Below are 52,202 nucleotides of genomic sequence, written 5' to 3'. Positions count from 1 at the left end.
CGATGACCAACCTGTCCCCGGCGGTGATGTTCATCCACTCCTCGTCGGTCCAGATCCTCAACGCCACCGGCTGCGGGGCGTACCCCCCGAGGTCATTGTATTCATTCGAGTAGTCGGAGACGGATCCAAGCTCCTTCCCGTCGATATCGTCGGCGCAACCGATCTTATACGTCCACCCGTTCTCCGACGCAGACCTCGTCGTGGCGATCTCCATATCGCTGATGTCACCGACCATCAACGAGGTAGTGCATGGCGTCTCCGTGGGCGTCGGGGTTACCGTGGGCGTCTCCGTGGGTGTCTCCGTCGGCGTCTCCGTCGGCGTCTCCGTGACCGTCGGTGTCTCTGTCGGCGTTTCCGTCGGCGTCTCCGTGACCGTCGGCGTCTCTGTGGGCGTCTCCGTCGGCGTCTCGGTAACCGTCGGCGTCTCTGTGGGCGTCTCCGTCGGCGTCTCCGTGACCGTCGGCGTCTCTGTGGGCGTCTCCGTCGGCGTCTCGGTGATCGTCGGCGTCTCTGTCGGCGTTTCCGTCGGCGTCTCGGTGACCGTCGGCGTCTCTGTCGGCGTCTCGGTGATCGTCGGCGTCTCTGTCGGCGTCTCCGTCGGCGTCTCGGTGACCGTCGGCGTCTCCGTGGGCGTCGGGGTGATCGTGGGCGTCTCCGTCGGCGTCGGGGTGATTGTGGGCGTCTCCGTCGGCGTCGGGGTGATTGTGGGCGTCTCCGTGGGCGTCTCCGTCGGCGTCTCCGTCGGCGTCGGGGTGATTGTCGGCGTTTCGGTGGGCGTCTCCGTCGGCGTCGGGGTGATGGTGGGCGTCTCGGTGGGCGTCTCCGTCGGCGTGGGCGTGATCGTCGGCGTCTCCGTCGGCGTGGGGGTGATCGTCGGCGTGGGGGTAATCGTGGGCGTCGGGGTGATCGTCGGCGTGGGGGTGATCGTGGGCGTCGGCGTGATCGTGGGCGTGGGGGTGATCGTCGGTGTCGGCGAGGGGGTCGGTGTCTGCTGGAGCACGTACAGATTGTCGTCCCCCCAGACGGTTCCCACGTAGATCCGCCCCGACGAGTCGATCGCAGGCGACGAGGGGAGCCCGGTGACATCGTACGAATCGACATAGTGCCCGTCCGAGGTGAGTGCGTAGACGTAACTGTCATCAGACGCGAAGTAGATCTTCCCGGCGGAGTCGACCGCGGGGGAGGAGTAGATGTTCGCACCGGTTTCATAGGTCCAGAGGAGCGCCCCGCCGGAGTCGAGGGCGTACAGGCGCGTGTCATCCGACCCGATGAGGATGGTGCCGCCGGGCAACAGGGCCGGGGAGCAGTTGATCGGGCCGCCAGTCGTGTACCTCCATGCAAGGTCGCCGCTGGAGGTGAAGACGTAGAGATCGCTGTCGAGGCAGCCGATGGCGACGTGGCTCGTGGCCTCGATCACCATCGGCGAGGCGCGCAGGCTGTTCTCCGCGACATAACTCCAGAGAAGGGTGCCGTCGGAGTTGAGCGCGTACAGACGCCCGTCCTTGGAGCCGACGTAGATCGTCCCGTCTGAGGCGACCGCGGGGGAGGACTCGACGTCGTCTCCCGTGGCGTACGTCCAGAAGTCCGACGGATCCGACGCGGAGATGCCGTAGACGGCGTTGTCCATCGACCCGACGTAGACCACACCGCCGTGCACCGCGGGGGAGGAGAAGACGGGATCGCCGGTCTCGAACGACCAGCGCAGGCCGCCGCCGGGGTTCAGCGCATAGACGAGGTTGTCGATTCCGCCGAAGTAGAGCGCCCCCCCGGAGTCGATGGCGGGCGAGGACTGCACCGCGTTTCCGGTGAGGAACTTCCAGTCGAGTGTCCCGTTTGAATTGAGGGCATAGAAGTTGTTGTCGTACGCGCCGAAGTAGACGCTTCCGTCGGAGCCGATGGAGATCGACGACTCGGTCCCCCCGGGCACCGCGAACGTCCAGCTGACCCCGAAACCCGCGGTGCCCTCGTACGGGCTCCTCGCCGTACGCGCGGGATCGTAGCGGAACATCGGCCAGGCGGCGTCCGCCGCCCGCGCCTCGCCGCCGGGACCGAGCGCGAATACCCCCACCCACAACAACGCAGCGAACCGCCTCATTCGGCTCTCCCCGGAGCGGATGTTCAGTTGACCGGGCCGCGTATGAACGTAGCACCGATTTCAGGAAAAGTAAAGGGCCGAGCGAACAGCCGGGCCTCGTTCCGTGGAGACGACACGGGGGGGCGCGGAAATTGACAATACCCCCTGAATATGCTATATAAACAGGGCAGAGCCCAAGAGAGGATCCGCCAATGGGTGCCGGGCGCCGGCGCGGCATGACGCTCATGGAGGTGTTGATCGCCATCGTTCTGGTAGCGGTCGCCTTCGGAGGCCTCGCCACGGCCGTGACCTGGAGCATACAGACCATTAGGGCCTCGCGCGAATCCGCCGCGGCGCTCCAGGCAGCGCAGCAGGAGATCGAGCGGATGCGGAACGCAAGTTTCGCCTCCGTCGCGCCGCACACGTTCGCCGTGCCGTCGCTGCGCAACCGGGATGGAACGGCGGTGAGCGGCTCGTTCGCGGTGCAGGACGAGACGGCGACGATGAAGAAGGTCACCGCGCACGTCGGGTGGGTCTCGCACGCCGGGCCGCCGCCCGGGCGGCCGATGCACGTGAGCCTCGCGACGTACATCACCAAGGAAGGGATAGGCCGGCCATGAGGGCGCGCAGAAGCGGCCGCGAAGGGGGAACGCCCGTTCGCCGCGGCTGCCGCGGCGGATTCACCCTCCTCGAACTCATGTTCGCCTCGAGCGTGATGGCGATGGCGATCGGGTTCGTGCTGTACACCTTCATCTCCTACCAGCGCGCCTTCGCGGTCGGCTACTCCCACCTCGGCGTCCGAAACGAGATCCGCCACGCGATGGATTCGATGGCCAGGGACATCAGGTGGACGATCGAGCCGGTCGCAACCCACGGAGGCCATGCGACGTCGGCCACCTGCCTCGTGCTCAAGGTCCCCGCGATAGACGCGTCGAAGGAGATCATCGACATCAAGAACGCGGCCGACTACTTCGTCTACCGCCTGAACGGGAACGCCCTGGAGAGGATCGTGATCCCCCACGAATCAAGCGACAGGGAAAGCGGCACCACGGTGGTCGCCCGGGGCGTGACCGCGCTCGCCTTCACGCTCGAGGACAGGAACAACGCCACGACGTCTGTGCCCGCCGACGCCTGCGCGGTGGAGATCTCCCTTGCGGTCGGCGGCGCGGTGGCCGTGGTCTCCTCGGTCGACTACGCGGGCAAACCGGCGGTGACCGCACAGACCGAGCGCCTCGCCACCACCGTGACGTTCAGGAACACGGCGGCGAGGTCAACCTGATGGTGAACCGATGAACCGTCCGGCAACCGATGCCGCCCGGGGCAGCGCGCTGATCATCACGATGTGCATCATCATCGCGCTGCTCATCTTCTCGGCGGGCTTCATGCTCTCCCCCTGGCACGACTCCTTCCTCACCCATCGCGTCTACCGCGGGGCGGTCGCGTTCAACCTCGCCGAGGCGGGCGTGGAGTACGTCTACCACGCGATGAACGCGGACGCCGAGCTCTCCGACTGGGGCGGGGCCCCGAAGACGCGCAGCGTGACCGGCTTCTCGACCAACGCCGGGGAGGTCAAGGGCGACTTTGTCATCCGGGCCTGGCCGACCCCGATGAGTCCCAAGCCCTACTGGCTCGTCGAGAGCATCGGCTACGCGCCGGGGATACACGCCCCCGGGGTTCTTGCGAGGACCGTGAAGGCGCTCTGCGTCCCCAAGGTCATCCGGCCGTTCGACGGCGCGTTCCTCGGGGACGCGTTAGTCACGCTGGGAGGGGGCCTCGTCGTGGACAGCTACGACTCCCGGGACGGGGTTTACGGCGGCGACAATGTCCACCGCGGCGCGCCGGGAGAGCCGGACGAGGGGAAGGGCGACATCGCCACCAACAGCGGCGGCGACCCTGCAGTGGACCTCGGCCAGAACATCACGGTCTACGGGAACGTGATGACGGGCGAGGGGGGCACGGTGACCGGCGGCGCCACGATCTCGGGAACCGTCACGCACGATTTCGAGCAGGAACTACCGTACAATTCGCCTCCCTCCCGGAACTACGTCGTCGAGCCCGGGGCGGGCGTGCTCACCGTCAAGAGCGACCTCACCTACGAGCCGGGGTACTACAAGTTCACGGGGATCAAGTCCACCGGGCACGTCCTCACCTTCACCGGCCCCCCCTCCGACAGCAGCGACCCCGCTACTGTGGTCTGGGTCACCGGCTACAGGGGCACGAGCATCTCCCTGTCGGGAAACGGCACGATCAACCTGGTCGGCAAGGTGGAGTTCTATCTCGATGCGCCCGCCTCCTTCTCCGGGAACGGGCTCACCAACCCCGGCGGCATCCCCGCCGACTGCTCGATCTACGGCGGGGTGGGGTGCACGGATCTGTACATCGGAGGCTCCGCCGCGTTTTACGGGGCGGTCTACGCCCCCAACGCCGACCTCAAATTCACCGGCAGCGAGGACAAGTACGGCTCGTTCGTGGGAAAGACCGTCACCGTGCAGGGCGGGACGGAGTACCATTACGACGAGGCCCTCGGCGAGAAGGAGTTGCAGGGCGGGAAGTACGCGCTGCGCTACTGGCAGGAGATGCCCCCGCCGATGCCGACGCCGTGAAACCGCCGCTCACGGTGTAGGGCGCTTCGAGCGGAGCGGCCGGTACGGCGGGAGCCGCCCCGGCTTCAACGGCGGGTCCTCCCGTTGCCTGAGCGTCTCGGCTAGGGCCGCTTCCCTCGCCGCCTCCTCGACCTCCCCCAACGCCCGGAGGGACGCCGCGAGACCGCGGTGCGCCTCCGCGGATTCCGGGTCCGTTTCGACCGCCTTCCGGAACTCGTCGCGCGCGAGCGCATGCCGCCTCGTCAGGAGGTGCTCCCTGCCGAGCTTGCAGCGGAGATCCGCGGAGTCGGGTGCGTACCGGAGCGCCTCCTCGTACTCCCGGGCGGCCCGCGCGTGGTCCCCCGCCTCCGCATAGGCGTCCGCGAGAACCTCCCGGTGCCCGAACTGCGACGGGTCTATCCTCAGGATCTCGTGGATCTCCGCGACGGCCCGCTCGGGGGCGCCCGTCTTGAAATACAGCGCCGCGAGGTTCGCGCGGGCGGCGACGTCGTCCGGGTCGGTCCTCACGAGTTCGAGGTACTCCTTGACGGCCATCTCGAGCGACCCCTCCGCCTCGTAGGCGTAGGCGCTCCTGGTGTGGATTTCGACCGGGTCCGTGCGTTCGATCTCTGCGCGGTACGGGTCCACGGGCCGCACCTCCGCCCCCCTCCGGGCCGCCGCCCTCCTCGCCGCGGCCGCGCCGAGACCGAGCAGGATCAGCGCGATGATCGCCCCCACCCAGGCCGCGACCTCCCTCCGCCCCAGACCGATTCCCTGCATCCGATCGCCCCCCTCGCCGCGCCTCTGTCCGTCCCTGTATAGCACACGCATCCTGCCGAGTAAAGCGCGCCTCCGGGCGGCTCGCGGTTCCCGGCGTGAACGGGCGGATCGAAGCGATTCGATACGGCATACACTGCTTCGTATCCGCGCATTCCCCGGCTCCCGCGCGGCGAGTGCCACGATTGACATAATGGTATTGTAGTGTATAATGTAGATGGTTCAATGAAAGCCAGCCGTTGCGTATCCCGGTGCGCCGGTGCAGACGGACGGGCGGGCCTCACGCTTGTCGAGGTGCTCGTCAGCGCGGGGATATTCGGCCTCGCGCTCCCGGCGATTCTCGGCGGGATGCTCGCGGGGTACGGGGCCGTCAAAAGGAACGCCCACCAGATCGCGGCGCTCGGTTTCGCGCGCAGCAAGATCGAGGAGGTGATGAACCTCCGGTACGCCTCCCTCTCGACCGCGGCCGGCGCCTACGGAGAGGCCGGGATCCCGCTCGACCCGGCCGGCTCCCCCCGCGCGAACATCGTCGTGACGGTATCCGGCGTCTCCGGGGCCGCGAGGAAGAGGATCTCGGTCTCCGTGCAGTGGACCGAACAGAACCGTTCGTTCGACGTCACCCTCCACACCCTGGTCAGCAAAAACAACGTGACCTGATGAGACCCCCGATGCAGGCGCGGAGGCGCAGGAGCGGATTCACCCTCGTCGAGGTGCTCTTCGCCTCGACCCTGTCGGCCCTGCTCGTCGGGGGCATCCTGGGCACCTTCATCGCCTTCTCGCGCCTCTACCGCGACGGCTCCGAGCGGCTCTGCCTCCTCTCCCGCGCGCGCTACGGGATCGAACGGCTCTCCTCAGGATCGAGCGCCGCGGAGGCGATCGCCGTGGCGCAGGGGGGGAACGCCCTGACCGTGACCATCCCGGCGACCGTGCTCCGCTCCGCGGTCAACGCCACCCACTCCTCGCTCCACGTGCAGACCGCGGAGGTCTTCCCCCCTTCCGGGGTCGTGTACATAGACGATGAGGCGATCGCCTACGGGAGCGCGGAGCCGAAGACGAGGCGGCTTTCCTCCTGCACGCGGGGGTACGCCGGGACCACGGCCTCCCAGCACGACAACAGATCGATCGTCCACATCCGCTTCACCTACTACCTGGACGGGACGACGATCTATTTCAACGCGGGCGGCTCCCCCTCCCCCGCGTCCGACGAACCGATCGTGCCGTCCGTCGAGCCGACGGGCGCGGGGGGCATCTTCCGGATCCTCCCCGGCGGGCAGGACGGCGCCCGCAACAGCCGCGTGCAGGCCGCCTTCAGGTGCTACAACGACTGGAACCGCAACGGAACCCGCGATGCATCTGAACCGAGCCTCGATACAGCGTTCGAGGTATTTGCGAGGAACATGTGACGCCATGAAACCGCGCCTTGAGGATCCCCGCCGGGGAAATCTGCTGGTCGTCGTCTGCTGCTTCCTCGCCATCATGACCGCCGTCATCGCCGCCTGGCTCTACGCGGCCGTGACCGACGGCCGGCTTGTCGCCCGGAAGATCGGCCACACCGAGGCGCTGTACCTCGCGGAGGCGGGGGCGGAGCACGCCAAGGAATGGCTCACCGCCCAGGCAAAGCTGGGGAGCGCCCTCCTCAGGACCACGGACACGATCCCCGCCTCCACGGTGCTCGGGGCCGCCGCCGTCCCGTTCGGATCCGGCTCGTACACCGCCTCGATCGACGTGGAACTCGGCTCGTGGTCGATCCCGTTCTACACCATCGCCTCCATCGGGACCGCGGATCCCGACGGCACACCCGAAAGCGGCGACGAGCTGCGCAGGAAGATCCTCGTGACGATGCTTCTGGGGAGCTTCGCCCGCTACGCGTACTTCACCAACAACGAACCCAGCAACATCTGGTTCGTCACGACCGACGCCCTGCTCGGCCTCGTGCACACCAACGGATCGCTCCATATCGCCGGCAGACCCGATTTCTGGGGGAAGGTCACCTCCGTCGGCGACACGTTCACCTTCTACAACAACGGCAGCTCCCGAACCTCCACCCTCCCCAACAACGGCACCCGGGATGTGCCCCATTTCAGGGACGGGTACGAGCTGGGGGCGGATAGCGTCACCTACCCGACCGACATGTCCGAGATAGAGGCGGCATCCTCCGGCGCCCTCGGGCTCGTCATCGATTCAGACACGGAGATCACCCTCGGCGTCGAGGGGGGGGATCGGGGGACGCTCACCTACACCCAGCAGGAGGAGCAGCAGGTGTGGCATCCGCCCCAAACCGTGACCGAAACCTGGCGCGGCTGGCGCTACGGGATCTACCACGCGACCCGCTACAGCGAGACGGTCACGATCCCGGGCTACTACACCACCGAGAACGTCACCGTCACGAACCGCGTGGACGTCTTCGACGCGAACGCCAGCCCCTCGGGCAAGGCGGTCGTGTACGTGAACGGGGACGCGGAGATCTCCGGCACGCTCGCGGGCCAACTCACCATCCTCACGCAGGGGGACCTCATCGTCACGGACGACGTCCTCTACCGTGTCGACCCGGTCGACTATGACGGGGACGGGCTTTTAAGCGACCCGAACGGCAACGGCGTGAACGACGAGGGGGTCGACCGGAACGGCGACGGCCGGTACACCCTTCCCGGCGAGCAGCCGGACGACACCGACGACGACGGCGACGGGGGGTCCGATTCGACCGGGTACGACCAGCCGGAGTCCACCGACACGCTCGGCCTGGTCGCGAAGGGGGACGTGATCGTCGCGGACGACGGCGGCGGTCCCATCGACCGGAAGATCTGCGCGACCGTGATGGCGCTGGGGGCCCCCGACAGCACGGGGAGCAGCACCGGCAGCTTCCGGGTGGAGGACTACACCAGCCACCTCGAGGGGACGCTGACGATCGTCGGCGGCCTCATCCAGAGGCAGCGGGGAGCGGTGGGGACCTTCAGCGGCGACATCGCCGGGCAGCCGACCAAGACGAGCGGCTACTCCAAAAACTACATCTACGACACGCGGGTCGTCTACTTCCCCCCTCCGTACTTCCCGCCTACGAACATGTTCGATCTCATCTACTGGCAGGAGGTCGCGCCGTGAGACAGCGCAGGATGACGCTCGACGCCCTCATCGCCATCGAGGCCGCCGCGTTCCTGCTACTCATGGGCCTTCTCCTGGCGCTCCTCCCCTCGCTCCGGCAGGGGGGGCGGTCCGGCGGCGTGCGGGAACCGGTTGCCGAGCCGCTCCCGCCAACCGCCGCGCACTCCCGCCTCCACGCCCCTCCTTCCGCCGTTGCGGCGGCGCGGCTCCGTTCCAGCCGCTTCATGAAGGGGATCGCCGCCTTTCCCGTTGAGGCGGAGGCGTCCCTCCACTGCTTCCCCGCGACGGTCAAGATCGAGCCGAGGCGGGAGACGCGGTGGAAGAGTTCCCGGGCGTCCAAGGGGGAGGAGCCGCCCGCCGCGGCGGGCAGGCACGCGCGCCCCGCGCTCTGACGCGGCGGCGGGATCGCGCAACGCGGCGAAGGATGGGCGCGGCGTCCGTCCGGACTACCGGTTCCCCGGCCGCCGCGTGGCGGGCTTGGGCAGACGCGTGAGGTTCTCGACGGACTCCTGGAGCGCCGCCTCGGGGAGCACGTAGTCGGAGAGCTGCCCGGAGAGGTACCGGTCGTAGCCGGTGAGATCCATCAGCCCGTGCCCGCTGTAGTTGAACAGGATCACCTTCTCCTTCCCCTCCTCGCGGGCCCTCTCCGCCTCCTCGATGACGCAGGCGATGGCATGGCTCGTCTCGGGGGCGCATATCATCCCCTCAGTCCCGGCCCATCGCATCGCGGCCGCGTAGCAGTTCAACTGATTGTAGGCGCGCGGCGTCACGAGCCCCTCGACGATCGCCTGACTCACGAGCGGCGCCATCCCGTGGTAGCGGAGGCCGCCCGCGTGGATCGGGGGCGGCACAAAGGCGTGCCCGAGGGTGTACATCGCAAGGAGCGGGGTGAGCCCCGCGGTATCGCCGAAATCGTAGGCGAACGGACCGCGGGTCATCTTCGGGCACGCCGCGGGCTCGACCGGGATGATGGCGATATCGTCTCCGTGGATCTTGTCGCACACGAACGGGAACGAGATCCCCGCGAAGTTGCTCCCTCCCCCGGCGCAGGCGATGATGATGTCGGGCCTCTTCTCCCCGGCCTGCTGCAACTGCTCCTTGGCCTCGAGGCCGATGACCGTCTGATGAAGCATCACGTGGTTGAGCACGCTCCCGAGCGCGTAGCGCGTCGCGCCGGAGCGATCGCTCACCGCCTCCTCGACCGCCTCGCTGATGGCGATCCCGAGACTCCCCGGCGTGTCGGGTGTCTCGGCGAGGATCCGGCGCCCGGCGTTCGTCTGCGTGCTCGGGCTCGCCGTACAATCGGCGCCCCACACCCGCATCATGGTCTTGCGGAGCGGCTTCTGGTCGAAGCTGATGCGGACCATGTAGACCTTGCACTCGAGCCCGAGCAGCGAACAGGCGAAGGCGAGCGCGCAGCCCCACTGGCCCGCGCCGGTCTCCGTGACCAGCCGGGTGATGCCGAACTCCTTGTTGTACCACGCCTGGGCCACGGCGGTGTTGGGCTTGTGGCTCCCCGGCGGGCTCACGCTCTCGTCCTTGTAGTATATGCGCGCCGGGGTCTTCAGATGCCGTTCGAGGTGCCGCGCCCTGCGCAGCGGCGTCGGACGCCAGCGCGACAGGATCTCCCGGATCTCCTCCGGGATATCGATCCAGCGCTCGACGCTCATCTCCTGCTCGATCAGGTTCATCGGGAAGACCGGCGCCAGCATCTCGGCGGTCACGGGCGTGCCGTCGGGGGCGCACGGGGGGTGCGGCGAGGTCGGGAGATCGGCCGCGAGGTTGTACCATTGCCGCGGCACTTCGACGGCGCCGGAGGCGGGATCGCTCATGTCGTTCCTCTTGTTGTGCGCAGGCGGCCCCGGCTCAGCGGATGCCTAGATACAGCTTGATCTTGCGTGTGAGCAGCTCGGGGAGCGGCGGCTTGATGATATAGTCGTCCGCGCCCACGTGGAACGCCCTGGTGATGTCCTCGATGTTGTCCTTGACGCTCAGCACGACGACGATGGTGGCGCTGAGCGCGGTCTTCTCCTTGAGCTTGGCGCAGACGTCGAAACCGCTGATATCGGGAAGCATGATGTCCAGCACGATCAGGTCGGGCTTCAGCGCCACCGCCTTCTCGACGCCCTCCTTGCCGGAGACGGAGATAACAGTCGTGATCCCCTCCTTCTCGAGCAGTTCCTTCACGATCGCCGCGTCGGTCGCGCTGTCCTCGATGATCAACACCTTCTTCGGCATTGTCCCCTCCCTCTTGCCCGCGTCTGCCGCGGGCCCGGCCGCCCCCTGGAAACCGGCGCCGATCACCCCCGCCGGGGCGGGGGGGGCGCGCCACGGTCCAGCGCCTCCACAAGCCGTTCGACGCACCGCCGGAGCGCGGCGAAATGCTCCCCGCCGGGCGGGATACCGCCGCCCCCCGCGGCCTCGAACGACTCCTCCACCGCGCGCGCGGCGGCGGCCGCCGCCGCGTACCCCATCATCGTCGCGGAACCGCGGAGGGTGTGGGCGTCGCGCGCCATCTTCCGCAGGAGGGCTTCGTCACCCCCGCCCCGCCCGAGCACGGTGAGCCCCCTCGCAAGGTTGCCGAGGAGCTCGCGCGCCTCGGCCTTGAAGAGGGCGTCGATACGCTCCTTGGCGGATTCCATCCCGCTGCGGCCTCTCATCCCGCGACGCGACGGGAGCGCGGGCCGACCGGATCAGGGAGGCGGGCCCCGTTTCGCCTCCCGAACTATGGGGTGGATGAGGGGATTCGAACCCCCGACAACCTGGGCCACAACCAGGTGCTCTAACCAGCTGAGCTACACCCACCGTAAAAGCAGTGTAACGTGTACGGTGCAAGGAATAGTGCGCATATGCAAGGATTCCCGGCACCACAACATATTGTATCGCGGCGGCGCGACGCATTCCAGCGAAAAGTTGCGGCGATGGAGCCAGAAGGACACACGGGACGCCGACTGCCTCTCCCTCAGAACCTCTCCCAGTGCAGCACCTCCGCGAGGGGCTTCTTGGGCGCGGACGGGGGCTCCGACGCGGGGTGTCCGACGGCGATCAGGGCCACCAGGCGATGCCCGGCGGGGGCGCCCAGCAGTTCGGCGACCCGCCCCGCGTACGGTTTCTTATCCCCCGCCACCCAGCAGTGTCCGAGGCCGTGCGCCCGCGCGGCGATGATGATGTTCTCCGTCGCGGCGCAGCCGTCCTCGAGCCAGTATTTCGTGTCGGCGCAGAACACGGCGATGCAGAGCGGCGCCTCCGCGATGAACGGACCCGTGGTCGCGAGGGCGGCCAGGGCGCGGCGGGTCTCCGTGTCAGTCACGGCGACGAACCGCCATGGCTGAACGTTGCGCGCGGTCGGCGCCATCCTTCCCGCGTCCACGATGCGCTCGATTGTCGCGCGGGGTACCGGTGTCCCCGCGAACCTCCGCACGCTGCGCCTGCCCATGATCGCCTCGATCGCATCCATCCGGGCCCCCTCCCCTGTTCGCGCCGGCATACAGAAGCCCGCCCTGGCGGCGCTCCGTCGCCTGCCCCCGGCTTTCCAGACCGCGGTGCGCGGTTTTCCGCGTCCGCGCATGAAGGATTCCGCAAAAAAACCTTGCGCCTCTTTCCGCCGCATGCAATACTTATGCCGATATGTCAACCGCGCCCGTGGGAACGGGTTGGAGGGGGCGCGACGACCGAAAGGGGCACGCAGACACGATGTACGCTCCCGTGGACCAAAAGGCGTTCACCTTCGCGGCGCGCTGCGAAGAGGCGTTCCTGATAGCCAAATTCGACGGCGTCGAGACCTCTGTCTCGATCCACGCGGCGGACCAGGAGCAGGTGGTCACGCTCCTCAACCGCCTCGTGGCGCGGATCGAACAAGGCGCGCTCCCCGGCTAGGCGGCCGGGCGGCGCCGCATCGTTCCGGCAGGCGGTCCCCTCCCGCTTCTTTCCTGTAGAAGAATGCGTTGTCGAAGCCGTGCGCGGCGCGCGCGACGATGCTGTACGCAACGACGCCGATCCTGTTAAACAAGACGTCCAACAGGATGTGGACGCTCATCCCGAACCCCAGCGGTATCGCCCATCCCCCCGTCGCCGGAACCGCCCACCCCAGGACCAGGAGGGCGGCCGCGAGCTCGAAGGCGTGCAACAGGACGAAGACGCGATCGAGCCGGCGGTTGTACATCACGTCGAAGAAATGCCGCAGGCTGAAATCTCGGCATGCGGGGCGGCGCGGGTGGACGGCATAGTCGTAGAGATGGTCGATATCGATAAGCGTGCCTCCGGCGAGGCTCCAGAAACTGATCGAAAGGGAGCGGAAGAGGGCGTAGAGCGCGGCGCTCACCGCGAGCGACGCCGCCAGGTGGCTGCCCGGCTTCATCGATCCATCCCCCCTACCCCACGCGCTCGATGAGGGCCCCGACCTTCCGGAGCTTCCCCTCCAGGTTTTCGTACCCCCGGTCGAGGTGGTAGACCCTGTCCACGACCGTCTCCCCGCGCGCGACGAGGCCCGCGAGGACGAGGGCGGCGCTGGCGCGGAGGTCGGAGGCCATCACCGGCGCGCCGCTCAGCCCCCGGACACCCCTGATGATGGCGCTCGACCCTTCGATCGAGATCCGCGCCGCCATCCTGTTCAGTTCCGGGACGTGCAGGAAGCGCTCGGGGAAGACCTTCTCGGTGACGACGCTTATGCCCGGGCAGAGGGTCAGCAAGGCGATCATCTGCGCCTGGAGATCGGTGGGGAACCCCGGGTACGGATGCGTGGCGAGGTCCACGACGCGCCGTCTCCCCGCCCCGCTCACCCGCAGCCCCCCCCGCAGCGCGCCGACGGAGACCCCCGCGGCCTCGATCAGATCGATCACCGCGCCGAGATGGTCGGGACGGGCGCCCTTCAGCTCGAGCTCCCCGCCCGTGATCGCCGCGGCGATCATGTAGGTGCCCGCCTCGATCCGGTCGGGGATAAGCGTGTGCGACGCGCCCGCGAGGCGCCGCACCCCCTCGACGCGGAGCGAGTGCGTGCACATCCCCCCGATGCGGGCGCCCATCTTCTTCAAGAACTCCGCGAGGTCCGCCATCTCCGGTTCGGAGGCGGCGCCCTCGATCCGGGTCACCCCGGGGGTCTTGACCGCCGCCATCAGCACGTTCGCGGTGGCAAGGACGCTGGACCCGAAGCGCCCCCCGAGGAACACCTCGCCCCCCCGCATCCGGTCCCCGCGCGCGACGACGAAACCGTGCGAGAGGCGCATCGATGCGCCCAGCCGCTCCATCCCCTTGATGTGCAGGTCGATCGGCCGCGCGCCGATGGCGCATCCTCCGGGGAGCGAGATGCGCGCCCGCCCCAGCGACCCGAGCAGCGGACCGAGCACGCAGATCGAGGCGCGCATCTTGCGGACGAGTTCGTACGGGGCGGTCGGGTTGCCGAGGCCGCGCGGGTCGATGACCACCTCGTGTGGCGACGGGAACTCCACCCGCGCCCCCAGGGCGGAGAGGATGTCGGCCATCGTGCGGATATCGGCGACGCGCGGGACGTTGCGGATGCGGGAGGGGCTGTCGCCGAGGAGCGCGGCGGCCATGATCGGAAGGGCGGCATTCTTGGCCCCCCCGATCCTGACCGTCCCCTTGAGCCGCCTCCCCCCCCGCACGACGATCCTGTCCATTGCCGCCGCCCTCGCGTGTCCTGTCCCGCCGGGGCCGACGCCCCGGACCCGTCAGACCCGTCCGACATCAGCCCCGACCACCAGCCGGTCGATTCCGGCGTAGTCCCTGTGCGTCTCGACGCGCCGGTAGACGCCCGCCCGCTCCATCATCGCGCGCACCTGCGGCGCCTGCCCCCTGCCCACCTCGAGCAGGAGCGCCCCCCCGGGGACGAGCACGGAGGGCGCCTCTTCCACGAGGCGCGCGAGGCAGCGCAGACCGTCCGGGCCGCCGCGGAGGGCGAGCCGGGGCTCGCGGTCCCGCACCTCGGGGGGGAGATCCGCCCAGTCGGCGTCCGACACGTACGGCGGGTTCGAGACGACCATATCCACTTTCCCCCGCCCCCCCGCCCGCAGCGGCTCGAGGAGATCCCCCTCCAGGAAGCATATCGCCCCCTCGACGCCGTTCTGCCGGGCGTTCGCCTTCGCGACGGCCAGCGCCTCCGGGGAGAGGTCGGTCGCGTACACGAACGTCCCGCCCGCCGCAGAGGCGACGGCGATGGCGATGTTCCCGCTGCCGGTCCCGACGTCGGCGACGTACCGCACCGCCTGCCGCGGGCGCCGCGTCAGCTCCTGCACGGCGCGCTCGACGAGCAGCTCCGTCTCCGGCCGCGGGATGAGCACGCGGTCGCTCACGCGGATCGGCAGGCCGTAGAACTCCACGGAGCCCACCAGGTGCCAGAGCGGCTTCCGGGCGAGCCGTTCCTCGATATAGCCCATCAGCCGGTCCATCTGTTCCGCGGTGAGCCGGCGGTCCCGGTCGCAGTAGAGATCCGCGCGCGCGGCCCCCAGGATGTGCTCGAGGAGCACCTCCATCGTGTAGCGCGCGTGCGGGATCCTCCGCTCGATGAAGAGCGCGCGGCCCCAGTTGATGAGATCGATGACGCGGTCGGAGTTGGGTCCCATGCTGCCTCGCACCCCGCGGTTGCGTTACCGCTGCTTCAGCCTCTCCTCCTGATCCTTCTCGATGAGCGCCTTCGTCAGATCCTCCAGATCCCCCTCCATCACCGCCCCCAGGTTGTGGATCGTCATCCCGATCCGGTGGTCCGTCAGCCGGTTCTGGGGGAAGTTATAGGTGCGGATCTTCGCGCTCCGGTCGCCGGTGGAGATCTGGGAACGTCGGAGCGTGGAGAGCTCGCGCTCGCGCTCCTCGTCCAGCGCCTCCTTGAGGCGCGCCCGGAGCACCCGCATCGCCTTGACCTTGTTCTTGTGCTGCGACTTCTCGTCCTGGCAGGTCACGACGAGCCCGGTGGGGATGTAGGTGAGGCGAACGGCCGAGTCGGTCGTGTTCACGCTCTGCCCGCCGGGGCCCGAGGAGCGGTAGACGTCCACGCGCACGTCCGCGGGGTCTATGGCGACCTCGACCTCCTCCGCCTCGGGGAGGACGGCGACGGTCGCCGCCGAGGTGTGGATGCGCCCGGCGCCCTCGGTCGCGGGGACCCGCTGGACCCGGTGCACGCCGCTCTCGTACTTCAGGCTCCGGAAGACGTCCCGCCCCTCGACGGAAAAGATGATCTCCTTGAACCCCCCGAGCCCGGTCGGATGGCTGTCCATCGTCTCCACCCGCCACCCCATGCGCTCCGCGTACCGCGAATACATCCGGAACAGATCCGCCACGAACAAGGCGGCCTCCTCGCCGCCGGTCCCCGCCCTGATCTCGACGATCGTATCGCGGTCGTCGTCCTTGCCGCGCGGCAGGAGGAAATGCAGGAGCTCCCCCTCGAGACGCCTCCGCCGCTCCTCGAGCGCCGCGACATCCCCCTCCGCGAGGGCCTTGAGCTCCTCGTCCGAGGCGGGATCGTCGAGGATCCGGCGGCTGCCCTCCAGCTCGCGCTCCACGCGCGTGTATTCGCCGTAGCGCGCGAGGGCGTCCCTGAGACCCGCGTGCTCCCGGGCGAGCGCGCGGTAGCGCTCCTGCCGGCGAATGACCTCCGGGTCGCTCATCTGCCGCTCGAGCTCCTCGAGCCGGCCGGCGAGCGCATCCATCTTCTCCCTGATCATGCCCCCCATCCTGGAGGTGGCGGCATCGGCAGCCGCGCACCCCCGCGCGCCCAGACGATGTTACTCGCCCGGCTGAACCTCGGGCGCCGAAGCGGGCGCCGTCTTGTCGGCAGCCGCCGGGGATTCAAGCGGGGCCGGCTCGGGCGCGGGCGGAGCCGCCGATGGTTCGGCCGCCGCCGCGCCGACCTTCCCCTTCTCCTGGGCGGGCTTCATCGCGTCCTTCAGGGTGCGGACCTTCTTCTTCTTCGGGGACTTCGGGGCGGCGTACTTCTTCATGAACTTCTCGACGCGCCCCGCCGTGTCGAGATACTTCTGCGTCCCGGTGAAGAACGGGTGGCACTTCGCGCAGACGCCCACCTTGATCTCCTTCCTTGTCGAACGGGTCTGGAACGTTTCGCCGCAGGCGCACGAGACCGTCGACTCCACGTACTTCGGGTGAATCCCCTGTTTCATCTTCCCCTCCTTGTCGAGCCCCCCGCCGCGTCTCAGTTGAGCGTGAGGAGGAACTCCGCGTTGCTCTTGGTCTTCTTGAGCTTCTCGATGATCATCTCCATCACCTCGACCGGGTTCAGCCCGCTCAACACCTTGCGCAGGGTCCAGACCTTGGTCAGCTCGTCGGGGTGCAGGAGCAGCTCCTCCTTGCGGGTCCCCGACTTCTCGATGTCGATGGCCGGGAAGCATCGCTTGTCCACGAGCCGCCGGTCGAGGTGCAGCTCCATGTTGCCGGTGCCCTTGAACTCCTCGAAGATGACGTCGTCCATCCGGCTTCCGGTGTCGACGAGGGCGGTGGCGATGATCGTGATGCTCCCCCCCTCCTCGATGTTTCGGGCCGCCCCGAAGAACCGCTTCGGCTTCTGGAGGGCGTTCGAGTCCACGCCGCCCGAGAGGATCTTGCCGCTGTGCGGCTGGATGACGTTGTAGGCCCGGGCGAGGCGGGTGATGCTGTCGAGGAGGATCACCACGTCCCGCTTGTGCTCGACGAGACGCCGGGCCTTGTTGATCACCATCTCGGCGACCTGCACGTGCCGGTCCGCGGGCTCGTCGAAGGTCGAACTGACCACCTCCCCCTTCACGGTGCGCTCCATGTCCGTCACCTCCTCGGGGCGCTCGTCGATGAGGAGGACGATCAGGTAGCACTCGGGGTTGTTGGTCGTGATGCTGTTGGCGACCTTCTGGAGCAGCATCGTCTTGCCCGCCCGGGGCGGGGAGACGATGAGCCCGCGCTGCCCCTTGCCGATCGGGGTCAGGAGGTCCATCACCCGCATGCTGATGTTGTCCGGCGCGGTCTCGAGCATCAGCCGCGTGTGCGGGTAGAGGGGCGTGAGGTTGTCGAACAGCGTCCGCTCCCGCGCCTTCTCCGGGGACTCGTAGTTGATCGCCTCGACCCGGATGAGCGCGAAGTACCTCTCCTTGTCCTTCGGCGGGCGTATCTGTCCGGAGATCGTGTCGCCCTTCTTGAGGTCGAACTTGCGGATCTGCGACGGCGAGATGTAGATGTCCTCGGGACAGGGGAGGTAGTTGTAGTTCTGCGAGCGGAGGAACCCGAAGCCGTCGGGGAGGATCTCGAGACAGCCCTCGCCGAACATCAGCCCGTTCTCCACCGCCCGCGCCTTCAGGATCTCCAGGATGAGCTGGTGCTTCTTGAGGGTGGCGATCCCCTCGATCTTCAAATCCCGCGCCATCCTGCTGAGCTGGGCCATCGTCATCTGCTGGAGCTTGCTGATATTGACCTGCTCCCCCCCCGCCGGGGAAACAGCCTCCTCCGGGCGGACCTCACGCGGCGCCTCCCGCTCCTGTCCCTCGCGCCTCCGCATCTCGTTCATCACCGGCTCCATCCGTGTCCTCGGTCTCACGCGTTACCTCCTGTCAATGAATCCCACAGTCTCCGCACCTGCCTCTCCGTATATGCACGCGTCCCGCCGTTGTCGACGATATGGCGGGCACGCCGTAGTTTCTCCCGTATCGGCCACTGCGACCGTATCCTGCGCACGACCTCGCGCCCCGAAAGCCGGTCCCGGGCCGCGCAGCGGCGCACCTGCTCCGCGCGCGGGCAGACGACCACCACCGTCGTATCGAACCATCGGTCCATGCCGCTCTCGAAGAGGAGCGGCACGTTCGCCACCGCGACGCGGCGCACCCCCTCGCGCCGGGCGCGGGCGAGCCGCCGCCTGATCTCCCGCCCCACCCTCGGGTGGACGATCGCGTTCAGGCGCCGGAGCAGGCGCCCGTCCCTGAAGACGACGGCGGCGAGGCGGCGGCGGTCGATCGAACCGTCCGGGGCGCAGATGCCCCCGCCGAACAGGCGGACGATTTCGCGCCACGCCGGCCGGCGGGGGGCGATCGCCTCGTGCGCGATCTCGTCGGCGTCGATCACGAGCGCCCCGAGCCGGCCGAGGATCCCCGCAACCGTGCCCTTGCCGGTGCCGTAGCCGCCCGTGAGCCCGATCGTGACAAGGGGAGCCCTCCCCCCCTTCGCGCCCTTTATACCCTTCGCCTTCTTCACACCGCGCCTTACAGCTCCCCCCAGTTCGAGCCCGTCTCCAGGCGCACCTCCAGGGGCACCCGGAGGGCCCACGCCTTCTCCATCTTCTCCCGGACCATCGCGCCGAAGTCGACTGCCTGTTCCCGATCCACCTCGAAGAGGAGCTCGTCGTGGATCTGAATCAGCATCGCCGCGCGCCATCGCCCGCCCCGCATCTCCCGCGCGATCGCGAGCATCGCGATCTTGATCAGATCCGCGGAGGAGCCCTGGATCGGCGCGTTGGTCGCGATCCGGCTCCCCTGCTCGCGGGTCGGCCCGCTCCGGCTCGCGAGCTCGGGAACGGCCCGCCGCCGGTTGAGGAGCGTCGCCACCCAGCCGCGCGCGGCGGCCTCCTTCAAGGCGGCGTCGATGTACCGGCGCACGCCGGCGTAGTGCTGGAAGTACCGGTCGATGAACCCCCGCGCCTCCCCCGGCGCGATCCCAAGGTCGCGCGCGAGCCCGAAGGCGCTCATCCCGTAGACGATGCCGAAGTTGACCGTCTTGGCCTGCCGGCGCATCTCCGGCGTCACCGCCGCGGCTTCGACCCCGAACAGCGCCGCGGCGGTGCGGGCGTGGATGTCGTCGCCGCGGGCGAACGCCGCGACGAGCTCCCGATCGCCCGAGAGGTGGGCGAGGACGCGGAGGTCGATCTGCGAGTAGTCGGCGGAGAGCAGCACCATCCCGGGGCGTCCCGGCACGAACGCCTGCCGGATCCGCCTCCCGATCTCCGTGCGCACCGGGATGTTCTGGAGGTTCGGGTCGCTCGAGGAGAGTCGCCCGGTCGCGGTCCCCGTCTGGCGGAAGGTGGTGTGGATGCGCCCCGTGCGCGCGTTGACCAGCCGCGGGAGGATGTCGACGTAGGTGTTCTTCAGCTTGCTCAGGCTCCGGTACTCGAGGAGCTTGGCGGGGAGCGGATGCAGGCGGGAGAGATCGAGGAGCGCGTCGTAGTCGGTCGACCAGCCGGTCTTGATCTTCCTCGTCGGGGTGAGACCGAGCCGCTCGAACAGCACCCGCGCGAGCTGGGACGGGGAGTTCAGGTTGAACGCCCCCCCCGCCATCCGGTGGATGGCGGACTCGAGTTCCTCGAGCGCGCCGCCCAGCTCCGCGGAGAGGCGCCGGAGCGGCTCCGTCTCGACCCGTATCCCCGTCTCCTCCATCCCCCCCAAAACCTCCGCGAGCGGCATCTCGATGTCGCGGAACAAGGCGTCCATCCCCTGCTCGGCGAGGCGCGGCTCCATCAGGGCGCGCAGGCGGAGGACGGCGTCCGCCTCCGCGCACGCGTGGGGGGAGATCGCGGCCGGCGGGAGCTCCGCGAGGGAGGCGCTTTTCTTGCCGGCGAGGCCGGAGGAGGCGGCGAGGCGTGTGTCCAAATAGTCCAAGGCGAGGTCGCCGAGCTCGTAGGAGGCGCGCGAGGGGTTGAGCAGCCACGCGGCCAGCATCGTGTCGAACGCCTGCCCCTCCAGTTCCAGGCCCGCGCCGCGCAGCAGGCGCGCCGCGCGCTTGAGGTCGTGCCCGGTCTTCATCAACCTAGGGTTCGCGAGGGAGGGCCCGAGCAGCTCCCGCAGGCGCCCGGTTCCGGGCGCGTAGCAGGCCGCTCCCGGCGCGCTGCAGATGGCGATGCCGACAAGTTCCGCGGCCATCGGGTCCCGAGAGGTGGCCACGAGTTCCAGGGCGAACCCTCCCGTTTTCGCGAGGGCGGCGGCGAGCTGCGCGAGGGCCTCGGGGTCTTCGAGGCAGCGGTACTCCGCAACGCCGGGGCCGTTTCCGCCCGCGAACTCCGCCTGGAGCCTTTTGAATTCGAATCGGCGGAAGAGCTCGCCGAGGCGCGCGCGGTCGGGCTCCTTCACGGCGAGCGCGGAGGTCGCGATGTCGAGCGGGACGTCCCTTTTGAGCGTGACCAGCTCGCGCGAGAGCCGCGCCTGCTCCGCGTGGCGCACCAGCTTCTCCCGGCGCTTCTCCCCCTTCACCTCCGCCACGTGCGCGAGCACCCCCTCGATGCCGCCGAATTGACGCACCAGCTCGATCGCCGTCTTCTCCCCTATGCCGGGCACCCCCGGCACGTTGTCGCTCGCATCCCCCGCCAACGCGAGCACCTCGATTACCTTCGCCGGCTCCACGCCGAAGCGCGCCGTCACCGCGGCGGCGTCGCAAACCTCCCCGGCCTCGGGCCTGATCACCGAGATGCGGTCGCCGACGAGCTGGAGCATATCCTTGTCGCTGGTGACGAGAAAGACGTCGTACCCCTCCCCCACCGCCCGCACGGCCAGGCTCGCCATCAGGTCGTCGGCCTCGACCCCGTCCCGCTGGACCGAAGGGATCCGGTAGGCGTCGATGACCTCCCGGATGAACGGCAGCTGGACGGAGAGATCGTCCGGCATCGGTTTCCGGGTGGCCTTGTAGGCGCCGAAACGCTCGTGCCGGAACGTCGGGGCCGGGGTGTCGAAGACGACGGCGACGGCGTCCGGCGTCCGCTCGCGCAGCAGCTTGAGAAGCATGTTGGTAAAACCGTAGACCGCGTTGGTCGGCTCACCGGAGGAGCTGCGGAGATCGCGGATGGCGTAGAACGCCCTGTAGGCGCACGACATTCCGTCGATGAGGAAGAGAGTCCGACGTTGCACCGGTTACCTGCCCGGGGGGCACAAGTTCATCGACTGTGGACGAGGAACACGCACGTCTCACGCGCAGCGCCGCCCACGCGGCGCGACGCCGGCCGCGCGCGGCGCGATCCGGATCATCATTTTGGGATTGAATGATGGTGGGACAACCGGCCCCGGAAACACCCCTGAGTCCGCGCGGATGGTAGCATGCGTCCCCCCGCAGCCGTCAACCATTATTTTCGACCCGTGCGCCGCGAAACGGGCGGCGTCACCGTCCGCCGATCTGGATCAAGATCTGCTCGGGATCCTGCGCGGCGTTCATCATCGACTCGTAGCTGATCGTCCCCTGCTGGTACAGGTTCATCAGCGACATGTCCAGCGTCCGCATCCCGTGCCGGGCTCCGGTCTGGATGTCGGACTGTATCCGGAACGTCTTGTTCTCGCGGATGAGGTTCTGGATGGAGGGGGTCGCGATCATGATCTCGGTCGGCGCGACCCGACCCGAGCCGCTCAGTTTCGGGAGCAGGAGCTGCGAGATCACCGCCACGATGCTCTGCGAGAGCTGGGAGCGGATCTGTCCCTGCTGTCCGGTGGGGAATGCGTCGATGATCCGGTCCATCGTCCTCCCGGCGCCGGTGGTGTGGAGGGTGGCGAAGACGAGGTGCCCCGTCTCGGCGGCGCTGATCGCCGCCTCCATCGTCTGCAGGTCGCGCATCTCCCCGACGAGGATCACGTCCGGGTCCTGCCGGAGGCCGTGGACGATCGCGTCGGAGAAGTCGGGGACGTCGACCCCCACCTCGCGCTGGGTCACGACCGATTTCGCGTGATCGTGGTAGTATTCGATCGGGTCCTCGATGGTGAGGATGTGGCAGTCCCGCTCCTGGTTGATGACGTTCAGCATCGAGGCGAGCGTGGTCGTCTTCCCCGAGCCGGTGGGGCCGGTGACGAGAATCAGCCCGCGCGGCTTGTAGAGGAGCGTCTTGATCATCGCGGGGAGGCCGATCTCCTCGAGCGTCAGCAGGCGGTTGGGGATCAGGCGCAGCGCCATCGCCATCGAGCCCTTCTGCTTGTAGACGCTCACCCTGAAGCGCGCCTGGTCGCCGAAACTGAAGCCGAAGTCGGCCCCTCCTTTCGTGCGCAGCTTCTCCTGGTTCTGGTCGGAGGTGACGCCCTTGACGAGCCGTTCGGTGTCCACGGGCCCGAGCGGCGGCCCCTCGAGCGGGATCAGCCCCCCGTGGAGCCGTATCGTCGGCGGACAGCCGACGCATATGTGCAGGTCGGACGCCCCCTCGGCGACCGTGCGCTCCAGAAGCTCCTTCATCTCGACCATAACCGCGCACCCCTTTCCTCTTTGGCTCCCCGCCGTCTCCCCGCCCTGCGCGCCGCCGCCTTCCGCGCCTCGTTTGCCACCTCGTCCAGCGGCGCCCCCGTCCTCGCCGCCAGCGCCGCGCAGTCGTCGTGCTCCGGCGCGGCGGTCACCCGTCCGCCCGGGCGCCGCGCCAGCTTCACCCGGACGCGCCCGAACCGCGTCTTCACCTCGACGATCCTCCGCGGGAGCGTCACGCGCCGTTCCTCGCGCATCCGCACCCCCAGCGTCGTGCTCTCGCGCAGCACGATCTCCGCCGCCGTGCCCGCCAACCCCGGCGAAAGGAGGGCGGTGAGGAGCTGGCCCGGGCGGTTCTTCTTCATCAACACCGGGGTCATGAAGACGTCGAGCGCCCCCGCCTCGAAGAGGAGGCGCGAGAGGTGGTCGTACCGGGATGGCGGCATGTCGTCGATTTCGGTCTCGAGGACCGTGACGACGCCGGCGCCGTCCCCACCCTCCGCCTCACCGAGGACGAGACGCAGCAGATTGGGAACGCCGTGGAAGCGTTTCTCCCCGGCCCCGTAGCCGACGCGCACAACCGTCATCGCCGGGCAGGCGCCGAACCCCGCCGCGACCGCCCGGAGGATCGCGATCCCGGTCGGGGTCACCATCTCGCCGGGGGAGGGGTGCGGCGCGACCGGGAGCCCGCGCAGCAGTTCGACGGTGGCGGGCGCAGGCACCGGAAGAAGCCCGTGCGCGCACCGCACCATCCCGCCGTTCCACGGGAGGGCGGAGGCGCGGACCTCGTCCACGCCGAGCAGCTGCAGCCCTGCGAGGGCGCCGAGCACGTCGACGACGGAGTCGACGGCTCCGACCTCGTGGAAATGCGCCTCGGCGAGCCGCACCCCGTGGACCCTCGACTCGGCCCGCGCGAGGAGGTGGAACGTCTCCTCGGCGCTCCGCCGCACCGGCGCCGGGAGCCGGCTCCGCCGCACCAGGCGCAGGATCGGCTCGAGCCCGTGGAGTGTCTTCCCGGCCCCCGCAACGATCGTCACGGACGCCCTCGTCCCGGCGAGCCCTTCGCGCCGCACGCGGCGCGCCTCGAGGCGCCATCCGCGCAGGGGGAGACCGCGGAGTGCGCCGCGGAGCGCGTCGAGGCGCAGCCCCGCGTCGAGCAGGGCGCCGAGGATCATATCGCCGCTCACGCCGGCGAAGCAGTCGAAGTACGCGACCTTTCTCATATCGCCCTTCACCGTCCGCAATGCCGCGGATCTTCGCGGATCACCCATCGTCCCTCCGCGTCCGCGCGCAGCCGTGTCGATCTGCGGCCGGAAGCCCCTACCTCGTCTTGTTGATCAGGGCGGCGGCGTAGCCCGCTCCGAAACCGTTGTCGATGTTCACCACCGTGACGCCCGCCGCGCAGCTGTTGAGCATCCCGAGCAGCGCCGCGATGCCGCCGAAACTCGCGCCGTAGCCAACGCTCGTCGGGACCGCGACGACGGGCCTTCCCACGAGCCCCCCCACCACGCTCGGCAGCGCCCCCTCCATCCCCGCGGCGACCACGATTACCCGGGCGCGCGCGAGGTCCGGCAGCTTGCGGAGCAGCCGGTGCAGCCCCGCGACGCCCACGTCGTAGAACCTGCGGACGGTGTTGCCCATCGACTCCGCGGTGACCGCCGCCTCCTCGGCCACGGGGCCGTCCGCGGTGCCGGCGCTCACCACGGCGATGAAGCCGGGGGCCTTGGTGAGACGGCGCCGCTCGACCGTCACCGCGTGCGCGCGGCGGTGGTAGACCGCGTCCGGGAACAGCGCGTGGATGCGGCGGAACGCCTCCTCGGAGGCGCGCGTGGCGAGCAGGTTGTCCCCCGCCCCGCAGATCCGCGCGGCGATCTCCTCGATCTCCTCGACGGTCTTGCCCTGGCAGAAGATCACCTCGGGGTACCCCTGCCTGATCGCCCGGTGCCCGTCCACCGTGCTGTGGCCGAGCTCCTCGAACGGCAGATGGCGGACCCTCTTGAGGGCGGCCGCGGGGGAGATCTTCCCCTTCGCGACATCCGAGAAGAGTTTTTTCAGATTGTCCGGATTCATATCCCCGCCTCCATCCGCGGCCAAGCGCCGCGGCGTCCCGCGCCGCGCCGCTGCGCAACGACCGGCGGCCGGGCCCCTAGCAGAGCCGCAGGCCCGGGTCTATATCGAGATCCGATCCGTCCCGCCGTCCCTCGGCCCACTGCAGGCGCGCGAGCAAGGCGATCATCGCGCCGTTGTCGGTGCAGTGGGACGGCGGTGAGGCGACCACGCGCACCCCCCGCCTCGCGGCCTCCCGTTCGATCCCCGACCGGAGCGCCTCGTTGCGCGCGACCCCCCCCGCGAGCAGCACGGTGCGGGCGCCCACGCGGCGGGCCCCCTCGACGGTCTTCAGGCGCAAAACCTCGATCACCGCCTCCTGGAACCCGCGCGCGACCGCGTCGACCTCCTCTTCGCCGGGCGGCGCCGCCCCGCCCGACCGGAGACGGGTGCGCACCGCCGTCTTCAGGCCGCTCAGACTGAACTCCAGGTCGCCGCTCTTGAGCAGCGGCCGCGGGAAACGCACCGCCCTCGCGGCGCGGCGCGCGCGCCTTTCGATCGCGGGCCCGCCGGGGTACGGGAGCCCGAGCATCGAGGCCACCTTGTCGTAGGCCTCCCCGACCGCGTCGTCGCGGGTCTGCCCCAGCAGCTCGTAACGGCCCCACTCGGGCACGATCGCGAGGATCGTGTGCCCCCCGGAGACGACGAGCGCGACCGCCGGGAAGTCGATCCCGCCGCCCGCCACGCACATGTACAGGTGCGCCTCGAGGTGGTTGATCCCGAGGATCGGCGCCCCGAGGGCGTACGCGAACCCCTTGGCGAAGCTCACCCCCGCGAGGAGGCAGCCCGCGAGGCCGGGCCCGCGCGCCGCCGCGACGAGGCCGACATCGCGTGCCGCGGCGCCCGCCTCCCGAAGCACCCGCGCGGTGAGCGGCGCGAGGGTGCAGAGGTGCCGGCGAGAGGCGAGCTCGGGGACCACCCCGGCGTAGCGCGCGTGCAGTTCGTCCTGCGACGCCACCGCCTCCGCGGCGATCGCGCCGCTTCGCGCGTCGACCAGCGCGACGCCGGTCTCGTCGCACGACGTCTCTATACCGAGGATCAGCACGGCGCACCTCGCGGCCGGGGGATGAGCCGGACGGTATCAGCCCGCCGCGGGGGTTTTCGCGGGGGCGGGGGCGGGGGTGGCCCCGAGCGGTTTCCGGACGGCGAGGATCCCCTGTAGGAGGTCGAGCGCCCGCTCCAGCTGCACGTCCGCCGCCTCCCCGAGCTTCTTCAGCTCCGCCTTCTCCGTGGCGAGGTCGGTCCCCTCCGGGCTCTCCTTGATCATCCTCTCCAGCCTGCGCCGCATGAGCACCTTGATCTCCTGTTCGTCCGTCATCTCGACCCGGATATCGGGCTGGACCCCGACCTTCTGGATCACCCGGCCCTTGGGGGTGAAGTAGTGCGCGGTGGTCAGGCGCAGGGCGGAGCCATCGGGGAGCGGGAGCACGCTCTGCACCGACCCTTTGCCGAACGTCGGCTCGCCGAGGATGATGCCGCGGCCCCAGTCCTGCAGCGCCCCGGCGACGATCTCCGACCCGCTGGCGCTCCCCTTGTTCACGAGGATGACCATCGGCAGGTCCGGAAAGGCCGCCTTGCCGTGCGATTTGAACTCGATGTTCTGTGTCCGGATCCTGCCCTTCGTGTACACGAGCAGCCGCTCCCCGCCGATGAACTTGTCGGCGATCTCGATGGCGACCTGGAGAAGGCCCCCGGGATTGTTGCGGAGGTCGAGGATGAGCCCCTCCATCCCCTCGGCCGCGAGCGCCCGCAGCGCCTTGTCGAAATCGCTCCCGGTGTGCTCCTGGAACTGGGTGAGGCGGATGTAGCCGATCCGGCTCCTGACGAGCCCGGCGTCCTTGACGCTCTGGATCTGGATGTTTGCGCGGGTGATGGCGAACGGCAGCATCGCGCCGGTGCTCGGCCGCATCACCGTAATCCGCGCGACGGTCCCGGGGGTGCCGCGGAGGGTGCGGACCGCCTCCACGAGGCTCAGGTCCTTCGTCGAGACCCCCTCGATCTCCACGATGCGGTCGCCCGCCCTGAGCCCCGCCTTGAATGCGGGGGTGTCCTCGATCGGCGCGACCACGGTGAGGAACTTGTCCCGGATGGTGATCTCGATGCCGAGGCCGCCGAACGCACCCTCGGTCTCGACCTTCATCTCGCGGTAGATCTCCTCGTCCATGAACTGGCTGTGGGGATCGAGGGCGCTGCACATCCCCTTGAGGGCGCCGTAGGCGAGATCGCGGTCCTCCACCTCGCGGTAGTAGTGCCTCGAGACGATATCCATCCCGGAGACGAAGATGTCGAGGCCCGACCGCAACTGTCTGTCCGCGGCCCGGCCCAACGCCGCGCAGAGGGCCGTGACGAGGCAGCAGGCCGCAAGGCACGAGGCCGCGACGGGGAAGGGGCTGCGCCTGCGCACGACTAGTTCCCCTCCTTGCTCTTCATTATGCGCATCCCCTTGATGAGGTCGATCGCGCGCTGCACCACCGGGTCCGTTTCCTGCTCACCCTTCGGAGCCTTCACGCCCTTCAGCCCCTTCTCGCCCTTTTCGTCGGGGATCTCGAACTCCTCCCCCTCCCCTTCCCCCCCCTCCCCCTCCCCCGCCTCCGTCTCCGCCGTCTCGGATACGACCTCTATGTCCGGGGTGAGCCCCTTGTCCTGTATCTCGGCGCCGGCCGGCGTCCGGTAGACGGCGGTCAAAAGCGTGATCACCGAACCGTCCTTGAGCGTGAACGTCCCCTCCTCGAAGGCGCAGCCGAAACTCTTCTGCCCCATCAACACGCCCCGCCCTTCCGCCTGCAGCGCGCCCGCGAGCACCTCCGCCGCGCCGCTCGTCCCTCCGTTGACGAGGATTACCACCGGGCCCTCGGCCGACGGCTGTGCGCCGGACGAGACGAACTCCTTCCGCGCCTCATCCGACCGGGCCGCGAGCGTCGCCACGAGCCCACCCTCCGAAATGAAGTGCCCGGCGACCTCGATGGCTGCCTCTATCTCCCCCGCGGGGCAGTCCCTGAGGTCGAGGACCGTGCCGTCGGCGCCGCGCTCCTTCAGGGCGGCAAGGCACTCGGCGACCCGCGCGGGCGTTCCCCGGTCGAAGCGCGCGATCCTCAGCAGGGCGATCTTGTCTTCCGGCATCTCCGTCCGCGCCGCCGGCCCCTCCACCTTCCCGGGGGCGAGGGTGAAATCAAGGAACTCGCGCTCCCCCCGCCGCGCCACCTGCAGGCGCAGCTCCCCCGCGGCGGCGCCGCGGAAGAGCTGGAGCAGTTCGGCGAGCGGGCGATCGTCGACGGGCTCCTCCCCGATCTTGATGATCAGGTCGCCGCTCTTCAGGCCGGCCTTCCAGGCCGGCCCGTTCTCCACGGGGGAAACCACCGTGAGCAGCCTGTTCTTGTACGCCACCTCGAGCCCATAGGTGCCGGGCTCCCCCGCCGGGGGGCCGGGGGTCGCCCGGGGGGCCGGGGCCGGCAGGTAGGTGCTGTAGCTGTCGAGCGAGGCGAGCATCCCCCGGAGCGCGTCCTGCATCAGCCGCTCGGTGCCCAGCTTCTCTATGTAGTCGCGCTGGATGATCGTGATGACGTCGCAGAGGATGTCGAGGCTCCGGTAGACGTCCCCGTCCTTCTCCGCTGCGCCCCCCGCCGGGGCGGCGGGCCGGGACAGGACGACCGATGCGGCCAACATGAGCAGCAGACAGTACAGCGGGAAGCGGGTCGAAGAATATCTCATCGTCGCGGTGTCCTGGGTTGACGCGGGCGGCGAAAGACGGGGCGCCTCAGCCCCGTTTCCTTCCCATCGCCCTCTTGGCTGCCTTGCAGATATCGCCGGGGGTGAGCCCGTATCTCCGGAGCAGCTCGTCGGGTTCGCCGGACTGGCCGAACCGGTCGCGGATCCCGACCATCTCGACCGGGACCGGATACTGCGCCGCCGTCGTCTCCGCGACGGCGCTGCCGAGTCCGCCGAGCAGGGTGTGCTCCTCCGCGGTGACGAGCGCGCCGGTCTCCCTGGCCGCGGCGACGACCGCCTTCGCGTCCAGGGGCTTGATCGTGTGCATGTCGACGACCGCCGCCCGGATCCCCTCGGCCGCGAGGGCCTCGGCGGCCTCGATCGCCGCGAGGACCATCAGGCCGCAGGCGACCAAAGTCACGTCTTCGCCGTCGCGCAGGCGCACGGACTTGCCGATAACGAACGGCGTCTCCTCGCTCGTGACCTGCGCAGTCTTGGGCCGCGCCGTCCGGATGTAGACGGGCCCCGGGATCCGGGCCGCGGCGAGCACCGCCTTCTTCGCCTCCACCCAGTCGCACGGCACGATGACGGCGAAGTGCGGGATGGTACGCATTAGGGAGATGTCCTCGACGCACTGGTGCGAGAGGCCGTCGGGCCCGACGGTCAGCCCGCCGTGGCTCGCGACGATCTTCACGTTGGCCCTCGTGGCCGCGACCGAGTTCCTGAGCTGCTCCCAGCAGCGGCCGGTGGCGAAGATGGCGAAGCTCGACGCGAAGACCGTCTTCCCGGAGAGGGCGAGCCCGACGGCCATGTTGACCATGTTCTGCTCGGCGATGCCCGCGTTGAAGAAGCGCTCGGGAAACTCTTTCCTGAAGACGGACGAACGCGTCGACTCGGCGAGATCCGCGTCGAGCACGACGACGTTCCCGTTGCTCCTCCCGAGCTCGAGGAGCGCCTCGCCGTACCCGTCCCGTATCGCCCGTGCAGCCCCCATCGCCTTACGCCTCTCCCAGTTCGGCGAGCGCCCGCTTCGACTCCTCGGCCGTTGGCGCCACGCCGTGCCAGTTGACCTGGGCCTCCATGAACGAAACCCCCTTGCCCTTCACGGTCCTGGCGATGATGGCGGACGGCTTCTTCTTCGGTTCCGCGGCCCAGTCGAGCGCGGCGATGATCTGCCTGAAATCGTGTCCGTCGATCTCGCGCGCCGCCCAGCCGAACGCCTCCCACTTCGCCGCGATCGGCTCGGGGTTCATCGTGTCCTGCACCCTCCCGTCGATCTGGAGGCCGTTGAAGTCCACGATCGCGCACAGCCGGTCGAGCCGGTAGTGCGCGGCGGCCATCGCGGCCTCCCAGACCTCGCCCTCCTCGATCTCCCCGTCGCCGAGGACGACATAGACCCGGTAGCCCCTGCCGTCGATCCTCCCCGCGAGCGCCATCCCCACCCCGACGGAGATCCCCTGGCCGAGGGAGCCGGTCGAGGTCTCGACGCCGGGGACGCGCGTGGCGTCCGGGTGCCCCTGGAGCATCGCGCCGAATCTCCGCAGCTTGAGGAACTCCCCCTTCGGAAAGTAGCCGCACTCGCCCAGGACGGCGTAGAGGGCCGGGGCCGCGTGCCCCTTGGAGAGGATGCACCGGTCGCGGTCCGCCCAACGCGGTTCCTTCGGGCGATGGCGCATTTGGGTGAAATAGAGCGCCGTGAGGATGTCCGCGATCGACAAGGAGCCGCCGGGGTGCCCTGACCCCGCCCGGGCGATCATCCTGATGATGTTCATGCGGATGGTACGCGCCCGCTCCTCGAGCTCCCGGAGAAACGAATCGTTCAGGGGGCGCACCGCGGTCTGTTTCCTGTCGCGCCTTGTCGAGCCGCCGAACCTCGTCGTCACGGAAGGATAGCCCCCCGGTGGGGAACCGATACTAGCAATGGGCCGGGGGCAAGTCAACCGCATTCGATGCTCGGGTCCGTGCACCGCCGCCGCATCGAACCTCGGCGGCCGGGTATCGACTATCGACCGCGCACCGGCTGACGAAACATATCGCGGCATGCGGCCCGCGCCGCATTGAAGAACCGTATCGCCTCCGGCGAGGCGTAGTCGGGGTACGTCCAGGGCCACGCCCGGAAGCTTCCCGCCTCAAAGCGCAGCATCGGCTGCGCGTAGATCCCCTTCCCGAGATAGACCCGGGAGGCCGCGTCCTTCACGGAGGCCACCACGACGGCGCCCGGATCCAGGTAGCCGGGATCCGCGTTCAGGCGCCGTCTGCCCCCGGATGCGAACCGCCCCTCCAGCGCGTTGGCCTCGATCTTCCAGTCCCGGAGGCCGTCCGCCGGGGCGGGATCCCTGAAGAGGACGAAGCGCCGGACGAGATCGGGGCCCATCTCGTTTTCATAGAAGTCGGTGAAACCGAACTGTATCGGCGCGCCCACGAGTCCGGGGGCGCCCCACAGTCCGGCGAGGGCGTCGAGGAACAGCTGCGGGTCCTCGCCCGCGGCACACAGCAGCGCGGCGACGCGCGCGACCGGCCCCTTCTCCCTTGCCGCGCCCATCGGATCGCTCCGAATCTCAATCGAGCTGCCGAATCTCGTAGAACGCGACATCCCGGGGAGCCCGGGGGAGACTCATCGTCTCGATCTTCTTCTCCCCGGGGGCAAGATCCTCCGTGATGTAGAGGATCGTGTCCCGGCACAGGAACCTGCCCTTGGCGTTGAAGAGCATCAGCTGGAACCGCGGGGTGACGGGGACCGCGGAGTCGTTGTGCAGGGCGACATCGGCGAGGATCCTCCCGGTCCCGGCCTGCGTCCTGAAAAGAACCGCCTTCACGTACTCGACCCCCTCGACCTTCTTCTGAAGCAACCGCTCTCCTACGCTGAACAGCTGCAGCAGGCCCGGCCGGCGTTCCTCCTTCTCGTACGCCTCCAGAATGTCCTGGTCTTCGATCTGGCGCTCCGTCTCGACGATCTTCTTGATCGCCGGCTTCGGCGTCGTGGAAAGCGGTATCGGGGCGGCCTTGTGCGCCGCCTTCTGCATCGAGGCATTCACCCGCGCCTGCTGGAAAACGGCGATCTGCCGTAACACCAGGAATAACCCCAGCACGACCGCCGCGATCAGCAGGTAGGCCCCGAAAAGGTTTTTGCGTTCCAGAGTATCGTTCATCATCGCTCCTCCCGTGCGGGTTGCATGGCGCCCGGGCCGCCGCCCGGGCGCCGGTTAAAAGACCTTCCTCCCGAGATACCCGAACAGCCCCGGGCGTTTGGCCAGGTTGTCGTAGGAGAAAAGAACCACGCCGAGCGCCCCCAGCCTTCTACAGTCCCCGACCTGCGCCGCGAGCGCCGCGGGGGAATCCAGCACCTTGTAGGCCCCGAGCCCGACGGCGACCCTCTTCCCCGCTCCGGCCGCCGAGAGCGCCTTCTCCGCGCGCGCGCGGACCAGCGCCCGGTCCGCGCTGTAGTTCATCGGCACGACGAAGTCGACGAGCCCCTCGCCGAGCCAGCGGCGCCAATCCTGGAAGGTGCTCTCGCGGCACTTCTTCTCGTCGGCGACGACCGCCACGGAGAGCGCCTTCCCCCGTTTTCCCGTCAGACGCTTCGCCCCCCCGACGAACAGCGTCACCTGGTCCCGCCGCCACCCGTCCCAGCGCGCCCGCGCCGCCGCCGTACGCCGACTCGGGGCGGCGCCGGCGGCTTTCTTGAACGCCGCCACGCTTGCGGACCCGTAGCCGAAATCCGTCTTCCCCTTCTCGTCGAACGGGTACCGCGCGTAGTCGAGGTGGATGCCGTCGAGGTCCGGGTATCGCTCCAGCAGCTCCCGCACAACGCGCAGGAGATGCCTGCGCGCGACCGGGTCGCCCGGATCGAGCCAGTAGCCGCCGTCGGGGAGCGCGTGCCGGGGGTAGTCGAGTATCGATTTCCCCGACCGGTCGCGGGTCATCGCCCCCTTCCCGAGCGCCTGTATCGTCTTTGCGTCCCGTCCTCCCCAGACCCTGAACACGTTCACCCATGCGTGGAGCTGCATCCCCCGCGCGTGCGCCATGTCGATCGCCAGGCGCAGGGGGCAGGCCTTCTCCCGGGAATAAAAGGCGTCGTACGGCCCCGCGTCCGCGATCCCGGAACGGTACCACGCCTTGTCCCCGCGGTAGACCTGCAGGAACACCGTGTTGACGCCCGCCTCCTCCAGACGCCGGAACATCTCCTCGATCCTGGCGCGGCTGGAGAGCGTGGCGTTGGCGCCCTCGCACTCCGCCCAAATCCCGCGCATCTCGCGGGGGCGCTCCGGCGGCCGCGGGCGGAGACGGGGGGAGGCGGAGGCGCAGGCGGCGAAGGCGCAGAAGAGGAGCGCGTGGCGGGCGGCGGCGTGCCGCCGCCTCCCCGCGGAGGGACGCGCAGCGGGGACGAGCCCCGCCGTCGGGTGACCGCCGTTCACGGGAAATGAAGGCATACCCACGCAGCGCCCGCGTCAGAACCGCACGCCGGGCATCAGGTTCGGCTGGTTCTCCCACGGCTCGGGCCTGGCCCATGGGATGGAGGAGCCGCCCTCGGGGGTCGCGCACCCCGCGAGGAGCGCCGCCAGGGCGGCGATGCACAGCACCGCACCCGCACGCCACAGGTATCGTGTCAGGGCCATAGAAACCGCTCCGGTATCGGGGGTAAGTGTACCACGCAGGCACGGGCCGCGCAACCGGTTCCGGTGTGTTGGGGGCTGTTTTGGGGGCTTGACAGCGCATCGGTGCTGCGGTACGATGTGGCCGCATGGTGCGGAATGGCGCGCCTACGCAGGGAGGGATCGGCCATGGATGCGTTGCAGACGGGAATGAAAACCTTCTCGAGGATCTTCAGCCTCTCGTTCAGCGGGAAGAAGATCGCCTTGCAGATCGGCGGGATGGTCTGCGCCGTGGCGGCCTCCCTTGTCATCATGAACCTCCTCGGCGGTTTCGTCCTGCGCGGCCAGCTCCAATCGCTCGTCGCAATCCTGAACTGGGTGGCGGTGCTCTTCATACTATTCTTCACCTGGGGTGCGATCGCGAAGGTGACCGTGGCGGAGGTCGCCGGGCTCCCGGCGGTCGATTTCAAAGGGGCGCTGCACGCCGTCCGGGTATCCGCCACGCCGCTGATCATCGCGCCGCTCAAGATCGTCCTGATCATCCTCCTGATGGTGCTCTGTCACTCGATCGCCGGCTGGTTCGGCCGCATCCCCTTCCTCGGTGAGATCGTCTGGCCGTTCCTGGCGCTGCCGCTCTTCTTCTTGAGCGCCCTGCTCGTCGCCGCGGGGATCATCCTCCTTTGCGGGACCCTGCTCCTGCCCCCCATCATCATGGTCGGCAAGGAGAGCCCGGTCAGCGAGCTCAACGACTTCATCCGGGCCAACACCGTGCGTTTCATCGGCTACCTGATCGCCACCGCGCTCGTCTTCATCATCATCGTCCATTTCCTCTCCGCGGTCACCGCCGTGGACGCGATGATCTCGTCGCGGACCATGGGCGCCCAGTACACGCGGATCGTCTCCTCCGTGCCGCCGGCGTTCAACAGGGCGTTCGACTGCGCGGCCGGGTTCTTCTCCCTCCCCGAGTGCTGCAGCCCCCCTGCCGGGCTCGTGGGGCGGGGATTGTACGCGGCGCCGCAGGATACGTTGCGGTGGACCTACTCGTTCGCCGGTTTCATCTGGGGCGCATTCACGCTCATCATCCGCCTCTCGATCCTTTCCATCCCGTTCGTGGTCTGGTGCGTCTCCGGGACGCTCATCTACCTCGGATTGAAGCCCGAGGCGGCGCCCAAACCGTAGCCTGCGGCACGGAGAAGGGCCACCGCCCCCCCTTCGGGGAGGGCCGCGCGGGGGACTGCAGACGATGCCAACCTACGAGTACGAGTGCCGAAAGTGTGGACGCTTCGACCGGTTTCAGCGGATCACCGCGAAACCGTTGAAGGCGTGCCCCCGCTGCGGCGCCGCCGTGAAACGTCTCATCGGCGCGGGCGCCGGCATCATCTTCAAGGGCCACGGTTTCTACGCGACCGACTACCGAAGCCACGGGTATCGGGCCGCGGAGAAAAAGGAGAAGGATGCCAGCGGCACCAAGAAGGACTCGAAAAAAGACTCCCCCTCGCCGGCCGCGGCAGGCGCCTGACGCCCGATCCCGCGCCGCCGCCGTCCCGGAGGACGTCGACACCCCCGAGAAAAGACGTCTCTACGACCTCGTCCGCGAACGGCCGCAGCAGCTCTCCAACGTCAAGGCGCTCGCGGCCCTGATGCGGGCCGACAACTGTCACGCCGCGGCCGCTGCCGTGCTCAGGAAGGCCCTCGCCCGAAACCCCGGGGACCGCGACCTGCTGAGCCACCTCGCCAGGACCTACTGCGAGGCGGGCAAGGCCCCCCGCGCGATCCGCCTCTACAAAAGGCTCATCGCCGCCGACCCCGACGACCCGGCGCCGTACGAAAGGATCGACCGCATCTACCGCGACCGCGGGATGTTCGAGCAGGCGGTGCGCCTCTATCGCGGCATCCCGCGCGGCAGCGCCCTGAAGGAGCGGAGCCACGAGCGGCTCCACTTCCTCCTCGTGGAGAAGCTGGGGGATTTCCCCCGCGGCATCGCGAACCTCTCCGAGGCGATCAGCCGTTTCGGGCCGAGCTACCGGAGGTGCAAGGACCTCGGCCGGCTGTACGCCAAGAGACAGGACTGGCGGCGCGCGGCGCGCTTCTACAAAAAGGCGCTCGGTTTCAAGGCCGACGACGCCGACCTGATCGGGATGCTCGGCTGGGCCCTTGCGGAATCCGGCCGGTTGTCAGAGGCCGCGGACTGCTTCCGGAAGGTCCGCGGCACCTTCCAGGGGGCGGCAAGCCTCGCCGAGCTCTACCTGCGCCAGGGCCGCCTCGCCGATGCCGAGACGGAACTGGACGCGCTCGGGGCGCGGTACGCGGGCAATTCGCGCGTCGCCATCGGGCGCGCCGAGCTCGCGCTGCGGCGCGGGGATGCCTCGACCGCGCGGCGCATCTGCGAGGAGGCGCTGCTGCGCACCCCGTCCTACTTCGCATTCGAGCTTGCCCACGGGCACGAGGTCCTCGAGGCCGCCTGCAAAAAGCTCGGGGTGCCCGCGGAGGCGGCGCGGCACGGCGTGCTCGCGCGGGCGCTCAAGGCGGGGCCCGACACCTACACCGCCCTGATCACGCTCGCGGAGAAGTCGCTCGGGGGCGGGGACCTCGACGCCGCGGACGCGTTCCTCGATCAACTCCTCCGCCTCTACCCCGGCAACACCCGCGCCCTCGCGGGAAAGTGCGAGATCAGGATGCGGCGGCGGGACCCGCGCGGCGCGGTCGAGATCGGGGAGCGGGCGCTCCAGAACGCCAATCCGAAGTACCGGGAGGAGCAGGCGCGCTGCCACGAGCTGCTGAGCCGCGCCTACCGTGCGCTGAAGGACCGCACCCGGGCCTCCTACCATCGCGCCCGTGCGGCCGCTCAGTAGTAGCGCTGCGCGAGCGGGATTCGCCGCCCGCTCCCGAACGCCTTCGAGGTGACCTTCAGGCCGGGGGGCGCCTGCTGCCGCTTGTACTCGTTCCGCTCCACCTTCCTGATGATGTCGCAGACGAGCCTCCGCCCGTACCCCGCGGCGACGATCTCCGCGGGTCCCTGCCGCTTCTCCACGTAGCGGGAGAGCACCGCGTCGAGCTCCTCGTACGGGGGCAAGGTGTCCTGGTCCGTCTGGTCGGGCCTGAGTTCCGCCGACGGGGGTTTCGCGATGCTCGCGGCCGGAATCAGCTCCCCCCCCCGGTTGAGGTGCCGCGCGAGGCGGTAGACGAGCGTCTTGGGCACGTCGGAGAGCACCGCGAGCCCGCCCGCCATGTCCCCGTACAGGGTGCAGTAGCCGACCGCCATCTCCGACTTGTTCCCGGTCGAGAGCACGAGGGCGCCGTACCTGTTCGAGAACGCCATCAGGATGTTGCCGCGGATGCGCGCCTGGATGTTCTCCTCCGTCGTGTCGCGGCGGCGGCGGAGATGCGGCGCGAGCGTCCGGAGGTACGCCCGGTAGACCGGGCTGATCGGAACGACGGAGAAGTCGATGCCGAGGTTACGGGCGAGGAGGCGCGCGTCCCTGACGCTCCCCCTGGACGAGTAGGGCGACGGCATCGCGACGCCGCGCACGTGCCCCCGCCCAAGCGCCCGCGCCGCGATGCAGGCGGTCACCGCCGAGTCGAGCCCCCCGCTCAACCCCACCACCGCGTCCCGGAAACCGCACTTCCGCGCGTAGTCCCTGACCCCGAGGATCAGCGCCTCGCACACGGACTCCTCCGGGGGGCCCTCCCGGCGGGGGGAGGCGAGGGGCGGGCCGTCGTCGCAGACGAAGACGAGGTCCTCGGAGAACGCCTTCCCCTGCGCGATGAGCGCCCCGCCCGCGTCCACGGCGAAGCTGTTCCCGTCGAAGACCAGTTCGTCGTTTCCCCCCGTCTGGTTGACGTAGCAGAGGGGGATCCCATGGCGCGCGGCGATGCGCGACGCGATCGAGCGGCGCAGCGCCTGGTGCCCGATCGCGAACGGCGAGGCCGAGATGGCGATCAGCAGCTCCGCCCCCTTCCCCGCCAGCATCTCGACCGGGTCGGCGGCGTAGAAGCGCCGCTGCCAGAACTCCGGCGGGTTCCAGATATCCTCGCAGATGGCGAACCCGACCCGCCGCCCCGCGATGGCGGCGACGGTCACGTCGCAGGCGGGGTCGAAGTACCGGCGCTCGTCGAAGACGTCGTAGGTGGGGAGGAGCATCTTGCGGAAGACCCGCCGCACCGCGCCGTTGCGGATGAGGGCCCCGGCGTTGAAGAGTCCCTTGCCGACGGACGACCGGTTCCGGGCGGCGAAACCCGCCACGACCGGCATCGCCCCGACCTCGGCGGCGAGCCGTTGGAGCGCCTTCAGGTTGTCGTCGACGAAGTCGCGGTTGAGGAGGAGGTCGCGGGTCGGGTAGCCGGTGATGCACATCTCGGGGCAGACGCAGAGATCCGCCCCCCCCCGCTCCGCCCGGCGGACGGCGCGGAGGATGCGGCGCACGTTGCCGCGAAAGTCGCCGATCGTCGGGTTTATCTGCGCGAGCGCGACCTTCATCCCCGTCCCCCCGCCGCGGATCAGTCCACCAGGAGGCACTTGGCCTTCGCCTCGGCGACCAGGGCGCCGTCCGGGGAGCGCGCCTCCGCCTCCGCGAGCACGAGCCTCCCCTTCCGCCCCGTGATCCGCCCGGTGAACTCCACCCGCTCCCCCACCCGGACGGCCTCCCTGAACCGGAGGTCGAGCGCGGCGGTGACCGCGCGCAGGCCCATCCGCCAGGCGAGGTTCAGCATGATCTCGTCCAACACGAGGCCGATCAGGCCGCCGTGGACGATCCCCTCGTACCCCTGATGTTCCTTGCGGAAGGAGAACGAGGCGCGGAGCGCGCCGTCGGGGGCGGCGGAGAAAACAAGCTTGAGCCCCGCGGGGTTCTTCTCCCCGCAGGCGAAACACCACCGGTCGTCGCTCAGTCGGAGCGCGGGCATACCTGCGGGCTAGGGGCCGGCTGGCGGCCTCTGCGGCGCGCGCGCAACCCGGAACGGGTAGCGGGTCACGAGCGTCCCCTCGAGGCTCACCTCCACCCAGTACAGCCCCTCCTCCGCGAAGCGGATGTTCTGGAAGAAGTTCACCACGATCGAACCGCGGTTCTCCTCCGTGAGGACGATCTTGACCGGGACGCTCTCGACCACGCGGGTCTTCTTGTCGGGGGCGACGACCGCGGAGCGGGCGTGGAACTCGCCGATGCCGTTGTACCAGGAGTTGGCGATGCAGAGGCGGTGGTGCACGGCGGGCAGGCCCTTCACCCAGATGTTCTGGAAGACGCCGAGGAAGATGAACTTTCCGTTGATCTCCTGGCGCACGTCGTCGCAGAGGACCGAGTAGACGAGATCCGGCTTCATCTGCATCGGGCGGCCTGCGCCTTTCTACTTCACGCGGAGCTTCACGGAGTCGAAGAAGATGATATTGGCGGTGTGGGGGCCCAGCTCCTCGAGGAAGGTGGCCGGGATCCACGCATCGTACTGCGCGAGGAACAGGTAGAAGGTGATGTAGTTGTGCCGCATATCCGCGGGGATGACCACGTTCGGCCGCACGCGCGCCGAGTACGGGAACTCCCGGCCCCAGACGGCCCTGTAGACGGGCTGCCATCCGTTGCCGATATACCCGACGTACCCGTCGAAGCTCAGGGAGAAGTTCCCGTAGGTGGTTTTCGCGAAGCAGTAGACATCGAACGGCACGGAGACCGGCGCCCGCAGGGCGACGTCGAACTGGAACCGCCGCCCCGCGACCAGCGGCGAGGGATTGATGCAGAGCGGCTTCCGCTCCTCCCCCCGGCACTCCGCCGCGGCGCAGACGCACGCCGCGCAGAGGAGGACGGCGGTCACGCAGATCCGGTGTCGAACGGTCATCCCTCCCCCCTCCCGAAGGCCGCGGCATCGCGGGCCTTCCACCCGATAGGGTACTACGTGCGCCGCCCGGAGGCAACGGAACCGAAACAAGAAAAATGCCCGGCGGCGGTGCCCCCCACCGCCGCCGGGCGCGTCGCGCCTCGTGCCGCCGGAACTACTTGTTGACGGCGTCCTGGACGGCTTTGTTGGCGTCGTCGACCGCCTGTTTGGCCGAGTCGACCATCTTGTTGAGCGCGTTCGCCGCCTTTTCCTCCGGCGGCGGCTCCTTGCACCCGAGGAGCGCGGTACCCAGCGCGATCGCCATCGCCGCGCAGACGAGCTTCCTCATCGTACCCTCCTTCTTAAACCTTGTCGGTTTCAGTATAGGGCTTCAGCGGGGACGCGGCAACTGTTTTCTGCCGCTTGCGGAGAGGATCCGTTCCGCCGCCAGTTTCCCCGAGAGGAGCATCCCGCCGAAGATCGGCCCCATCCGGGGGCCGCCGAAAACTGCGTTGGCCGCCATCCCGGCCACCTGGACGCCGGGATAGATCTCCTTCGTGTGCGCGACGATCGTCCTCTCCCCACGCTCCGCCCACATCGGCTTCTCGCCGAGGAGGTCGCCGGTCTCCGTCAGAAGCTTTTTCCCGATCTTGCGGACGATGATGTTGGCGATCTCCGCGGCGTGGCCGGTCGCGTCCACCACAAATCTGGCGCCGGCGGTCAGCGGGTCGACGTGGAGCCGCGCCGCCTCCACCGCGGTCCACTGGAGCACCACGCCGGTCACGCGCGCGCCGCGGATCATCACGTCCTCCGCCGAGAGCAGGTTGAATATCCGCGCCCCCGCCTTCACCGCCGTCGCGCAGAGACAGGCCACCGTCTCGATCGAGTCGGTCGTGTAGTAGCCGTCCCCGCGGTCCTTGACGCGCACGCCGGCCTCGCGGAGAATCGGCAGGGAGGCCTCCTGGAAGACGCAGCGGCCGCACATCATGCCGCCGCCCCACATCCCGCCGCCCACCGACAACCGCCGCTCGTAGACGGCGACCTTCATCCCCCCCCGCGCCAGGTACTGCGCGGCGACGAGCCCCGACGGCCCCGCGCCGACGACCGCCGCGTCGCAGTCGAGGTGCGCCAAAAACTCTTTCGTGTACTCCTCGACGATGATGCGCGAAATCGCCACATCGTCGAGCCCTTTCAGGCCTTTCATATTCTTCACGCCCCTTCCGCCCTCCTCACCCGCAGATGCCGTCGGCACTCTTGCCTCCGTCTGTTATCCGTTCCACGACCGTCGCCGCGCAGGCGCCTGTTTTCCGCATCCGCCTGTCGTAGCGGTGCAGGGCTCCGTAGGCGAGGAGGAAGGCGGCGAATCCGACGCCCATCCCGGCGGTCTGGGAGCCGGTCAAGGCGGTTCCGCCGAGGCAGCCCGCGACGAGGAGCGCAAGCGGCAGACCGTACACCAGGAGGGCCGCGCGCAGCGGATCCGGCCCCGCCGCCTCGACCCTCACCCTGTCGCCGACCTTCGCCCCCGCGGAGTTCAGCGCCTCGATCACCATCCCCCCGGGCCCGATCGCCGCGCAGACGCGGCAACCGCCGCAGGCGCCGCGGCGGGCGATGCGCACCCGCGCCGTGTCGCCGTCGAGCGCGAGCACCGTGCCCTCTTCCCTCATCGCCCCCTCCCGGCGAGGATCCGCCGCGCCCCGCCGGCCCGGCGCGGGAACAAGCCGTCGCCTCCCGTAGATTCCGAGGGGACCGCCAGGCGGGGCGCGATGGGGCCTCAGCCCCTCTTCTTCTTTTGCCGGAGCGCGGCGTCGACGTAGGCCCGCATCCGGGGAAGCTTGCTCTCGACGTAGGGGCCGATGGACGTCTTGTCGAGGATCGGGTTGCAGCCGAAGAGACACCAGGGCTGTATCGGGGCGGGGGGCACGGCGCCCTCCAGCACGATCGCATCCTGCTTCAGCTCGGGCCGCTCCCAGAACGGGTGGAGATACCGGATCCCGTAGGCGCGCGCGAAGCGGTCCGCGGGCGCGATGTAGTCCTGCGTCTGTTCCGGGTAGTAGTCCTGCCCCTTCTGGAACCCGTCCGCGATCTCCCGGATCCCGTGTCGCCTGCAGTAGACGATCGTCTTGCAGAGCATCGCGAGCTTGCAGCCGCAGCAGACGAGGTTCCCGCCCCCGCCAAAGCGCTTCACGTCCTCAACCATCGGCACGACGGCGAGATCGCGGAACAGGGCGGTGGAGTCGAGGAGCTCCCATGTGCAGAGGCCCGGAAACCGCCTCTGGATGAAGCCCGCCTTGTACCCGGCGAGCTCGAGCCACTTCTCCGCGCCGTTGTCGAATGTGAGGAGGCGCGTCGCGCGCCCCCGCCGGAGGAGATGGACCGCCACGGCGGTCGAGTCCGTCCCCCCCGAGAACAGGACCGCGACCGGCGACGGCCGCGCGCGCCGGGCCCGCGTTCCCATCGGCGTCCCCCCCTGAGCCTCTCCCGCCAAACGGCCCCGCGTCTTCGGCACGGTCAACCTTCGGTCCCGGCGAGCTTGTTCTGCGCGAGTCTCGCCCCCTCGAGGAGCGCCTCGTAGCCGGTGCAGCGGCAGAGGTGCCTGGAGAGCGCCTCGACGATCTTCTCCTCGGCCGCCGCCGGCGTGGCCGTGAAGAGGGCGTGCAGCGTCATCACGATCCCGGGGATGCAGTAGCCGCACTGCACCGCCCCCGCCTCGATGAGCGCCTCCTGTATCGGGTGGAGCGTCGTCCCGCGCGCCATCCCCTCGATCGTGAGCACGGTCGTCCCGTCGAGCCTCTTCGCCGGCAAGACGCAGCTCTTTTTCGCGACACCGTCGACGACGATCGTGCAGGCGCCGCAGGAGGCGTCGTCGCAGCCGCGTTTCGTCCCGGTAAGGCCGAGCGTCTCGCGAAGGACATCGATCGCCTTCTCCCACCCCTCGAGCTCCACGCTCCGCGCCGCGCCGTTGACGGTGAAGGATATCCTCTCTGCCATGGCTAGTTTCCCTTCTCCTCGATGGCCTTCTTGATCTTCTCCGGCGTCAGGGGGATCTCGCTGAACTCGACCCCGATTGCGTCGTAGACCGCGTTGAGGATCGACGGCGCGACGCCGATCACGGGGTGCTCGCCGATCCCCCGCGCGCCGAACGGCCCGATCGCCTCGGGGGTCTCCACGAACTCGATCGTCTGTTTTTTCGGCGCGTCCTTGATCGTGGGGAACCGGTATTTCGAGAAGTGCGGGTTGACGGCCTTGCCGTCGGGGGTGAATCTGAGCTCCTCGCAGAGCGTGGCGCCGATCGCCATCATCACCCCGCCGGCGACCTGGCCCCTGATCTGCCGGGGATTGATCACCTGTCCGACGTCGAAACATGAGACGAAATGGTCGACGATGATTTTCCCCGTCGCCTTCTCGATCCGGATCTCGCACGCCTGCGCCCCGAAGGTGTAGGTGATCCCCATCGTGCCCTGCCCGCAGGCGTTCGGGTTCGACTGCCGGGGGAGGCGCGCGTCGGCGGTGGCGTGGACCACCTCGCCCACCGTCACGCCGTCGTCATAGGTGTAGCCGCGGGCGAGCTTCGCCACCTCGACGCGGACACCGGGATCGTGGTTCAGATAGATCCAGTCGCCGTCGTGGACCAGCCGGTCCTCGTCCACCCGGAGGACCTGGGCGGCGGTCTTCTTGAGCTGCGCGACCGCCTTCTCACACGCCCTCAGGATCGCCCTCCCCCCCTGGATCGTGAACATCGACCCGATCGTCTGCCACTCCCACGGCGAGAACTGCGTGTCGATCTCAGTGTAGACCCGAATGCGCTCGGGGGCGATCTTCAGCGCCTCGGCCGCCACCTGTCGCACCACCGTCCGCAGGCCCTGCCCGACCTCGGCGCCGCCCATGTTGATCGAGACGCTCCCGTCGCTGTTGTACTTCAGGTAGCACGACTTCGAGGAGAACGGCGCCCCCTTGGGCGACTTCATCAACGCGGCGAAGCCGCGGCCGTACCAGTACGTCGCGTCCTCGGCGATCGTCTTCGGCTTCGAGAAGACGATGCCCCGGACGACATCGGCGCACTTCTTCACGTTCCCGTTGCTCTCCCAGAGCCGCTCGCCGAGCGAGGTCACCTTGCCGGGGCCGAGGTAGTTCTTCTCCCGCAGAACGAACGGGTCCATCTTCAGCGCCCGCGCCAGCCGGTCCATCATCCGCTCCATCGCGAACTGCGACTCCTGGTGGCCGTAGCCGCGGTACGCCCCGACGGGCGGCGTGTTGGTGTAGACCGCGAGCCCCTCGAGGCGGCAGTGGGGAAACTCGTAGGCGCCGGTGGAGTTGTGCGTCGACGCGATCAACACGTGGATCCCGGTGTCCATCGAGGCGCCGGTCGAATGGAGGATGGTGGTCTGCAGGGCGGTCAGCGTCCCGTCCCTCTTGGCGCCGATCTTGATCCTCGTCCTGATCCCGTGCCCGATGAGCGTGCTCAGGAGGTCCTCCTGGCGGGTCGCAACCCACTTCACCGGGCGTCCCGGCACGAAGCTCGCGATGTAGGCGACCGTCTGCTCGATGGTCACGTCGGACTTGTAGCCGAAGCAGCCCCCCACCTCGGGGACGTGCACCCGCACGTCGCAGATCGGGAGCCCGTAGACGAGGGCGACGTCCTCGCGCACGATGAACGGGCAGATCGAGGACGACCAAATCTCGATCGTCTTGTCCTCGTGGAACCACGCGATGGCGCCGTGCGGCTCGATGGCGGCCGAGGAGCCAAACGGGTAGTTGAACTCCCCCTCCAGCACGACCTCCGACTCCCGGAACCCCTGCTCCACGTCGCCCTTCTTCAGGGTGTAGCGGGTCGCGATGTTGGTGCCGGGAACCGGCTCCATCCCCGGGAGGTGGACGAACGTCGGGGCCTCCTCGTGGATGAGAACGGCCCCCTCCTTCAGGGCGTCGCGGGCGTCGATGTAGACCGGGAGCGGATCGTAGACCGCCTTGATCTTCGCGACGGCGGCGCGGGCCTGGTGGAGCTTCTCCGCCACCACGGCCGCAACCGGCTCCCCGATCCAGCGGACCTTGTCCACCGCGAGCGGGAGGCGGTCCTTCATGTTTTCGCCGTAGCGGAATCTGCAGTCGCGCCCGGTGACGACCGCCACCACCCCCGGGCACTTCTCCGCCTCGGAGGTGTCGATCGAGACGATCTTGGCGTGCGCGCAGTCGGGCCGAAGGAAGGCGATGTGCAGCAGCCCGGGGAGACGCAGATCGTCGAGAAACTGGACCCGTCCCGTCGCTTTGGCGGCGGCGTCGGGCCTGGGGATGTTCGTGCCGACGTAGGTGTACGCCATCTGGGACCCCTCCTCGCCATCCGGGTTGTCGCGGCGGTTCACCGCGAGGGAGATTCAATCTACCACACAGGTGAGCCCCCCGCCACCCTAAAACCGCGCCGTGCGAGCCCCCCACCGCCCCAACAAGCGGCCTGAATTATTCCCCGGGGCCGGTTGACATCCTCGCGGCCGTCCCGCTATACTGTGGCGCTTGGTAACCGGAGGAGGAGGCACGATGAAGAAGAAAAAGAAACGGGGCCGCAAGGCCGCGGGGACGAAGAAGACGCCGCGCGCCCGGAAACCACAACGCGTCGTCCGGAAGAAACGCGCCGTGAAGAAGGCGGCGGCGGTTCCCCTCCCCGCCCCCCCGGTCGAAACGCCCCCCTACGTCGCTCCTCGACGGGTGCATATCAAGGACGCGGTCTGCGCGCTCCTTCCCCACGTCGACCCGAGGCTGATCAAGAAGCTCGACTACTGGGCGCTCTACACAATCCACCAGGATGTGGTGAAGAGCGGCGCGGACCCGGAGACGCTCGCGAGGAAGCTCATCAAGGGGTACGACCCGGCGAAGGCGCTGCCGGTGAAGCCGGTTGTGCCGGAATCGCCGCCGTTGTCCCCGAAGGCGGCGGCAAAAGAACAGGAGCGTATGATGCGCGCCCAGGAGATCGAGAACAGAAAGATGGATGCGAAGAAGCGGGAGCTCGCCGCGCGGGAACGCGCCCGCGTCGCGAAGGAGCGCGCCCGCGCGAAGGCGCAGGCAGCCAAGCTGCGCGAGCGCGCCGCGCGCGAGGCCGCGCGGGCGAAGCGCCGGGGAACGGCGCCCGCAGCCGCGGCGCCCGCCGCCGCGGCGCGGAAGGCCTCTTCGGCGACCCCCGCGCCCGCCCGATCGTCCGCGCGCGTTCCCGCGGGCACGTACATCGCCCCGGTGCGCGCCAGGATCCGGGAGGAGCTCGTGAAGGTGATGCCGATGATCACGCAGTCGGACCTCACGGGGCTCGACTACTGGGCGCTCTACACGATGCACTCCCGCATCTGCAAGTACGGCGACGACCCCGAGTCGATGGCGAGGAAGTTCGTCAAGGGGTACAAGAAGGCCAAGAAGTAGCCGCGCTCGCCCCCTCCCCCGTCCGCGGGGGAGGGGGATCTTTCACGGGGCGCCGCGTTCCGCCGGCCCCCCCGGATGGGAGGATCCGCAGGGATGGATCCGGCCGCCGCACCGCTTGATATCCTCGACCACCCCGAACAGATGCTGCAGACCGGCGCCGTCGTGCACTACTACCGCGCCACGGTGACCCGCTCGAACGCATGGCGGAACATCGTGGACAACACCACCGACTGGGCGGTCGCCGCCACCGCGGGGATGTTGAGCTTCGGCATCGTGGGCGGCGGCAACCGCCACATGATCCTCTTCGTCGCCCATTTCTTCATCCTGATGTTCTTGATGATCGAGGCGCGCCGTTACAGCTACTACCTCTCGATCGACTGGCGCGTGCGTCTCATCGAGAAGGAGTATTACGCCAAGGTCCTCCTCGGGAATGCGGCCGCCCAGCGCGGCGAGTGGCGGGTGCGCCTCGCCGAGGACCTCCTCCGCCCCCACCGTCCCCTGGCTTTCCGCGGCGCCCTGACGCTGCGCCTCCGCAGGACCTACATCTGGATCTTCCTCATCCTCACGCTCGCCTGGGTAGCGCGCGTCGCCACCTACCCCGCCCCCGTGGGCACGCTTCGCCAACTCTGGGAGCAGTCGGGCTTTTCCACGGTTCCGGGGTGGCTGTTCTGGATCGCCCTGGCGGGACTCTACGCCCTCCTCCTCTCCGCGCTGCATTCGCTGCCCGCGACGCGGAGGAGACTGGAGAGGGAGGGGTTCTCGATCGGCTGAACGGCGCGGCCGCCGAAAGGCGGCCGTCACGCGTCGGCGTACCCGGCGGGTCTCCGCAGCGCCTTCTTCTCCGCGTGTTTGCGCTTCTCCTCCAGCATCCGCGCCTTCGCCCGGCGCGACCGCCGACGCTTCCGGCGCCGCTGCCGCTGCCGCTCCTGCTCCGCGGCGCTCGCGCGCCCCAGGCGGATCTTCTCGATGCGCGCGGCGAGGCGCTTCCTGGCGAGGTAGCGGTTGAGGGAACGCGAGCGCTCCTCGGAGCACTTCACGGAGACGCCGCTGGGGCGGTGGAGCAGCCGGACGCAGGTCGAGGCCTTGTTGAGGCGCTGCCCCCCGGGGCCGGAGGAGCGGATGAACTCCTCCTCGAGGTCCTCCTCCCGGATGCCGAGACGGCGCATCAGGGCGGAGAGGGCGCGCTCCTTCCCCGGCGAGACGGGAAAGAGGGACACGGCGCGGCGCCTCCTCGATGCCGAGGTCAGAACAGGAACACGGCGGCGGCGAGCACGGTGGTGTAGTTGCCCGACGGGGTGACGACCGCGGACTGCGTGACGTTCATCGCGCGCACCACCTTGTTCTGGATCCGGTAGACGGACTTCTGCTCGTCCCAGCTCCTGTCCTCGTCGAAGTCGATGCCGAGCGTGCTCGCGAGCATCGCCGCAGCCATATCCTCCGCGTTGTCCCCGGCCTGTTTCTCATTCTCCCCGAAGGTGTGATACTCGCTCAGGTAGCCGTAGAACCCCTTCGACGGGACCGCGCAGCCGACGCTCGCCGAAAGGAGGCGGTGGGGCTCGTTCGACGAGCAGCGCGCCAAAACGGTGAAGGTGATCATCCCGGGGACGAGCTCCTTGAGGCCGCGCGCCCGCGAGATGATCTTGCAGTCGGGCGGAAGGATGCTCGAGACGGTCACGAGGTTGCACCGCTCGATCCCGGCGTCGCGTAGCGCCAACTCGAACGAGCGCAGCTCCCTCTTGTGCGTCCCGACCCCGTTAGTGAAGAAGACACGCTTGGGCACGAACAGCATAATCATCCCTCCCTTTCGCGTTCGCCGCCATACAGCTGCCACGCAAAGCGCGTGTTCGGGGCGAAACGGCGTTCATGCGCCGTCGGAGCGGCGCCGCCGGAGATGCCGCCCCCCGCCTTTCGTCTCCCCCGGTGCGCGCGTGTGCCCCGCATCCGGTGTTTTCCGCGTCCTCCGCGCGCTCCCACCCCTTCCCAGCAGGTCGGCAAAGACGTACCCCAGCATCCGGTAGACGAGCTTGGCGGCGAGGAAATCGGGCGCCACATTGCCCGGGATGGGGCAGAGTTCCACCACGTCGAAGCCGACGACGCGCCGTCCCGCGCAGGCCGCCCTGAGGATCCCCAGCAGCTGGTACCAGCCGAGCCCGCCCGGCTCCGGCGTGCCCGTGGCGGGCATGACGGACGGGTCGAGCGCATCGAGGTCGACGGTGATGTACAGCTCCTCCCCCAGCCCCGCGACGATCTCCTGCGCGGAGACGCGCCCCTCGGCGATATCCGCCGCGAAGAAGGTGGCAACGTCGGAACCCAGGCGGAACCGCTCCTCCTCGGCGCTCAGGCTCCGTATCCCCGCCTGAACCAGCGTTCCCATCTCCGCGGCCCTCCTGCCCGCGCAGGCGTGGCTCTGGCGCGTGCCCTGGTACGCGTCGCGGAGGTCGGCGTGCGCGTCGAGCTGGAGGATCGAGAGTTTCCGGTGCCGCCGCTTCAGCGCGCGGAGCGCCCCGGTGGTGATCGAATGTTCGCCGCCGAGCGTCACCGGGAGCTTCCCCGCGGCCGCGACCCTCCCCACGGCGCGCTCCACCGCAGCGATCATATCGTCCGGGGAGGAGGCGGTCGGCTCGAGCCGGTCCTGGGTGTGGATGCCGATGCGGAACGTCTCGACGCGCAGCTCCTCGTCGAAATGCTCCATATTCATCGAGGCGCCGATGATCGCGTCGGGGCCGCTCCGCGATCCCGACACGTACGTGGAGGTGAGGTCGTACGGGACGGGGATGATGACCGCGCGCGCGGAGTCCCACGAGGAGTACGCCGGGGGGAGGCCGCAGAAGTTGCGCGGGACGAACCGGGGCGTGCGACTCAATTCACTCCTCCATGACGGAACGCGCTGGTCCGGGATCCTGAACGGGGGGAATGGTATGACCTTTGCCCCGCGCCTGCAAGCGGAATCATCGCCGGGAAAAGGAAGGATCAGTCCGGCGCGGACGAACGCGCGTGGCGGAAACGGTACTCCTGCGCGTCGAACGCGCCGCGCACCAGGCCCCTGATCTCCTCGGCATCGAACGGCTTGTGGACGTAGTCCACGCACCCGCGGGCGACCGCTTCCTTCGTCGTCTCCTCGGACGGATAGCCGGTGACGACGAACACAAGGATATCCGGGCGGATCTCGCGCACCCTCCTGAGCACCTCCAACCCGTCCATATCGGGCATCACCAGGTCGAGGATCAGCATATCGAAGCCGTCCGCCGCGATCCTCTCGAGTGCCTCCAGGCCCCCGGCGGCGCCGTGCAGCTCGTACTCCGGCGCGGGAAAGAGACGGCCGAAATAGTCCCGCACCGCCTCATCGTCATCCGCCACCAGTATCCTCTTCGCTGGCATCGCCGTTCCCCCGTCCCATGCCTGACATGCGCCGCGGGCCTACGGAAGGGAGCGGTGCGAGAGAACCCTGCCGTCGCAGTCCACGACGACGGCGCACCGCCGCTCCTCCTGGAACAGCCCGAGCAGGTCCGCCGGTACGGTGAACCGCGACGTGACGGTCCACCTGCCGTCCCGGAACTCCGCCTGGGAGCGTATCCCCCACGCATCCGCGTTTCGCTTCCGTATCTCCCGTTTGGCCAGGGCGACCGCCTCCGGCTGCGCGATGCACGGCGCCGCCCCTTGGTCGCCGGCCCGCCAGCCGACGGCCGAACAGCCGCACAGCAGCGACAGAAACGCCGCGCACAACAGACGCTTCATGCCGATCCCCCCTGTCGTTCGTCCCGCATCCCGCGGTATTCTACCGCACCCGCTTGATTTCGAGGCAGGAAAAAGTGGCGCGAAACCGGCACGCTGCGGCTCCCGCCGGCGCTCGGGGAGGAGGAATATGTCGCGCGACGCCTGCGCCCCCCGCGGGGTGCGGGTGCGGCGTCGATCGTTTCAGTGAGGAGGGCGATGCACCGCGCGTGCGGAACGAGGCGGATGACGCCGCGCCCCCGCGCATCAGCTCGAGCCGGCGAACGGGGCGCCGGCGAGCGGGCTCACGCGCCCCGCCTCGTCGAACGGATACGCACCGCGGGGGCAGTGCCCATCCGATCCGGATGCACAGGCCGTTCGCCCGGTTCCTGTCCATCCCGATCCACGCCGCCGCGCGCCGGACGGCCGCGCGGATACGGAAATTCAAGCACTGTCAGGGCGGGCCTATAAGCCGGATTCTGTATCCCTGTGCCCGAGTGGGGAATGCACCCGCACTTGCGCACCGGACGGCGGCCATTCCTCTGGGCCGCGGATTGCTCCGCGGCTCAAGCGGCCTACCCGGGGCTGTCCCCTTGCGGGATCGGAGCGGGCAGCTCCTCGCCCCCTATTTGGCCTTGCACCGCGCAGAGTTTGCCTCGTTTCACCCCTCCGTTGCCGGAGGACTCGCCCCGCCATGAAGGCGGGGCGCCCTGCCCGATGGCAGGGCGTCTCTGTGGCACTGGTCCTTGCCGGAGGCCCTTGCGGGTCCCCGACCGCCCCGATGTTATCGAGGTGCGCCGCCCTGTGGTGTCCGGACTTTCCTCGCCGGGCGCTTTCGCGCCCGGCGCGGCCGCCCGGCCCGCCCTGAACAGTGAGAAAGAGCTGAAAGATCGATGCGGAAAGGTCCGGGGCGCCGAGGGAACCCCCGCCGGCCGTTCCCCCTCGAGAATCAGGGCCGCCCCCGCTCCGCGGCATGCACCTATCCCGCGGAAGCCGTCGCCTATGCCTGCCCGACGATCCCCGGCGCCGGTTCCGGGGACGGTCCGGCGGCGGGCTCCTTGTCCACGAGCCCTTCCGCCCAGTAGAGGATTCGCGAGCAGCTCTCGCAGATCACCAGCTCGTCGCCCTTGCGCACGAGGTGCGCGATCTGCGGAGGCAGGTGCATATGGCACCCGCCGCAGACGTAGCCGGCGAGCGGCACGACCGCCATGTCCCTCTTGTTCCGAAAGATCCGCTGGTACCTGCGGAGCACGGCCTCGTCTATCCCGGGGAGGAGGGCGTCTCGCTCGGCCTTGAGCGCGGCGATCCTCGCCTCGATCCGCGTCCCCTTCTCCGCGGTGTTCCTCTCCTGCGCGGCAAGATCGTGCCCCCTGGCCTTCACGTCCTCTTCGCCCGCCCGTATCGTCCCCTCGCGCTCCTCGATCTCCAGCATCGTCTCGAGGATCCTGTCCTCGATCCGGGAGTTCTCGATCTGGCGGTTGACGATCTCCTTCTGGAGCGCCTGGTATTCCGCGTTGGTCTTGACGTCGAACTGCTGCTTCTGGTACTTGGCGACCGCCTCGAGCTTCGCCGAGGACTCGAGTTCGAGCTCCTTCTTCTTCATCTGGAGAGCCTTGAGCTCGCCCTTGCGCCGCTCGACCTCCCCCTCCGCCTCTTTGACGGCCGCCTTCGCTCCCTCGAGCGCTTCCGGGAGCGCCGCCTTCTCCTTCTCGAGGGCCATAAGCTCGCGCTCCCGCTCCTGCACAACGAGGAGCCGCGCGATATCGCGTTGAAGCTGGTGCATTGGGTATCCCCTTTATCACAGTATAGCGAAATCCAGGACGGGGCGGAAGATGGTTTACAGGCGGGATGGAACTGGTATACTGAGGACATCCTCGGGGGGCGATTAGCTCAGCTGGCTAGAGCGCTTGGATCACACCCAAGAGGTCGCAGGTTCAAGTCCTGCATCGCCCACCATCCCTTCCCGGCCGCTTGTGTCCGACCAGTCGGGTCTTGCCGGTTGAATGCTCTGTAAAGAGTAAAGGCCTGACCCTGGATTGCCGCCGCGGTCGATGCCGTTCGGATGCCCGCACCGCAGCTTCGCGCGTTACGCCCTGCCGCCGGCCGGTTTCACGCGGACGCCCGGGAGAAGATAGAGCGGGGCGACCGCGCCGGGGGGATCGTCGCGGACGGCCGAGGGGCTCTCGAACAGGAGCGCGGCGGCCGTCGCGGACGGGAAGCGGTTCTCTGTATCGAACGAGGCACGCCCGGCGAAGAGTTTCGCGAGGGGTTCCCTGAACCTGTCGAGGTGCGGCCCGAGGAAGAAGACCTCCCCCTCGATCCTCCCGGGGAGGGCGTCGGGCCGGCAGACGAACGGCTCCTGCGCGCGCCGGTACTTTCCGCCGTCCCGCGCGTAGACCGCCGCGTAGAGCCCGTGACTGTGCGCGTCGGCGACGACGCACAGGCGCTCCGCCCCCCTCTCGCTCCCCGCCCCTCCCCCTCCGGGGGAGAAGGGCGGAGACGGGATCCCGTCTTCCCTCGCGCCGGCCGGTTCGAAATATTCGGCGACGAGCGCGTCGAAACCGCAGACGCCCCTGATCGGCGTCCCGCGGGCGGCGGAGAACCCGCGTGCGGTCGCGAGGCAGATCCTGATCCCGGTGAACGAACCCGGTCCGATCCCGACGGCGATGCCGTCGAGGTCGCCCGCCGCCAGCCCGCACTTCTTCAACAGCCCGTCGAGCGCCGGGACGAGCTGCGCGGAGGCGCTCCGGTCGTCCGGGAGCACCGTCTCCGCCGGCGCCCCCCCGCTCCGGACGACGGCGATGCTCGCCCTGCGCGTGGATGCCTCGAGCCCGAGGATATTCATGCGTTCATCGCCTCCACAGAAAAGACGGAGAAGAACAGCCGTTCACGCCGCGCGCATCCGCGTCCAGCGGTTTCCCGTTCCCTTCGCGGCGCGATCCCTCTTCAGCCGCCTCCATCCGCGGCCAGTCTTTCCGCCTGCGCCCCCCGCACGGTGATCCGGCGACTCTTCTCGCCGGTGACCTCGATCTCGATATCGATGCGGTCCTCCGGGAGAAGCGCCGCCATCCGCTCCGCCCACTCGATCGCGATCACCCCCCCGCGCTCGAGGTAGTCCTCCCAGCCCAGCTCGACCAGTTCAGTCCCGTCGGGGAGGCGGTACAGGTCGAAATGGAAGAGCGGGATGCGCGCCGGGTACTCGTTGATGATGACGAACGACGGGCTGCTCACGCGCGCGGGCGG

At 69.1% G+C, this 52,202-nt stretch carries 57 protein-coding genes, 2 tRNA genes and 1 other RNA gene (1 of these 60 running past the window's edge); 14 read left to right on the top strand and 46 right to left on the bottom strand.

The features are described from left to right. Positions 1-2,095, bottom strand: a 2,095-nt coding sequence (locus GXY35_03270; GenBank protein NLW93609.1) for a PQQ-like beta-propeller repeat protein, incomplete at its 3' end; no start/stop codon positions are given. Between the two features lie 191 nt (positions 2,096-2,286). On the opposite strand from GXY35_03270, the gene GXY35_03265 reads away from it, so the two are divergent. The 3 genes from GXY35_03265 to GXY35_03255 are packed head-to-tail and all read left to right on the top strand — an operon-like array spanning position 2,287 to position 4,677. Further along, positions 2,287-2,694, top strand: coding sequence for a prepilin-type N-terminal cleavage/methylation domain-containing protein (locus GXY35_03265; GenBank protein ID NLW93608.1), 408 nt, complete (start codon positions 2,287-2,289; stop codon positions 2,692-2,694). Further along, positions 2,691-3,353, top strand: coding sequence for a prepilin-type N-terminal cleavage/methylation domain-containing protein (locus tag GXY35_03260; protein ID NLW93607.1), 663 nt, complete (start codon positions 2,691-2,693; stop codon positions 3,351-3,353). The genes GXY35_03265 and GXY35_03260 overlap by 4 nt, the downstream gene beginning before the upstream one ends. A 10-nt stretch (positions 3,354-3,363) precedes the next feature. After that, positions 3,364-4,677 (top strand): hypothetical protein, encoded by a 1,314-nt coding sequence (locus tag GXY35_03255; protein ID NLW93606.1) that lies wholly within the window; start codon positions 3,364-3,366, stop codon positions 4,675-4,677. Positions 4,678-4,686: 9 nt separating this feature from the next. Here the strand turns inward: GXY35_03255 and GXY35_03250 are convergent, their stop codons facing one another. Beyond that, on the bottom strand, positions 4,687-5,436 hold the full coding sequence (locus tag GXY35_03250) for a tetratricopeptide repeat protein (GenBank protein ID NLW93605.1): 750 nt from the start codon (positions 5,434-5,436) through the stop codon (positions 4,687-4,689). Between the two features lie 222 nt (positions 5,437-5,658). Between GXY35_03250 and GXY35_03245 the strand changes: the two genes are divergently transcribed. The 4 genes from GXY35_03245 to GXY35_03230 are packed head-to-tail and all read left to right on the top strand — an operon-like array spanning position 5,659 to position 8,924. Further along, positions 5,659-6,090 carry a type II secretion system protein gene (locus tag GXY35_03245; protein NLW93604.1) on the top strand — a complete coding sequence of 144 codons (432 nt, stop codon included), beginning with the start codon at positions 5,659-5,661 and terminating at the stop codon, positions 6,088-6,090. 11 nt (positions 6,091-6,101) lie between these two features. After that, a complete protein-coding gene (locus GXY35_03240; protein NLW93603.1) occupies positions 6,102-6,836 on the top strand; it encodes a prepilin-type N-terminal cleavage/methylation domain-containing protein in 735 nt (244 codons plus the stop codon). 4 nt (positions 6,837-6,840) lie between these two features. Further along, positions 6,841-8,532, top strand: coding sequence for a hypothetical protein (locus GXY35_03235; protein NLW93602.1), 1,692 nt, complete (start codon positions 6,841-6,843; stop codon positions 8,530-8,532). After that, a complete protein-coding gene (locus GXY35_03230; protein ID NLW93601.1) occupies positions 8,529-8,924 on the top strand; it encodes a hypothetical protein in 396 nt (131 codons plus the stop codon). The genes GXY35_03235 and GXY35_03230 overlap by 4 nt, the downstream gene beginning before the upstream one ends. Positions 8,925-8,978: 54 nt before the next feature. Here the strand turns inward: GXY35_03230 and GXY35_03225 are convergent, their stop codons facing one another. The 5 genes from GXY35_03225 to GXY35_03205 form a co-directional block, all read right to left on the bottom strand. Next, the gene (locus GXY35_03225) at positions 8,979-10,364 is read right to left on the bottom strand and encodes a TrpB-like pyridoxal phosphate-dependent enzyme (GenBank protein ID NLW93600.1); all 1,386 of its coding nucleotides are present in this window, start codon (positions 10,362-10,364) and stop codon (positions 8,979-8,981) included. Positions 10,365-10,398: 34 nt separating this feature from the next. Beyond that, positions 10,399-10,770, bottom strand: coding sequence for a response regulator (locus tag GXY35_03220; GenBank protein ID NLW93599.1), 372 nt, complete (start codon positions 10,768-10,770; stop codon positions 10,399-10,401). 62 nt (positions 10,771-10,832) lie between these two features. Beyond that, a complete protein-coding gene (locus tag GXY35_03215) occupies positions 10,833-11,174 on the bottom strand; it encodes a hypothetical protein (protein NLW93598.1) in 342 nt (113 codons plus the stop codon). Positions 11,175-11,260: 86 nt separating this feature from the next. Continuing rightward, positions 11,261-11,337: transfer RNA gene (locus tag GXY35_03210), tRNA-His, on the bottom strand. Positions 11,338-11,494: 157 nt separating this feature from the next. Continuing rightward, positions 11,495-11,989 carry a nitroreductase family protein gene (locus GXY35_03205; GenBank protein ID NLW93597.1) on the bottom strand — a complete coding sequence of 165 codons (495 nt, stop codon included), beginning with the start codon at positions 11,987-11,989 and terminating at the stop codon, positions 11,495-11,497. A gap of 248 nt (positions 11,990-12,237) precedes the next feature. Between GXY35_03205 and GXY35_03200 the strand changes: the two genes are divergently transcribed. Next, the gene (locus GXY35_03200) at positions 12,238-12,408 is read left to right on the top strand and encodes a hypothetical protein (GenBank protein ID NLW93596.1); all 171 of its coding nucleotides are present in this window, start codon (positions 12,238-12,240) and stop codon (positions 12,406-12,408) included. On the opposite strand, the gene GXY35_03195 is transcribed toward GXY35_03200, so the two are convergent. The 20 genes from GXY35_03195 to GXY35_03100 form a co-directional block, all read right to left on the bottom strand. Next, the gene (locus tag GXY35_03195) at positions 12,362-12,889 is read right to left on the bottom strand and encodes a hypothetical protein (GenBank protein NLW93595.1); all 528 of its coding nucleotides are present in this window, start codon (positions 12,887-12,889) and stop codon (positions 12,362-12,364) included. The genes GXY35_03200 and GXY35_03195 overlap by 47 nt on opposite strands. Positions 12,890-12,902: 13 nt before the next feature. Continuing rightward, positions 12,903-14,165: a UDP-N-acetylglucosamine 1-carboxyvinyltransferase gene (gene murA / locus GXY35_03190; protein NLW93594.1), complete on the bottom strand. Its 1,263-nt coding sequence runs from the start codon at positions 14,163-14,165 to the stop codon at positions 12,903-12,905. Positions 14,166-14,216: 51 nt separating this feature from the next. Beyond that, entirely contained in the window at positions 14,217-15,107 is an 891-nt protein-coding gene (gene prmC / locus GXY35_03185) for a peptide chain release factor N(5)-glutamine methyltransferase (protein ID NLW93593.1), read from the bottom strand. A gap of 24 nt (positions 15,108-15,131) precedes the next feature. Then, positions 15,132-16,202 carry a peptide chain release factor 1 gene (gene prfA / locus GXY35_03180; GenBank protein NLW93592.1) on the bottom strand — a complete coding sequence of 357 codons (1,071 nt, stop codon included), beginning with the start codon at positions 16,200-16,202 and terminating at the stop codon, positions 15,132-15,134. A gap of 60 nt (positions 16,203-16,262) precedes the next feature. Then, positions 16,263-16,655: a 50S ribosomal protein L31 gene (gene rpmE / locus GXY35_03175; GenBank protein NLW93591.1), complete on the bottom strand. Its 393-nt coding sequence runs from the start codon at positions 16,653-16,655 to the stop codon at positions 16,263-16,265. A 32-nt stretch (positions 16,656-16,687) separates the two neighbouring features. Further along, complete coding sequence (rho, locus tag GXY35_03170) at positions 16,688-18,037, bottom strand: transcription termination factor Rho (GenBank protein NLW93590.1); 1,350 nt, start codon at positions 18,035-18,037, stop codon at positions 16,688-16,690. A gap of 14 nt (positions 18,038-18,051) precedes the next feature. Beyond that, positions 18,052-18,705 (bottom strand): dephospho-CoA kinase, encoded by a 654-nt coding sequence (locus GXY35_03165; protein ID NLW93589.1) that lies wholly within the window; start codon positions 18,703-18,705, stop codon positions 18,052-18,054. Between the two features lie 8 nt (positions 18,706-18,713). Further along, entirely contained in the window at positions 18,714-21,341 is a 2,628-nt protein-coding gene (gene polA, locus GXY35_03160) for a DNA polymerase I (protein NLW93588.1), read from the bottom strand. 247 nt (positions 21,342-21,588) lie between these two features. After that, a complete protein-coding gene (locus GXY35_03155) occupies positions 21,589-22,650 on the bottom strand; it encodes a type IV pilus twitching motility protein PilT (GenBank protein NLW93587.1) in 1,062 nt (353 codons plus the stop codon). After that, a complete protein-coding gene (gene larC / locus GXY35_03150; protein NLW93586.1) occupies positions 22,638-23,867 on the bottom strand; it encodes a nickel pincer cofactor biosynthesis protein LarC in 1,230 nt (409 codons plus the stop codon). Before larC ends, GXY35_03155 begins: the two co-directional genes overlap by 13 nt. A 97-nt stretch (positions 23,868-23,964) precedes the next feature. Then, on the bottom strand, positions 23,965-24,714 hold the full coding sequence (larB, locus tag GXY35_03145) for a nickel pincer cofactor biosynthesis protein LarB (protein ID NLW93585.1): 750 nt from the start codon (positions 24,712-24,714) through the stop codon (positions 23,965-23,967). Between the two features lie 76 nt (positions 24,715-24,790). Beyond that, complete coding sequence (gene tsaD, locus GXY35_03140; protein NLW93584.1) at positions 24,791-25,795, bottom strand: tRNA (adenosine(37)-N6)-threonylcarbamoyltransferase complex transferase subunit TsaD; 1,005 nt, start codon at positions 25,793-25,795, stop codon at positions 24,791-24,793. 36 nt (positions 25,796-25,831) lie between these two features. After that, entirely contained in the window at positions 25,832-27,154 is a 1,323-nt protein-coding gene (locus GXY35_03135) for a S41 family peptidase (protein ID NLW93583.1), read from the bottom strand. A 2-nt stretch (positions 27,155-27,156) separates the two neighbouring features. After that, positions 27,157-28,458: a PDZ domain-containing protein gene (locus GXY35_03130; protein NLW93582.1), complete on the bottom strand. Its 1,302-nt coding sequence runs from the start codon at positions 28,456-28,458 to the stop codon at positions 27,157-27,159. Positions 28,459-28,504: 46 nt separating this feature from the next. Then, positions 28,505-29,449 (bottom strand): transketolase family protein, encoded by a 945-nt coding sequence (locus tag GXY35_03125; GenBank protein NLW93581.1) that lies wholly within the window; start codon positions 29,447-29,449, stop codon positions 28,505-28,507. 4 nt (positions 29,450-29,453) lie between these two features. Continuing rightward, a complete protein-coding gene (locus tag GXY35_03120; GenBank protein NLW93580.1) occupies positions 29,454-30,401 on the bottom strand; it encodes a transketolase in 948 nt (315 codons plus the stop codon). Positions 30,402-30,457: 56 nt separating this feature from the next. After that, on the bottom strand, positions 30,458-30,997 hold the full coding sequence (locus GXY35_03115; GenBank protein ID NLW93579.1) for a DUF4416 family protein: 540 nt from the start codon (positions 30,995-30,997) through the stop codon (positions 30,458-30,460). A 16-nt stretch (positions 30,998-31,013) separates the two neighbouring features. Next, the gene (locus tag GXY35_03110) at positions 31,014-31,604 is read right to left on the bottom strand and encodes a hypothetical protein (protein ID NLW93578.1); all 591 of its coding nucleotides are present in this window, start codon (positions 31,602-31,604) and stop codon (positions 31,014-31,016) included. Positions 31,605-31,658: 54 nt separating this feature from the next. Further along, on the bottom strand, positions 31,659-32,885 hold the full coding sequence (locus tag GXY35_03105) for a family 10 glycosylhydrolase (protein NLW93577.1): 1,227 nt from the start codon (positions 32,883-32,885) through the stop codon (positions 31,659-31,661). Positions 32,886-32,903: 18 nt separating this feature from the next. Beyond that, on the bottom strand, positions 32,904-33,071 hold the full coding sequence (locus tag GXY35_03100) for a hypothetical protein (protein NLW93576.1): 168 nt from the start codon (positions 33,069-33,071) through the stop codon (positions 32,904-32,906). Between the two features lie 165 nt (positions 33,072-33,236). On the opposite strand from GXY35_03100, the gene GXY35_03095 reads away from it, so the two are divergent. The 3 genes from GXY35_03095 to GXY35_03085 all read left to right on the top strand — a co-directional run bounded on the left by GXY35_03095 (position 33,237) and on the right by GXY35_03085 (position 35,899). Then, positions 33,237-34,226 carry a hypothetical protein gene (locus GXY35_03095; protein NLW93575.1) on the top strand — a complete coding sequence of 330 codons (990 nt, stop codon included), beginning with the start codon at positions 33,237-33,239 and terminating at the stop codon, positions 34,224-34,226. A gap of 64 nt (positions 34,227-34,290) precedes the next feature. Continuing rightward, positions 34,291-34,566: a zinc ribbon domain-containing protein gene (locus tag GXY35_03090; GenBank protein NLW93574.1), complete on the top strand. Its 276-nt coding sequence runs from the start codon at positions 34,291-34,293 to the stop codon at positions 34,564-34,566. After that, entirely contained in the window at positions 34,502-35,899 is a 1,398-nt protein-coding gene (locus GXY35_03085) for a tetratricopeptide repeat protein (protein NLW93573.1), read from the top strand. Before GXY35_03090 ends, GXY35_03085 begins: the two co-directional genes overlap by 65 nt. On the opposite strand, the gene GXY35_03080 is transcribed toward GXY35_03085, so the two are convergent. The 10 genes from GXY35_03080 to GXY35_03035 all read right to left on the bottom strand — a co-directional run bounded on the left by GXY35_03080 (position 35,893) and on the right by GXY35_03035 (position 44,164). Next, positions 35,893-37,524, bottom strand: coding sequence for an NAD+ synthase (locus GXY35_03080; GenBank protein NLW93572.1), 1,632 nt, complete (start codon positions 37,522-37,524; stop codon positions 35,893-35,895). The two genes, GXY35_03085 and GXY35_03080, sit on opposite strands and share 7 nt — an antisense overlap. A gap of 20 nt (positions 37,525-37,544) precedes the next feature. Next, positions 37,545-37,949: a PaaI family thioesterase gene (locus GXY35_03075; GenBank protein ID NLW93571.1), complete on the bottom strand. Its 405-nt coding sequence runs from the start codon at positions 37,947-37,949 to the stop codon at positions 37,545-37,547. A 9-nt stretch (positions 37,950-37,958) separates the two neighbouring features. Continuing rightward, entirely contained in the window at positions 37,959-38,369 is a 411-nt protein-coding gene (locus tag GXY35_03070; GenBank protein ID NLW93570.1) for a hypothetical protein, read from the bottom strand. 18 nt (positions 38,370-38,387) lie between these two features. Continuing rightward, positions 38,388-38,870, bottom strand: coding sequence for a hypothetical protein (locus GXY35_03065; protein ID NLW93569.1), 483 nt, complete (start codon positions 38,868-38,870; stop codon positions 38,388-38,390). Positions 38,871-39,024: 154 nt separating this feature from the next. Then, on the bottom strand, positions 39,025-39,198 hold the full coding sequence (locus GXY35_03060) for a hypothetical protein (GenBank protein ID NLW93568.1): 174 nt from the start codon (positions 39,196-39,198) through the stop codon (positions 39,025-39,027). Positions 39,199-39,240: 42 nt separating this feature from the next. Next, on the bottom strand, positions 39,241-40,053 hold the full coding sequence (locus GXY35_03055) for a thiazole biosynthesis protein (protein ID NLW93567.1): 813 nt from the start codon (positions 40,051-40,053) through the stop codon (positions 39,241-39,243). Between the two features lie 25 nt (positions 40,054-40,078). After that, the gene (locus GXY35_03050) at positions 40,079-40,513 is read right to left on the bottom strand and encodes a SoxR reducing system RseC family protein (GenBank protein NLW93566.1); all 435 of its coding nucleotides are present in this window, start codon (positions 40,511-40,513) and stop codon (positions 40,079-40,081) included. Positions 40,514-40,620: 107 nt separating this feature from the next. Then, positions 40,621-41,304: a hypothetical protein gene (locus tag GXY35_03045; protein ID NLW93565.1), complete on the bottom strand. Its 684-nt coding sequence runs from the start codon at positions 41,302-41,304 to the stop codon at positions 40,621-40,623. Between the two features lie 53 nt (positions 41,305-41,357). After that, positions 41,358-41,837: a (2Fe-2S)-binding protein gene (locus GXY35_03040; GenBank protein ID NLW93564.1), complete on the bottom strand. Its 480-nt coding sequence runs from the start codon at positions 41,835-41,837 to the stop codon at positions 41,358-41,360. Positions 41,838-41,839: 2 nt separating this feature from the next. Further along, the gene (locus GXY35_03035; protein ID NLW93563.1) at positions 41,840-44,164 is read right to left on the bottom strand and encodes a xanthine dehydrogenase family protein molybdopterin-binding subunit; all 2,325 of its coding nucleotides are present in this window, start codon (positions 44,162-44,164) and stop codon (positions 41,840-41,842) included. A gap of 214 nt (positions 44,165-44,378) precedes the next feature. Here GXY35_03035 and GXY35_03030 point away from each other — a divergent pair, with 214 nt between their 5' ends. Together GXY35_03030 and GXY35_03025 are read left to right on the top strand one after the other, a co-directional pair. Beyond that, entirely contained in the window at positions 44,379-45,248 is an 870-nt protein-coding gene (locus GXY35_03030; protein ID NLW93562.1) for a hypothetical protein, read from the top strand. 93 nt (positions 45,249-45,341) lie between these two features. After that, a complete protein-coding gene (locus GXY35_03025; GenBank protein ID NLW93561.1) occupies positions 45,342-46,019 on the top strand; it encodes a DUF2270 domain-containing protein in 678 nt (225 codons plus the stop codon). A 26-nt stretch (positions 46,020-46,045) separates the two neighbouring features. Here GXY35_03025 and GXY35_03020 read toward each other — a convergent pair whose 3' ends face one another. The 7 genes from GXY35_03020 to GXY35_02990 form a co-directional block, all read right to left on the bottom strand. Then, positions 46,046-46,465 carry a peptide chain release factor-like protein gene (locus tag GXY35_03020; protein NLW93560.1) on the bottom strand — a complete coding sequence of 140 codons (420 nt, stop codon included), beginning with the start codon at positions 46,463-46,465 and terminating at the stop codon, positions 46,046-46,048. 26 nt (positions 46,466-46,491) lie between these two features. Continuing rightward, the gene (locus tag GXY35_03015; protein NLW93559.1) at positions 46,492-47,037 is read right to left on the bottom strand and encodes an arginine decarboxylase, pyruvoyl-dependent; all 546 of its coding nucleotides are present in this window, start codon (positions 47,035-47,037) and stop codon (positions 46,492-46,494) included. Positions 47,038-47,109: 72 nt separating this feature from the next. Beyond that, positions 47,110-48,111 carry an agmatinase gene (gene speB, locus GXY35_03010; GenBank protein NLW93558.1) on the bottom strand — a complete coding sequence of 334 codons (1,002 nt, stop codon included), beginning with the start codon at positions 48,109-48,111 and terminating at the stop codon, positions 47,110-47,112. Between the two features lie 107 nt (positions 48,112-48,218). Then, the gene (locus GXY35_03005; GenBank protein NLW93557.1) at positions 48,219-48,626 is read right to left on the bottom strand and encodes a response regulator; all 408 of its coding nucleotides are present in this window, start codon (positions 48,624-48,626) and stop codon (positions 48,219-48,221) included. 39 nt (positions 48,627-48,665) lie between these two features. Beyond that, positions 48,666-48,983, bottom strand: coding sequence for a hypothetical protein (locus GXY35_03000; GenBank protein ID NLW93556.1), 318 nt, complete (start codon positions 48,981-48,983; stop codon positions 48,666-48,668). Between the two features lie 428 nt (positions 48,984-49,411). Beyond that, an RNA gene (rnpB, locus tag GXY35_02995) (RNase P RNA component class A) lies at positions 49,412-49,825 on the bottom strand. 134 nt (positions 49,826-49,959) lie between these two features. Continuing rightward, the gene (locus GXY35_02990; protein ID NLW93555.1) at positions 49,960-50,742 is read right to left on the bottom strand and encodes a hypothetical protein; all 783 of its coding nucleotides are present in this window, start codon (positions 50,740-50,742) and stop codon (positions 49,960-49,962) included. A 96-nt stretch (positions 50,743-50,838) separates the two neighbouring features. On the opposite strand from GXY35_02990, the gene GXY35_02985 reads away from it, so the two are divergent. Further along, positions 50,839-50,915: transfer RNA gene (locus tag GXY35_02985), tRNA-Val, on the top strand. A gap of 130 nt (positions 50,916-51,045) precedes the next feature. Here the strand turns inward: GXY35_02985 and tsaB are convergent. Further along, positions 51,046-51,804, bottom strand: coding sequence for a tRNA (adenosine(37)-N6)-threonylcarbamoyltransferase complex dimerization subunit type 1 TsaB (tsaB, locus tag GXY35_02980; protein NLW93554.1), 759 nt, complete (start codon positions 51,802-51,804; stop codon positions 51,046-51,048). Positions 51,805-51,905: 101 nt separating this feature from the next. After that, on the bottom strand, positions 51,906-52,202 hold the 3' portion of the coding sequence (gene tsaE / locus GXY35_02975) for a tRNA (adenosine(37)-N6)-threonylcarbamoyltransferase complex ATPase subunit type 1 TsaE (protein NLW93553.1). The gene runs 171 nt beyond the window's last position; only the last 297 of its 468 coding nucleotides appear in the window; its start codon lies off the right edge, out of view — the gene reads right to left on this strand; it ends in the stop codon at positions 51,906-51,908.

This window comes from Chlamydiota bacterium (assembly GCA_012729785.1).
GTDB lineage: Bacteria > Auribacterota > Tritonobacteria > UBA1439 > UBA1439 > UBA1439.
Note: the sequence above shows the minus strand (reverse complement) of the source record. Positions and strands in the feature narration are given on the sequence as shown.

Excerpts from the sequence above, each read along its gene's own strand:
- GXY35_03265 (NLW93608.1), top strand. The coding sequence starts at position 2,287 with ATGGGTGCCGGGCGCCGGCGCGGCATGACGCTCATGGAGGTGTTGATC.
- GXY35_03260 (NLW93607.1), top strand. The coding sequence starts at position 2,691 with ATGAGGGCGCGCAGAAGCGGCCGCGAAGGGGGAACGCCCGTTCGCCGC.
- GXY35_03255 (NLW93606.1), top strand. The coding sequence starts at position 3,364 with ATGAACCGTCCGGCAACCGATGCCGCCCGGGGCAGCGCGCTGATCATC.
- GXY35_03250 (NLW93605.1), bottom strand. The coding sequence starts at position 5,436 with ATGCAGGGAATCGGTCTGGGGCGGAGGGAGGTCGCGGCCTGGGTGGGG.
- GXY35_03245 (NLW93604.1), top strand. The coding sequence starts at position 5,659 with ATGAAAGCCAGCCGTTGCGTATCCCGGTGCGCCGGTGCAGACGGACGG.
- GXY35_03240 (NLW93603.1), top strand. The coding sequence starts at position 6,102 with ATGCAGGCGCGGAGGCGCAGGAGCGGATTCACCCTCGTCGAGGTGCTC.
- GXY35_03235 (NLW93602.1), top strand. The coding sequence starts at position 6,841 with ATGAAACCGCGCCTTGAGGATCCCCGCCGGGGAAATCTGCTGGTCGTC.
- GXY35_03225 (NLW93600.1), bottom strand. The coding sequence starts at position 10,364 with ATGAGCGATCCCGCCTCCGGCGCCGTCGAAGTGCCGCGGCAATGGTAC.
- GXY35_03220 (NLW93599.1), bottom strand. The coding sequence starts at position 10,770 with ATGCCGAAGAAGGTGTTGATCATCGAGGACAGCGCGACCGACGCGGCG.
- GXY35_03215 (NLW93598.1), bottom strand. The coding sequence starts at position 11,174 with ATGGAATCCGCCAAGGAGCGTATCGACGCCCTCTTCAAGGCCGAGGCG.
- GXY35_03205 (NLW93597.1), bottom strand. The coding sequence starts at position 11,989 with ATGGATGCGATCGAGGCGATCATGGGCAGGCGCAGCGTGCGGAGGTTC.
- GXY35_03195 (NLW93595.1), bottom strand. The coding sequence starts at position 12,889 with ATGAAGCCGGGCAGCCACCTGGCGGCGTCGCTCGCGGTGAGCGCCGCG.
- murA (NLW93594.1), bottom strand. The coding sequence starts at position 14,165 with ATGGACAGGATCGTCGTGCGGGGGGGGAGGCGGCTCAAGGGGACGGTC.
- prmC (NLW93593.1), bottom strand. The coding sequence starts at position 15,107 with ATGGGACCCAACTCCGACCGCGTCATCGATCTCATCAACTGGGGCCGC.
- prfA (NLW93592.1), bottom strand. The coding sequence starts at position 16,202 with ATGATCAGGGAGAAGATGGATGCGCTCGCCGGCCGGCTCGAGGAGCTC.
- rpmE (NLW93591.1), bottom strand. The coding sequence starts at position 16,655 with ATGAAACAGGGGATTCACCCGAAGTACGTGGAGTCGACGGTCTCGTGC.
- rho (NLW93590.1), bottom strand. The coding sequence starts at position 18,037 with ATGGAGCCGGTGATGAACGAGATGCGGAGGCGCGAGGGACAGGAGCGG.
- GXY35_03155 (NLW93587.1), bottom strand. The coding sequence starts at position 22,650 with ATGGTCGAGATGAAGGAGCTTCTGGAGCGCACGGTCGCCGAGGGGGCG.
- larC (NLW93586.1), bottom strand. The coding sequence starts at position 23,867 with ATGAGAAAGGTCGCGTACTTCGACTGCTTCGCCGGCGTGAGCGGCGAT.
- larB (NLW93585.1), bottom strand. The coding sequence starts at position 24,714 with ATGAATCCGGACAATCTGAAAAAACTCTTCTCGGATGTCGCGAAGGGG.
- GXY35_03130 (NLW93582.1), bottom strand. The coding sequence starts at position 28,458 with ATGAGATATTCTTCGACCCGCTTCCCGCTGTACTGTCTGCTGCTCATG.
- GXY35_03125 (NLW93581.1), bottom strand. The coding sequence starts at position 29,449 with ATGGGGGCTGCACGGGCGATACGGGACGGGTACGGCGAGGCGCTCCTC.
- GXY35_03120 (NLW93580.1), bottom strand. The coding sequence starts at position 30,401 with ATGCGGTTGACTTGCCCCCGGCCCATTGCTAGTATCGGTTCCCCACCG.
- GXY35_03115 (NLW93579.1), bottom strand. The coding sequence starts at position 30,997 with ATGGGCGCGGCAAGGGAGAAGGGGCCGGTCGCGCGCGTCGCCGCGCTG.
- GXY35_03110 (NLW93578.1), bottom strand. The coding sequence starts at position 31,604 with ATGAACGATACTCTGGAACGCAAAAACCTTTTCGGGGCCTACCTGCTG.
- GXY35_03105 (NLW93577.1), bottom strand. The coding sequence starts at position 32,885 with ATGCCTTCATTTCCCGTGAACGGCGGTCACCCGACGGCGGGGCTCGTC.
- GXY35_03100 (NLW93576.1), bottom strand. The coding sequence starts at position 33,071 with ATGGCCCTGACACGATACCTGTGGCGTGCGGGTGCGGTGCTGTGCATC.
- GXY35_03095 (NLW93575.1), top strand. The coding sequence starts at position 33,237 with ATGGATGCGTTGCAGACGGGAATGAAAACCTTCTCGAGGATCTTCAGC.
- GXY35_03090 (NLW93574.1), top strand. The coding sequence starts at position 34,291 with ATGCCAACCTACGAGTACGAGTGCCGAAAGTGTGGACGCTTCGACCGG.
- GXY35_03085 (NLW93573.1), top strand. The coding sequence starts at position 34,502 with ATGCCAGCGGCACCAAGAAGGACTCGAAAAAAGACTCCCCCTCGCCGG.
- GXY35_03080 (NLW93572.1), bottom strand. The coding sequence starts at position 37,524 with ATGAAGGTCGCGCTCGCGCAGATAAACCCGACGATCGGCGACTTTCGC.
- GXY35_03075 (NLW93571.1), bottom strand. The coding sequence starts at position 37,949 with ATGCCCGCGCTCCGACTGAGCGACGACCGGTGGTGTTTCGCCTGCGGG.
- GXY35_03070 (NLW93570.1), bottom strand. The coding sequence starts at position 38,369 with ATGCAGATGAAGCCGGATCTCGTCTACTCGGTCCTCTGCGACGACGTG.
- GXY35_03065 (NLW93569.1), bottom strand. The coding sequence starts at position 38,870 with ATGACCGTTCGACACCGGATCTGCGTGACCGCCGTCCTCCTCTGCGCG.
- GXY35_03060 (NLW93568.1), bottom strand. The coding sequence starts at position 39,198 with ATGAGGAAGCTCGTCTGCGCGGCGATGGCGATCGCGCTGGGTACCGCG.
- GXY35_03055 (NLW93567.1), bottom strand. The coding sequence starts at position 40,053 with ATGAAAGGCCTGAAAGGGCTCGACGATGTGGCGATTTCGCGCATCATC.
- GXY35_03050 (NLW93566.1), bottom strand. The coding sequence starts at position 40,513 with ATGAGGGAAGAGGGCACGGTGCTCGCGCTCGACGGCGACACGGCGCGG.
- GXY35_03045 (NLW93565.1), bottom strand. The coding sequence starts at position 41,304 with ATGGGAACGCGGGCCCGGCGCGCGCGGCCGTCGCCGGTCGCGGTCCTG.
- GXY35_03040 (NLW93564.1), bottom strand. The coding sequence starts at position 41,837 with ATGGCAGAGAGGATATCCTTCACCGTCAACGGCGCGGCGCGGAGCGTG.
- GXY35_03035 (NLW93563.1), bottom strand. The coding sequence starts at position 44,164 with ATGGCGTACACCTACGTCGGCACGAACATCCCCAGGCCCGACGCCGCC.
- GXY35_03030 (NLW93562.1), top strand. The coding sequence starts at position 44,379 with ATGAAGAAGAAAAAGAAACGGGGCCGCAAGGCCGCGGGGACGAAGAAG.
- GXY35_03025 (NLW93561.1), top strand. The coding sequence starts at position 45,342 with ATGGATCCGGCCGCCGCACCGCTTGATATCCTCGACCACCCCGAACAG.
- GXY35_03015 (NLW93559.1), bottom strand. The coding sequence starts at position 47,037 with ATGCTGTTCGTGCCCAAGCGTGTCTTCTTCACTAACGGGGTCGGGACG.
- GXY35_03005 (NLW93557.1), bottom strand. The coding sequence starts at position 48,626 with ATGCCAGCGAAGAGGATACTGGTGGCGGATGACGATGAGGCGGTGCGG.
- GXY35_03000 (NLW93556.1), bottom strand. The coding sequence starts at position 48,983 with ATGAAGCGTCTGTTGTGCGCGGCGTTTCTGTCGCTGCTGTGCGGCTGT.
- GXY35_02990 (NLW93555.1), bottom strand. The coding sequence starts at position 50,742 with ATGCACCAGCTTCAACGCGATATCGCGCGGCTCCTCGTTGTGCAGGAG.
- tsaB (NLW93554.1), bottom strand. The coding sequence starts at position 51,804 with ATGAATATCCTCGGGCTCGAGGCATCCACGCGCAGGGCGAGCATCGCC.